53 protein-coding genes and 1 pseudogene (1 of these 54 only partly in view) are annotated in these 55,176 nt (G+C 71.6%); 29 read left to right on the top strand and 25 right to left on the bottom strand.

Going from position 1 to position 55,176, the window contains the following annotated elements; genetic code table 11:
• A protein-coding gene (locus tag ABFX50_RS40095) for a sigma-70 family RNA polymerase sigma factor (RefSeq protein WP_346154143.1) crosses the window boundary here: on the top strand, positions 1-446 show its final stretch. 562 nt of this gene lie to the left of the window's left edge; the window shows 446 of its 1,008 coding nt (coding positions 563-1,008); its start codon lies off the left edge, out of view; it ends in the stop codon at positions 444-446.
• Positions 447-700: 254 nt separating this feature from the next.
• On the opposite strand, the gene lnt is transcribed toward ABFX50_RS40095, so the two are convergent.
• Positions 701-2,224 carry an apolipoprotein N-acyltransferase gene (lnt, locus tag ABFX50_RS40090; protein ID WP_346154142.1) on the bottom strand — a complete coding sequence of 508 codons (1,524 nt, stop codon included), beginning with the start codon at positions 2,222-2,224 and terminating at the stop codon, positions 701-703.
• Positions 2,225-2,343: 119 nt separating this feature from the next.
• Between lnt and ABFX50_RS40085 the strand changes: the two genes are divergently transcribed.
• Together ABFX50_RS40085 and ABFX50_RS40080 are read left to right on the top strand one after the other, a co-directional pair.
• Entirely contained in the window at positions 2,344-2,580 is a 237-nt protein-coding gene (locus ABFX50_RS40085; RefSeq protein WP_346119917.1) for a hypothetical protein, read from the top strand.
• On the top strand, positions 2,577-3,062 hold the full coding sequence (locus tag ABFX50_RS40080) for a Clp protease N-terminal domain-containing protein (RefSeq protein ID WP_346154140.1): 486 nt from the start codon (positions 2,577-2,579) through the stop codon (positions 3,060-3,062). Before ABFX50_RS40085 ends, ABFX50_RS40080 begins: the two co-directional genes overlap by 4 nt.
• A 43-nt stretch (positions 3,063-3,105) precedes the next feature.
• Here ABFX50_RS40080 and ABFX50_RS40075 read toward each other — a convergent pair whose 3' ends face one another.
• Together ABFX50_RS40075 and ABFX50_RS40070 are read right to left on the bottom strand one after the other, a co-directional pair.
• Complete coding sequence (locus ABFX50_RS40075) at positions 3,106-3,393, bottom strand: hypothetical protein (RefSeq protein ID WP_183641985.1); 288 nt, start codon at positions 3,391-3,393, stop codon at positions 3,106-3,108.
• Positions 3,390-4,811 carry an FAD-dependent monooxygenase gene (locus tag ABFX50_RS40070; RefSeq protein WP_346154138.1) on the bottom strand — a complete coding sequence of 474 codons (1,422 nt, stop codon included), beginning with the start codon at positions 4,809-4,811 and terminating at the stop codon, positions 3,390-3,392. Before ABFX50_RS40070 ends, ABFX50_RS40075 begins: the two co-directional genes overlap by 4 nt.
• 51 nt (positions 4,812-4,862) lie before the next feature.
• On the opposite strand from ABFX50_RS40070, the gene ABFX50_RS40065 reads away from it, so the two are divergent.
• The 4 genes from ABFX50_RS40065 to ABFX50_RS40050 all read left to right on the top strand — a co-directional run bounded on the left by ABFX50_RS40065 (position 4,863) and on the right by ABFX50_RS40050 (position 6,230).
• A complete protein-coding gene (locus ABFX50_RS40065; protein WP_183641979.1) occupies positions 4,863-5,066 on the top strand; it encodes a helix-turn-helix domain-containing protein in 204 nt (67 codons plus the stop codon).
• Between the two features lie 6 nt (positions 5,067-5,072).
• Positions 5,073-5,540: a Clp protease N-terminal domain-containing protein gene (locus ABFX50_RS40060; protein ID WP_346154136.1), complete on the top strand. Its 468-nt coding sequence runs from the start codon at positions 5,073-5,075 to the stop codon at positions 5,538-5,540.
• Between the two features lie 75 nt (positions 5,541-5,615).
• A complete protein-coding gene (locus tag ABFX50_RS40055) occupies positions 5,616-6,068 on the top strand; it encodes an Rv1352/Rv1906c domain-containing protein (protein ID WP_346154134.1) in 453 nt (150 codons plus the stop codon).
• Positions 6,069-6,092: 24 nt separating this feature from the next.
• Entirely contained in the window at positions 6,093-6,230 is a 138-nt protein-coding gene (locus ABFX50_RS40050; RefSeq protein ID WP_346154132.1) for a hypothetical protein, read from the top strand.
• Positions 6,231-6,587: 357 nt separating this feature from the next.
• On the opposite strand, the gene ABFX50_RS40045 is transcribed toward ABFX50_RS40050, so the two are convergent.
• Entirely contained in the window at positions 6,588-6,959 is a 372-nt protein-coding gene (locus ABFX50_RS40045; RefSeq protein ID WP_346154130.1) for a hypothetical protein, read from the bottom strand.
• 187 nt (positions 6,960-7,146) lie between these two features.
• Positions 7,147-7,650: a hypothetical protein gene (locus ABFX50_RS40040; RefSeq protein WP_346154128.1), complete on the bottom strand. Its 504-nt coding sequence runs from the start codon at positions 7,648-7,650 to the stop codon at positions 7,147-7,149.
• 157 nt (positions 7,651-7,807) lie between these two features.
• Between ABFX50_RS40040 and ABFX50_RS40035 the strand changes: the two genes are divergently transcribed.
• Complete coding sequence (locus ABFX50_RS40035) at positions 7,808-8,293, top strand: RICIN domain-containing protein (RefSeq protein WP_346154126.1); 486 nt, start codon at positions 7,808-7,810, stop codon at positions 8,291-8,293.
• 354 nt (positions 8,294-8,647) lie between these two features.
• On the opposite strand, the gene ABFX50_RS40030 is transcribed toward ABFX50_RS40035, so the two are convergent.
• Positions 8,648-9,127: a MarR family winged helix-turn-helix transcriptional regulator gene (locus ABFX50_RS40030; RefSeq protein WP_346154124.1), complete on the bottom strand. Its 480-nt coding sequence runs from the start codon at positions 9,125-9,127 to the stop codon at positions 8,648-8,650.
• 57 nt (positions 9,128-9,184) lie between these two features.
• On the opposite strand from ABFX50_RS40030, the gene ABFX50_RS40025 reads away from it, so the two are divergent.
• The gene (locus tag ABFX50_RS40025; RefSeq protein ID WP_346154123.1) at positions 9,185-9,961 is read left to right on the top strand and encodes an alpha/beta fold hydrolase; all 777 of its coding nucleotides are present in this window, start codon (positions 9,185-9,187) and stop codon (positions 9,959-9,961) included.
• Positions 9,962-10,019: 58 nt separating this feature from the next.
• Here ABFX50_RS40025 and ABFX50_RS40020 read toward each other — a convergent pair whose 3' ends face one another.
• Together ABFX50_RS40020 and ABFX50_RS40015 are read right to left on the bottom strand one after the other, a co-directional pair.
• Positions 10,020-10,628 carry a cysteine hydrolase family protein gene (locus ABFX50_RS40020; protein WP_346154121.1) on the bottom strand — a complete coding sequence of 203 codons (609 nt, stop codon included), beginning with the start codon at positions 10,626-10,628 and terminating at the stop codon, positions 10,020-10,022.
• A 69-nt stretch (positions 10,629-10,697) separates the two neighbouring features.
• Positions 10,698-11,681: a GlxA family transcriptional regulator gene (locus ABFX50_RS40015; protein ID WP_346154119.1), complete on the bottom strand. Its 984-nt coding sequence runs from the start codon at positions 11,679-11,681 to the stop codon at positions 10,698-10,700.
• Between the two features lie 323 nt (positions 11,682-12,004).
• On the opposite strand from ABFX50_RS40015, the gene ABFX50_RS40010 reads away from it, so the two are divergent.
• The 4 genes from ABFX50_RS40010 to ABFX50_RS39995 are packed head-to-tail and all read left to right on the top strand — an operon-like array spanning position 12,005 to position 15,058.
• A complete protein-coding gene (locus ABFX50_RS40010) occupies positions 12,005-12,334 on the top strand; it encodes a YciI family protein (protein ID WP_379506797.1) in 330 nt (109 codons plus the stop codon).
• 5 nt (positions 12,335-12,339) lie between these two features.
• On the top strand, positions 12,340-13,596 hold the full coding sequence (locus tag ABFX50_RS40005) for an RNA polymerase sigma factor (protein WP_346154115.1): 1,257 nt from the start codon (positions 12,340-12,342) through the stop codon (positions 13,594-13,596).
• A 26-nt stretch (positions 13,597-13,622) separates the two neighbouring features.
• Positions 13,623-14,264, top strand: a complete 642-nt coding sequence (locus ABFX50_RS40000) for a maleylpyruvate isomerase family mycothiol-dependent enzyme (protein ID WP_346154113.1) — start codon at positions 13,623-13,625, stop codon at positions 14,262-14,264.
• Positions 14,261-15,058, top strand: coding sequence for a class I SAM-dependent methyltransferase (locus ABFX50_RS39995; RefSeq protein WP_346154111.1), 798 nt, complete (start codon positions 14,261-14,263; stop codon positions 15,056-15,058). Before ABFX50_RS40000 ends, ABFX50_RS39995 begins: the two co-directional genes overlap by 4 nt.
• Before the next feature lie 73 nt (positions 15,059-15,131).
• Here ABFX50_RS39995 and ABFX50_RS39990 read toward each other — a convergent pair whose 3' ends face one another.
• The 5 genes from ABFX50_RS39990 to ABFX50_RS39970 all read right to left on the bottom strand — a co-directional run bounded on the left by ABFX50_RS39990 (position 15,132) and on the right by ABFX50_RS39970 (position 19,609).
• Complete coding sequence (locus tag ABFX50_RS39990) at positions 15,132-15,821, bottom strand: nucleoside/nucleotide kinase family protein (protein ID WP_346154109.1); 690 nt, start codon at positions 15,819-15,821, stop codon at positions 15,132-15,134.
• Entirely contained in the window at positions 15,818-16,699 is an 882-nt protein-coding gene (locus tag ABFX50_RS39985) for a sugar phosphate isomerase/epimerase family protein (protein ID WP_346154107.1), read from the bottom strand. The genes ABFX50_RS39990 and ABFX50_RS39985 overlap by 4 nt, the downstream gene beginning before the upstream one ends.
• Positions 16,700-16,734: 35 nt before the next feature.
• Complete coding sequence (locus tag ABFX50_RS39980; RefSeq protein ID WP_346154105.1) at positions 16,735-17,511, bottom strand: ATP-binding cassette domain-containing protein; 777 nt, start codon at positions 17,509-17,511, stop codon at positions 16,735-16,737.
• Complete coding sequence (locus tag ABFX50_RS39975; protein WP_346154104.1) at positions 17,508-18,482, bottom strand: ABC transporter permease; 975 nt, start codon at positions 18,480-18,482, stop codon at positions 17,508-17,510. The genes ABFX50_RS39980 and ABFX50_RS39975 overlap by 4 nt, the downstream gene beginning before the upstream one ends.
• A gap of 62 nt (positions 18,483-18,544) precedes the next feature.
• A complete protein-coding gene (locus ABFX50_RS39970) occupies positions 18,545-19,609 on the bottom strand; it encodes a sugar ABC transporter substrate-binding protein (RefSeq protein ID WP_346154103.1) in 1,065 nt (354 codons plus the stop codon).
• A 299-nt stretch (positions 19,610-19,908) separates the two neighbouring features.
• Between ABFX50_RS39970 and ABFX50_RS39965 the strand changes: the two genes are divergently transcribed.
• Positions 19,909-23,481, top strand: coding sequence for a discoidin domain-containing protein (locus ABFX50_RS39965; RefSeq protein ID WP_346154101.1), 3,573 nt, complete (start codon positions 19,909-19,911; stop codon positions 23,479-23,481).
• A gap of 6 nt (positions 23,482-23,487) precedes the next feature.
• On the opposite strand, the gene ABFX50_RS39960 is transcribed toward ABFX50_RS39965, so the two are convergent.
• The 5 genes and pseudogenes from ABFX50_RS39960 to ABFX50_RS39940 form a co-directional block, all read right to left on the bottom strand.
• Positions 23,488-23,934 (bottom strand): tautomerase family protein, encoded by a 447-nt coding sequence (locus tag ABFX50_RS39960; RefSeq protein WP_346154099.1) that lies wholly within the window; start codon positions 23,932-23,934, stop codon positions 23,488-23,490.
• A 200-nt stretch (positions 23,935-24,134) separates the two neighbouring features.
• Entirely contained in the window at positions 24,135-24,776 is a 642-nt protein-coding gene (locus ABFX50_RS39955; RefSeq protein WP_346154097.1) for a GNAT family N-acetyltransferase, read from the bottom strand.
• A 97-nt stretch (positions 24,777-24,873) separates the two neighbouring features.
• Positions 24,874-25,230, bottom strand: a complete 357-nt coding sequence (locus ABFX50_RS39950; protein WP_346154095.1) for a MerR family transcriptional regulator — start codon at positions 25,228-25,230, stop codon at positions 24,874-24,876.
• A 102-nt stretch (positions 25,231-25,332) separates the two neighbouring features.
• Positions 25,333-26,335 (bottom strand): annotated as a pseudogene (locus ABFX50_RS39945) (winged helix DNA-binding domain-containing protein).
• Between the two features lie 127 nt (positions 26,336-26,462).
• Entirely contained in the window at positions 26,463-27,731 is a 1,269-nt protein-coding gene (locus ABFX50_RS39940; protein WP_346154093.1) for an epoxide hydrolase family protein, read from the bottom strand.
• A gap of 63 nt (positions 27,732-27,794) precedes the next feature.
• On the opposite strand from ABFX50_RS39940, the gene ABFX50_RS39935 reads away from it, so the two are divergent.
• The 9 genes from ABFX50_RS39935 (at position 27,795) to ABFX50_RS39895 (ending at position 39,207) form a co-directional block, all read left to right on the top strand.
• Positions 27,795-28,754, top strand: coding sequence for a helix-turn-helix transcriptional regulator (locus ABFX50_RS39935; RefSeq protein WP_346154091.1), 960 nt, complete (start codon positions 27,795-27,797; stop codon positions 28,752-28,754).
• A 393-nt stretch (positions 28,755-29,147) separates the two neighbouring features.
• Positions 29,148-30,329 (top strand): DUF8094 domain-containing protein, encoded by a 1,182-nt coding sequence (locus tag ABFX50_RS39930; RefSeq protein WP_346154089.1) that lies wholly within the window; start codon positions 29,148-29,150, stop codon positions 30,327-30,329.
• Between the two features lie 24 nt (positions 30,330-30,353).
• Positions 30,354-32,135 carry a hypothetical protein gene (locus tag ABFX50_RS39925; protein ID WP_346154087.1) on the top strand — a complete coding sequence of 594 codons (1,782 nt, stop codon included), beginning with the start codon at positions 30,354-30,356 and terminating at the stop codon, positions 32,133-32,135.
• A gap of 14 nt (positions 32,136-32,149) precedes the next feature.
• A complete protein-coding gene (locus tag ABFX50_RS39920) occupies positions 32,150-33,565 on the top strand; it encodes a hypothetical protein (protein ID WP_346154086.1) in 1,416 nt (471 codons plus the stop codon).
• A 24-nt stretch (positions 33,566-33,589) separates the two neighbouring features.
• Entirely contained in the window at positions 33,590-34,579 is a 990-nt protein-coding gene (locus ABFX50_RS39915; protein ID WP_183641902.1) for a MinD/ParA family ATP-binding protein, read from the top strand.
• 11 nt (positions 34,580-34,590) lie between these two features.
• Entirely contained in the window at positions 34,591-35,286 is a 696-nt protein-coding gene (locus ABFX50_RS39910) for a hypothetical protein (RefSeq protein ID WP_346154083.1), read from the top strand.
• A 20-nt stretch (positions 35,287-35,306) separates the two neighbouring features.
• Positions 35,307-36,773, top strand: coding sequence for a hypothetical protein (locus ABFX50_RS39905; RefSeq protein ID WP_346154081.1), 1,467 nt, complete (start codon positions 35,307-35,309; stop codon positions 36,771-36,773).
• Entirely contained in the window at positions 36,770-37,510 is a 741-nt protein-coding gene (locus ABFX50_RS39900) for a glycoside hydrolase family 16 protein (protein WP_346154080.1), read from the top strand. The genes ABFX50_RS39905 and ABFX50_RS39900 overlap by 4 nt, the downstream gene beginning before the upstream one ends.
• 62 nt (positions 37,511-37,572) lie before the next feature.
• On the top strand, positions 37,573-39,207 hold the full coding sequence (locus ABFX50_RS39895) for a family 20 glycosylhydrolase (RefSeq protein ID WP_346154078.1): 1,635 nt from the start codon (positions 37,573-37,575) through the stop codon (positions 39,205-39,207).
• On the opposite strand, the gene ABFX50_RS39890 is transcribed toward ABFX50_RS39895, so the two are convergent.
• The 4 genes from ABFX50_RS39890 to ABFX50_RS39875 are packed head-to-tail and all read right to left on the bottom strand — an operon-like array spanning position 39,156 to position 44,147.
• Entirely contained in the window at positions 39,156-40,001 is an 846-nt protein-coding gene (locus tag ABFX50_RS39890; RefSeq protein WP_346154076.1) for an ATP-binding cassette domain-containing protein, read from the bottom strand. The genes ABFX50_RS39895 and ABFX50_RS39890 overlap by 52 nt on opposite strands.
• A complete protein-coding gene (locus tag ABFX50_RS39885) occupies positions 39,998-41,680 on the bottom strand; it encodes a dipeptide/oligopeptide/nickel ABC transporter permease/ATP-binding protein (protein WP_346154074.1) in 1,683 nt (560 codons plus the stop codon). The genes ABFX50_RS39890 and ABFX50_RS39885 overlap by 4 nt, the downstream gene beginning before the upstream one ends.
• Positions 41,677-42,618, bottom strand: coding sequence for an ABC transporter permease (locus ABFX50_RS39880; RefSeq protein WP_346119842.1), 942 nt, complete (start codon positions 42,616-42,618; stop codon positions 41,677-41,679). The genes ABFX50_RS39885 and ABFX50_RS39880 overlap by 4 nt, the downstream gene beginning before the upstream one ends.
• 2 nt (positions 42,619-42,620) lie before the next feature.
• A complete protein-coding gene (locus tag ABFX50_RS39875; protein ID WP_346154073.1) occupies positions 42,621-44,147 on the bottom strand; it encodes an ABC transporter substrate-binding protein in 1,527 nt (508 codons plus the stop codon).
• 122 nt (positions 44,148-44,269) lie between these two features.
• On the opposite strand from ABFX50_RS39875, the gene ABFX50_RS39870 reads away from it, so the two are divergent.
• Positions 44,270-44,896, top strand: a complete 627-nt coding sequence (locus ABFX50_RS39870) for a TetR/AcrR family transcriptional regulator (RefSeq protein ID WP_312895291.1) — start codon at positions 44,270-44,272, stop codon at positions 44,894-44,896.
• On the top strand, positions 44,877-47,057 hold the full coding sequence (locus ABFX50_RS39865) for a glycoside hydrolase family 3 C-terminal domain-containing protein (RefSeq protein ID WP_346154071.1): 2,181 nt from the start codon (positions 44,877-44,879) through the stop codon (positions 47,055-47,057). The genes ABFX50_RS39870 and ABFX50_RS39865 overlap by 20 nt, the downstream gene beginning before the upstream one ends.
• Here ABFX50_RS39865 and ABFX50_RS39860 read toward each other — a convergent pair.
• The 3 genes from ABFX50_RS39860 to ABFX50_RS39850 all read right to left on the bottom strand — a co-directional run bounded on the left by ABFX50_RS39860 (position 47,054) and on the right by ABFX50_RS39850 (position 50,526).
• A complete protein-coding gene (locus tag ABFX50_RS39860; RefSeq protein ID WP_346154069.1) occupies positions 47,054-48,220 on the bottom strand; it encodes a glycoside hydrolase family 1 protein in 1,167 nt (388 codons plus the stop codon). The genes ABFX50_RS39865 and ABFX50_RS39860 overlap by 4 nt on opposite strands.
• Positions 48,221-48,301: 81 nt before the next feature.
• Complete coding sequence (locus ABFX50_RS39855) at positions 48,302-49,282, bottom strand: GlxA family transcriptional regulator (protein WP_346154067.1); 981 nt, start codon at positions 49,280-49,282, stop codon at positions 48,302-48,304.
• A 38-nt stretch (positions 49,283-49,320) separates the two neighbouring features.
• Positions 49,321-50,526 (bottom strand): YbfB/YjiJ family MFS transporter, encoded by a 1,206-nt coding sequence (locus ABFX50_RS39850; protein WP_346154065.1) that lies wholly within the window; start codon positions 50,524-50,526, stop codon positions 49,321-49,323.
• Positions 50,527-50,643: 117 nt separating this feature from the next.
• Here ABFX50_RS39850 and ABFX50_RS39845 point away from each other — a divergent pair, with 117 nt between their 5' ends.
• The 4 genes from ABFX50_RS39845 to ABFX50_RS39830 all read left to right on the top strand — a co-directional run bounded on the left by ABFX50_RS39845 (position 50,644) and on the right by ABFX50_RS39830 (position 54,950).
• Entirely contained in the window at positions 50,644-51,336 is a 693-nt protein-coding gene (locus tag ABFX50_RS39845) for a VOC family protein (RefSeq protein ID WP_346154063.1), read from the top strand.
• Between the two features lie 179 nt (positions 51,337-51,515).
• Positions 51,516-53,210 (top strand): serine hydrolase domain-containing protein, encoded by a 1,695-nt coding sequence (locus tag ABFX50_RS39840; RefSeq protein ID WP_346154061.1) that lies wholly within the window; start codon positions 51,516-51,518, stop codon positions 53,208-53,210.
• 10 nt (positions 53,211-53,220) lie between these two features.
• Entirely contained in the window at positions 53,221-53,895 is a 675-nt protein-coding gene (locus ABFX50_RS39835; RefSeq protein ID WP_346154059.1) for a response regulator transcription factor, read from the top strand.
• Positions 53,892-54,950 (top strand): HAMP domain-containing sensor histidine kinase, encoded by a 1,059-nt coding sequence (locus tag ABFX50_RS39830; protein ID WP_346154057.1) that lies wholly within the window; start codon positions 53,892-53,894, stop codon positions 54,948-54,950. The genes ABFX50_RS39835 and ABFX50_RS39830 overlap by 4 nt, the downstream gene beginning before the upstream one ends.
• Positions 54,951-55,176 lie beyond the last annotated feature (226 nt).

Here is a 55,176-nt window from a genome sequence, read left to right as displayed (position 1 = left end):
CGCTCCAGCGCGCCCGGGCTCAGCTCGCCCGGGCGAACCCCGCCGAGGAGGAGATCGTGGAGCCCACCGACCCTCGGCAGCGCGCGCTGGTCGACCAGTACGCCACCGCCTTCGAAGACGCCGACATCGCCGCGCTGATGCGGTTGCTGACCGAGGACGCGATCTTCGAGATGCCGCCGATCCCGACCTGGTTCGCCGGCCGCGAGCACGTCGGACGGTTCCTCGCCACCCGGCTGCGCACCCCCGGCGCCATGCGCATGATCCCCACCTCGGCCAACGGGCAGCCCGCTTTCGGGGTGTACCTACGCCAAGAGGACGGGCGGCACCATGCCCACGCCATCCTGGTGCTCACTCTCACCGCCGCAGGGATCACGCGGATCACCATGTTCCACGACCCCGGCCTGTTCGCCGTGTTCGGCCTGCCGGACCACCCACCAGGCTCCTGACCGACCACACGGTAGAGAGACACCGCAGGAACCCGGGCCGCGGGACCCACCCGCCCGTAGGCGGATGGACCGGCGAGCCGGGCGCTGCGGCGCCGGTCGCGGACTTCGGTCACACGACAAGGAAGGTACACATGGGTACCCGGCAAGCCGCGCTGAGCCAGGGCAGGACGAATCTCGCCCTGGCCACGCTGTTCTTTGGAACGTTCGTGCTGGGCACTGCCGAACTGCTCGTGGCCGAACGCCTGAAGTGACGCCTACCGCCTGGCGCGTCGCCGGTGGATCCGCAGGACGGCCGCCGCGGCCCCGGCGCCGAGCGCGATCCCGCCCGCCAGGGCGGGCACCCAGTCGCCCAGCCGCACGTACGGCGTCTCCTCGGCGGACAGCGGCACGTTCACCACGAACGCGCCACGATAGTCGGGCGGGAACCAGGCCAGCCGCCGGCCGCGCGCGTCGAACGCCGCGGACGTGCCGTCCAGCTCGACCAGCACCGCGGGCCGGCCCGACTCGACCGCCCGCAGCGCCTCGAAACTCGCCTGTTGCGCGTGCGCCCAGCTCCCGTGGAACGTCGTGAGCGAACCCTGGGTGATCGTCACGTCCACGCCCCTGCGGGCCAGGCCGCGCCGCAGGTCGGGAAAGGTCGACTCGTACGAGATCAGCGGCCCCACGCGGCGGCCTGCCACCTCGAACACGGTCAGCCCCGCACCGGTGATCCGGTCCTTCTCCGCCGCCTCGGTATGCCCCGCGATCCACCCGAGCACCGGGCGCAGCGGGATGTACTCGCCGAACGGGGCCAGGCGCTGCTTGACGTAGGTGTCCACGACCCCGTTCGGCGTGTACTGGTAGGCCGACTTGGCAATCCTGCCGGAGGAATCGGCGGCGTCCACGTTCACCAGCAGGTCGGCGCCCACCTCGGCGGCTGCCCTGCGCAGCAGGCGGTCCACGTCAGGACGCCGGGCGGGGTCGAGGCCGACGCTGCTCTGGCCCCAGACCACCACGTCGGGATCACGGCCGGCGAGCTCGCCGGTCAGGCGCAGGTGCGCGGCCACGCGCCGGTCCGGGCCTGGCACCGGGCCAGGCTGCACGCCCGCCACGCGCATGACACCGGTCACGACGGGCTCAGGCCGTACCAGCCCGGAGCACGCGGGCAGCGCCGCCAGCGCCACGGCGGCCCCCCCGCCGGCCAGCCTGGCGCGCGGGCTCGCGCCCCGGAGCATGGCGATCGCGAGCCCGGTGTTGACGGCGACCAGCGTGAAGCTGAGCAGCCACACCCCGCCGAGCGCGGCCAGCCCCAGCACCGGCCGCACCTGCCACTGGCTCGACCCGAGCAGCCCCCACGCCCCGCCGAGGTGCTGCCACGAACGCAGCGCCTCGACGGCCACCCACACCGAGGGCAGCACCAGCAGCGCCACCGCCGCTCTGGCCGGCGTGACGCGCCGCAGCAAGCCGTACGCGACCAGCCCGAACGGCACCCACACCAGCCCGATGACCAGCACCGCCAGCGGCCAGAACACCCCCAGGAACGGCAGCACCCAGTGGTGCAGCGTCCCGAAGAAGCCCGCCGACGCCCACCAGCTCCGCCACCCCGCCTCGCGGAACGTCCCCGCGCCTGCCGCCAGGAGCAGGAACGGCACGAGGCCGAACCACGCCCACCACCAGACGTTCACCGCGGGAAAGGCCAGGGCCAGGCAGGCGCCGGTCAGGGCGGCAAGCAGGCGCGGGCCCCAGCGGCGCGCCACGCCGACGCGCTCGGCCGTGACGGTTACGGACGCGGTCGACACATCGTCCCGCTACCCCACCCGGCGCACGTCACCACGCCTGCCGCCGTGCAGACCAGAGGCCACCCCTTCCAAGCAACCTATGTTGACTAGATCATAACTAGTCAACTAGTGTTGCTTGTATGTCCGCGACTGACATCCCCGCCCCTCAGGACCCCGCCGACGCGCTGGCGGCCGTGGTGGCGCTGCGCCGACTGGCCGACCAACTGGAGGACGCCGCCGTCGAGCAGGCGATGCGCGCGGAGTGGAGCTGGCCGCAGGTCGCCGAGGCGCTCGGCGTGACCCGCCAAGCGGTCCACAGGAAGCACGCCAAGCGGCTCATCGCCGCAGGTGTCAAGCTGAGGAGACGTTCACCATGAACATGTTCGACACCTATCTCCATACGATCATCACGGAGGGGGCGGTCGAGGCGCAGAGGCACGGATCGCCCACGGTCGAGGCGCAGCACCTCCTGCTGGCCGTCGCGGCGCAGGAGGGCACCGCGCCGCAGCGCCTCCTGGCCTCCGCCGGCCTCGACCACCAGGCTGTCCTCGCCGCTCTCGACCGGGAGTTCGACCACAGCCTGAGCGCGGTCGGGGTGTCGCGCGCCTCCTTCGGCCTCTCCCTGTCGAGCACCCCGATCAACCGCCCGCCCACCATGGGCGCGACGGCCAAGCTCGCCCTTGAGCGCGGCTTCGCCGCCGGCCCCCGCAAGAAGGATTTGCGACCGGCGCATGTGCTGCTCGGAATCCTGCAGGCCGAGGTCGGCACGGTGCCGAGGGCCCTGGCCCTGGCCGGCGTCGACCGTACCGACCTGCTGACCCGGGTCCAGAACGCCATCGCCGACGACGGCACCGAGTAAGCCGGCACTCGCCGGCCCTCTGGCCAGGGCATGTGGGCGCCGGTCAGGAACCAGGCTGGAATCGCTTCGCCCTCTCCACGCAGTCCGGGCAGACGGGCAGGTCGCCCGACCGGGCAACGGCCTCCGGCGTGGCCGGACGGAAGGAGCCCAGAGCGGAGAAGCCCGGCGGCAGGCCGGTCGCCGGATCGACCAGGAACGTCACGACCTCCCCCGGATCGAAGCTGAACTCCCGCTTGCACGCGTAACAGCGACCTGTCTCCACAGGCTCCAGCGTACGTTCCAGCCGATCAGCCGTCGCGACGAAGAAGTCGATGCGCGGCCGTCCGCTCACGAAGCGAGCCAGACCTCGGGAAGGTCGCCTGCGCCCGCCCAGGCGATGTAGCCGTCGGGGCGGATCAGCAGCGCGTCGGCGGGCGGGTCGTCCGTGTGGGCGCGGACCACATCGACCCAGCCGGCGCCCTTCAGTCCCCCGCCGCCCAGGTCGAGGAGGACCGGCCTGCCGCCGCGCATCAGCTCGGCCACCCTGGTGGGTCCCGCCGCGGTGGTCAGGGGCAGGTCGGGGGCGAAGCGGCCGACGAGGGCATGGCCGGCTGCTGCGCCGTACCGGATGTCGGAGCCCTGGAGCAGCTGCCCGAGGTGCCGCGCGGGCCCCTCGTAGGCGAACAGCTCGGTGAGCAGCTCGCGCAGCGCGTCACCGTTCTCCCCCGTCAGGCCTTCCAGCGCCGCCTGGGCGCGGGTGTGGGCGAGAGTGTGCGCGCCGGCGAGCCGGCGCTCGGCGTCGTAGGTGTCGAGAAGGTCGTACGGCATGCGCCCGGCGAGCACGGCCGCCAGCTTCCAGCCGAGGTTGGCGGCGTCGGTCAGGCCGACGTTGAGCGCCGAGCCCCCCGCGGGGAACAGGTGCGCGGCGTCCCCTGCCAGGAACACCCTGCCTTCGCGGTAACGGGAGGCGAGACGGGCCTGCGAGACGGTACTCGACAGCCAGACCGGCTCGCCGAGCGGGAGTCCGGAGCCCAGTACGCGGTGCACCGCCGCCTCGAAGTCGGCCAGGGTCACGGGTCCCTCCGGCTCCTGACCGCGTTCGCGCACGCCCACGATGTGCACGCCCGGCTGCAACGAGGTGACCAGCAGGCGCCCTCGCGGGGTGCGGTTCCAGCCCTGCCGCAGGCCCAGGTGCTCGTACTGCTCGAACGGCCCCTTGAGGTCGGGCGTCGTGAAGTGGCCGAGCCGCAGCACCTCGTCGTCGGTGGTGCCGGGAAAGGAGATCCCGGCCTGCTCGCGCACCAGGCTGCGGGCGCCGTCGCAGCCGACCACGTACCTCGCCCGCAGCCGCTCGCCGGACAGGTCGAGCGTGACACCCTCCTCGTCCTGCGACAGGCCCAGCAGTTCGCGTCCCCGCCTGATCTCGGCGCCCAGCTCGACGGCGCGTTCGGCCAGCAGCCGCTCAAGCCGCGGCTGCTGGATCAGCACGACCCGCAGCGGAGGGTCGTCCAGCCCCGCGAAGCTCAACGGCACGGAACCGAAGGGGAACCCCGGCGGGCGACCGGCGAACGAGCTGCCCTCGCTCAACCGCTCCAGCAGCCCGCGGTAGTCCATGAACTGGACGATCTGCCCGCCCAGCCCGTTGGCCTTCGGCAGGTCGCCCTGCTCAGGCCGCTTCTCCAGCACGATCGGGCGCACGCCGGCCAGACCCAGCTCGCACGCCAGCATCAGGCCCACCGGGCCCGCTCCTACGATCACAACCTCGTCCATGCCTGTCAGGCTAGATTGACAGAATTCGCGCTGTCAAGCTAGCCTGACGACGTGGAGCTGGGAGACCTTTCGGAACGCATCAAGTCGAACGACCCCGCGGTAGGCCTTCGGGCGGTGGGCGCCCTGCACCGGCTGGCCGAGCAGGTCGAGGCCGTGTCGGTCGCGCTCGCCAGGGAGCAGGGCTGGACGTGGGAGCAGATCGGCGACGCCCTCGGCATGTCCCGCCAGTCGGTGCACGCCAAGTACGGGAAGTGAGGACGCATGTTCGGCAGTGAGAAGAGCCCGTTCGCGGTGGCGATAAAAGCGGCGATGGACGAGGCAAGGCAGCGCGGTGACCGACGTCTGGGCACCGAGCACCTACTCCTGGGCCTGCTGCGCGACCCGGCAGGGCCCCCGGCGAGGGCGCTCGGCGTGGGCGTGGCGGACGCCCGGGCGGCGCTGGACGCGCTCGACGGCGCGGCGCTGCGGGCGATCGGCATCGACGTCGGGCAGGCGCCGCAGAGCAGGCCGCGCAAGCACCCCCCGGTGCCCGGCACCGCGCTGACGACGAGTGCGAGGGCGGCGATCAACCAGGCCGTCAAGTCCACCAGGAGGCGCGACCGCGACACGGAGGGACCCAGCCAGCTGCTACTGGCCCTGCTCGCGCAGGCCCGCCCCGATCCGGTCGCCGAGCTCATCGACGAACTGGGCGTCGACCGGACGACCGTCCGCACGCGACTGGCCGCCTGACCACGCATGGCCCCCAGGGCAGCAGGTCGCGGGCCTCGCGCAGGAGGCAGGCCTTTCGCATGGCACCCTTGATCCATGACCCCGAGGCCCCGGCCGCCGTTCGGTCCGTCAGCCATCCTGCTGCTCGCCGCGCTGATCGTCACGTTGGGTGTGCTCACCGTCGTCTCTCTCGAGACGGAATCGGTGACGGACGTGAAGGAGCCGATCGCCGCGCCCGCCGACGAGCAGCCCAACCCGCTCAAGACCGTGCCCTGGAGGCAGGGGGTCGATCCCTTGCTGCCGCACACGCTCGTGGTCGGTGTGGACATCGAGCCGGGCACGTACACCTCCCAGGGACGGGCGCCGCGTGGGAACCCCAACCTCGAGTGCACCTGGGCCAGGCTGCGCGGACTGTCGGGCAGGACCGGTGACGTGATCGACTCCGGTAAGTCCTGGGGCTCGGTGACGGTCACCATCCTGGCCACGGACAAGGGCTTCGTGACCGGCGGGTGCGCCGAGTGGGTGGGCCCGGCGGGCTCCCCCGAGTGACGCCTCACCCCACTGCGCGTCGACATGAACAGCATGATCAGACTGGCGACGTTGCGTGCCGAGCGCGAACAGTTGCACTGGCCTGCGGTGGCGGTTCGTCGCGGTGCGTTTCGGGTCGGGGCGGCGCGGAACTGCCTGCTGCTGGAATGTGAGGATCTGTAGACCTGCGGTAGGCCTTGTCGGTCACCTTGCCGGGGTAGGGGCTGGGCATGAGCGCTGAGCCTCCGCCGGAACGGGCCGGCGAGCCTGAGGTACGTCCGGATTCGCGGAGGCGGGGCCGCGAGTGGTGACTCACCGGAGGCATGTACACGCTCGTCAGCGTGGGTGTGGCAGCGGCGCAGTTCTGACGCAGCATAGGAAAAGCGGCGGGTGCGGCTCGTATGTCTTCGAGTCGCCGCGTCGGGGCGAATGTCGCCCGGTTGAACAGCGACCTGATCCGGGCCTCGTATCGTGCGCAACATCAGCCGGCCGGCTGCACCTGCCCTTGCCTCTTCAAGAGCCTGTTCCGCGTTCAGATCCTCAGTGGAGCGAGGGATAGGGGTCCAGGGCTCGGACAGTGATGGCGAGGAGAGGCACGACCAGGGCGAGGAACTGGACCGCGGCCAAGACTCTGAAGCGGCGGCGCCACGCCCACACGGCACTCGCCAGCATGATCACGGCCACGCCCCCGAACGACCAGAAGGTCACCACTGTTCGGAAGTCCATCTCGGCGACCCATTCGGCGGGGGTCGGATCCCCGCCTGCGCACCACACGCTTGCCCCGTCGCACAGCTTGCCCCGCAGGTGCGCGCCCACCACGATCCGGCCTGCCAGCACTATGAGCAGCATGTCGGCGACCAGGACGGCCAGAGGCGGTATCCCCCGCCGGACGAGCCTGATGACGATGTCCACGCCACGAGCGTAGGGACATGCCGCGGCCAAGATCCCGAGGATCACAGAAAAGGCAGCGAACCTCCATCAGATCTCCACAAACGGGCATCACGTCGCAACGTGCACCGTTTCCGACGACTGCAGCGCGCTGCCGCAGGAACCCGACGTGCCGTTCCTCCCACCCGGCGCCTGACCGATCGCCGGGAGCTCAGTGGCCGGCGATCACCGTCTTGAGCGCGACGAGGGCCAGGCCGAGGACGAGGTTGGCGACGCCGGAGACGATGACGACCCGCATGGAGGCGTGGATCCTGACCGCGGCGGTGACGGCCCAGGCCATCTGGCCGGCCACCGCGACACACAACGCCACCCAGGCCGAGACCACGTCGGACATGCCCAGTCCGGAGGCGAAGGCGGCCGCCATGGCCGGCGGGAACGACGCCTGGGCCAGCGGCCATTCGTGCTGGGCGACCGTGCGCACGGTACGCCAGCTCAGGGGTTTGGCGGGATATCCGTGACTCACCACCTGGGCGTAGACGTGGGTGAGCCAGAACACCACCCCCGTGCAGATCAGCAGGACGATGAGCTCCCCGGCCGAGGGCGGTCCGCCCTCCGCGGTGGAGCCGACGACCACGGAGGCCGCCAGCAGCGAGCCGTACACGGCGCCCGCGTACTCCACCCGCTCCGGCGCCGCAGCCATCTCATGCGCGTTCATGACAGCAGTGTCCTTCACGCCCACCCGGTGACTCCGTCAGGCTTGCCGTCAAGCCGAGCGAGAGACCAAACATGCGCCCAACGCCCGGTCCCTAGTGTCCGTGAGGGCTGCCCATCCCGGTTCGGCGGCCACGAGCGAGACCGGAGAAGACATGAGAATGAGACCGACCCTGGGACGCACCGCTCTGGCGATAGCCGCGGCAGCCGCGCTGACAGCAGCGATGGTGACACCATCGCAGGCGGATGCCTCCGCGGCGACCTACTTCACCCTCAAGAACCAGGACTCTGGCCTCTGCCTGGACAGCAACCTCAACGGCTCGGTCTACACCATGCGCTGCAACGGCGGGCACTACCAGCAGTGGCGTTTCGTCGACGGGCAGACCACCAGGCAAAAGCTCTACAAGAATCGTGCGACAGGGCTCTGTCTCATCAACTACATGCAGAATGGCGTCGAGACCGGCACGTGCGACGCCACCTGGTGGAAACAGAACTGGGACAGCTACTCAGACGGCCGAATCGTGTGTGTCACGAGTTCAGGCGTCCACTGGACGCTGTACGACAAGAGAAACAGCACGGGCGTGTTCACGACCAGCGGTTCCGTCACCCCCCTGTCGGCGGCGAAATGGACCCGAAGGAACGTCTGAGTCCCGGCCGGGTACGCCAGGACAGAGGCACGAACGTAACTGCCGGATAGCACCGCCGTCATAGCGGAAGGGCCCGCCGCTGCGGGCAGATCCTGGGGCGCCGAGAAGTGCGTCGCAGCCGTCCGCAGGCGGAGGCGGCCAGCAGCCGCCAGGGCTGCCGAGCGGGCCGACCGCGGTGTCCGCTCAAGGGCAGCGCTCCTGGCGATGGCCGCCGAAGCGGTCTTCTGTCCCAAGCGTTGACAGATGGGACTGACCGCGAGCAGACCGGCGTAGGCCTCCTCGGCGTTCAACAGGGCCTGCCGGGAGGCGCTGGACGGCCGTCACATGGCCGCCACCGGAGTGCGCGGCCTGGTCTCAATCCACGTCGACGTTGTCGAGGAATCGAAGGAGACGTGAGAGCACGCGGATGCAGACGGCGACCTCGGCGTCACTCAGGTCGCCGCCGAGCTGGCCCAGCACCGCGCGCTCGCGATCGATGACGGCGGTGATCGCGGCTCGGCCCTGATCGGTCAACCGGATGAGCGAGGACCTCTTGTGCGCAGGGTTGGGAACGAACTCCACCAGGTGTCGCGCGGCCGCGTCGTTGATCATGCGCTGCACGAACTGGCGGCTCAACGCCTGTGCCCTGCCCATCTGGGGGACGGTCATGGGCCCGTGCTCGCGGAGCATGTTGAGCACGGCCCGCACCCCGACCGACAGTCCCTCGATGGGCGCGTCCTGTTCCACCTTGCGCTGGGCGCGCCGGTACAGCGGCCCCACCAGGTCGAACACCTCGACGAGCCGGTCGGTCAGCTCCTCGGCCTCCGGGCCACGTTCTGTCTCGCTCTCGCTCATTTCACCATGATGACATCTGGGTTGTCATTTCCGGCCTATGATGACACCTTAGTTGTCATGAATGATCTGTTCTGGCTCGACACCGGCACCGGCCGCCCCCTTGTCCTGCTGCACGGCGGCTTCCTCGACCACCACATGTGGGACGACCAGATTCCGCACTTCGCCTCCCGATACCGCGTCATCGCGCCCGACGCCCGCGGCCACGGCCGGTCCGCCAACGCCGCCGAGCCGTACCGGCTCACCGACGACCTCGCCGCGCTGCTGACCCACCTGGACACCGGCCCCGCCGTCCTCGTGGGTGTCTCCATGGGTGCGAGCACCGCGGTCGACACCGCGCTGGAGCACCCGGAACTGGTCAGTGCCGTGGTCGTCACCGGCGCAGGGACCAGCGCGCCGTACTTCACCGACCCCTGGACCAACCAGGTGTGGACCACCTGGCACGCGGCGATGGCCGCCGGCGACCTGGACGCCTCCGTCGAGGCGTTCACCCGCTTCGCCGCGGGCCCACAGCGCACCCTCGACGACCTCGACCCCGCCTTCGTCGAACTCCAGCGCCGGATGGCCAGGGACACCATGTCCAAGCACACCAAGGACGAGCCCAACCTGCTTGTCCCGGTGAGCGACACCTGGGAACGCGTCGCCACGATCGACGTTCCCGTGCTGGCCATCAACGGCGCCATCGACTCGTCCGATCACATCGGCATGGCCGAGCGCCTCACCCGCACCGTCGCCGACGGCCGCGCGGTCTCGATCGACGGGACCGCCCACTACCCCAACATGGAGCGCCCGGACGTCTACAACGAGATCCTCGAAGACTTCCTGCGCACCGTGTGACACCCCCGACAGGTCCTGGATACGCCGCGCCCTCCCCCACGCCCGCCACCAGAGCCTGTCAGACGGGCAGGACGTCGGCGGTGGGCACCACCAGGCCGAACAGGTCACCGATCGTGGTCAGGGCGGCGGCGTGCAGGGTGTCGGCGGACAGCGGCGCGCCGTCGGGGCCGGAGAGCGGGCGGGTGGCGCAGGCGTCGGCGACGACGGTGGGGTGGTAGCCCAGGTTGAACGCTCCCTGTGCGGTGAAGGTGACGCACATGTGCGTCATGAACCCCGCCAGGACCAGGTCGGGTCCGGCGTTGAGGTCCTTCAGGACCTGCTGCAGGTCGGTCTGGTGGAAGGCGTCGGGGAACGTCTTGACCACCACCGGTTCGCCGTCGCGCGGTGCGACCTGCGGGCTGATGGCCCCGATCTCGGCCCGGACGTCGTAGGGGGTGCCGGGACCGCCGTCGTTGACGACGTGGATGACGTGGGCTCCGGCGGCGCGGGCGCGTTCCAGCAGGTGGGATCCGGCCGCGAGGGCCCGCTCGGCGTCGGGCAGGGCCATGACGCCGGTGCGGTAGGTGTTCTGGTAGTCGATCAGGACCAGCGTGGAGTCGGCCAGGCGCGCAGGGCCGGTGGGCAGGCCGACGACCTGGCGGAGGGTGGGCGAGGCGATGGTGCTCATGGCGGGTTTCCTTTCGATCTTTCGGGCATGCTCGCGCCGCCGTCGGGCGGACGGCGAGCGGGTGAAGGGTCAGGCCACCGTGTGGAAACGGCGGCGGTAGGAGCCTGGGCCGGTGCCCAGGCGGCGGCGGAACGCGCGGTGCAGGGTCTCCACCGAGCCGAGTCCGCTGTCGGCCGCCACCTGCGGCAGCGGCAGGTCGGTGCTCTCCAGCAGTCGTCGCGCGATCTCCACGCGGGCGGACTCGATGTAGGCGGCAGGGGTGGTGCCGGTCTGCTGCCGGAACACCCGGGTGAACTGGCGTTGGCTCAGCCCCATCCGAGCCGCCAGCTCAGTGGTGGTGAGCTCCTCGGCGAGATGCTCGGCGATCCACAGGCGCAGGTCGTCGATGTCGCGACGATTCAAGGCGGCATGGGTCAGGGGGACGCTGAACTGGCTCTGTCCGCCCTGGCGTTTGAGGTACATGACCAGTTCGCGGGCCACCGCCAGAGCCGCCTCCTCCCCATGGTCCTCGGCCACCAGCGCCAGCGTCAGGTCCAGGCAGGCGCTGATGCCCGCGCCCGTCCAGACCCTGCCGCTGGACCGCACGAAGATCGGGTCGGGATCGACCGTGACGTTCGGGTGGTCGGCGGCCAGTTGCGCGGCGGTGGACCAGTGCGTGGTGGCGGTCAGGCCGTCCAGCAGTCCTGCCTCGGCGAGGATGTGCGCGCCGACGCACACCGACGCCACGCGGCGCGCGGCGGGAGCGGTCCGCCGCACCCACGCCACCACCTCCGAGTCCGCCAGCGCGCGCGGCCCGTCGGGGGTGACGTCCACGGCGCCGGGGACCAGCAGGGTGTCCACCTGGTCGCCCACCTCGTCGAACCGCACGTCGGGGAGCAGCCGGACCCCGGCGGCCGTGGTGACGGGGCCGCCCTGGGGTCCGGCGAGCCGCACGTCGTACAGGGCGCGGCCACCGATCCGGTTGGCCAGGGCGAACACCTCGGCCGGACCGGTGACGTCGAGCAGGTCGACGTTCGGGAAGAGCGCGATGACGACGCGGTGCGCGGTGGACATGACCCGATTGTCACCGACCCCTCGGGATGACCGCAACGACAGTTATCTGTCACATACGGACATGTTCCCTCGCTACCTGAAACAGGATCTCGCACTTCATCGTGCACTCGTCGGCGGATGACACACCCCCGCCTCGGTCGCACCGTGGCCTGTCGCGCCGCGCCGCATCGCCGGGATCCCCTGACCGCCGGCGTCACAGAAAACTCGTGCTGAGAAAATTCGGGGGCTGTGTCGATGGGGGCGGGTCCCGTTCGTCGTCATTCCGTACGGCGCCTCGCCAGGCGAGGACACGCAGTAGACAAAGGAGCCCTGCCTTGAAGTACATGTTGCTGATCTACAGCGGCGCGACGACCGATCCCGCCTGCGGTGTCGAGGACTGGATGGCCTACGACAAGGCGGTGCGCGAGGCGGGGATCAGGGTCTCGTCGGAGTCGCTGGCGGACCTGACCACCGCCACGACGGTCACGGTCGGCCCGTCGGGAGAGCGGACCGTCACGGACGGGCCGTTCGCCGAGACCCGTGAGGTCCTGGGCGGCTACTACGTCATCGACGTGCCCGACCTCGATGTCGCGCTCGACTGGGCCGCCCGCTGCCCGGGGGCGCGCGACGGCGGGTCGGTCGTGGTGCGGCCGATCGCCGACTTCGGGCTCTGACGGCCATGGACGAGAGGCCTGTCGAGTCGTCGGTGGAGTGGGTGTTCCGTGAGGAGCGCGGCAGGTTGCTGGCCACTCTCGTCCGCCGCTTCGGCGACCTCGACCTGGCCGAGGACGTCACGTCCGAGGCCATCGAGGCGGCGCTGGAGCACTGGCCTGTCGAGGGCGTCCCCGACAGGCCGGGGGCCTGGCTGCTGACGACGGCGCGCCGCAAGGCCGTCGACCGGCTGCGGCGGGACCAGGCCTACGCCGCCAGGCTCGCCGTCCTGCAGGTGGAGGCGGATCGGGCCGCGCCCGCCCCGCCCGCGGACGCCGGAGGCGATCTGCCCGACGAGAGGTTGCAGCTGTTCTTCACCTGCGCCCACCCGGCTCTCGCGGCGGAGGACCGCGGCGCCCTGACTCTGCGCTGCCTGGCCGGGCTGACGACCGCCGAGGTCGCGCGGGCCTTTCTCCTGCCGTCGGCGACGATGGCCCAGCGGATCGTGCGGGCGAAGAAGAAGATCCGCCAGGCCCGCATCCCGTTCCGCGTGCCCGGCTCGGACGAGCTGCCCGAGCGCCTGCCAGGGGTCCTCCAGGTCATCTATTCGATCTTCACCGAGGGCTACGCGGCCAGCTCGGGTGCTCGGCTGCAGCGGCTCGACCTCGCAGAGGAGGCCATCAGGCTGGCCCGGATCCTGCGAAGGCTGCTTCCCTCCGAGCGGGAGGTCGCGGGCCTGCTCGCGCTGATGCTGCTGGTCCATGCCAGGCGCGAGGCCAGGACGGGGCCCGACGGCGAGATCGTGCTGCTCGACGAGCAGGACCGCGACCGCTGGGACCAGTCCATGATCGAGGAGGGCGGCGACCTGGTGCTCGTCGCGCTGACCGGCGGCCCGCCAGGCCCGTACGGCGTGCAAGCCGCGATCGCCGCTCTGCACGACGAGGCCGCGGACGTCGCCTCCACCGACTGGCCGCAGATCGTGGCGCTCTACGACGTGCTTGTCGCTCTCGCGCCCTCCCCCGTCGTCGCGCTGAACAGGGCCGCGGCGCTCGCCATGCGCGACGGCCCCGAGGCCGGCCTGGCGCTGCTCGACGAGCTGGCCGACGAGCCGAGGCTGCGCGGCTACCACCCCTACCCCACGGCAAGGGCTGACCTGCTCCGCAGGCTCGGCCGCTTCCCCGAGGCCGCGGCCGCCTACAGGGAGGCGCTGGAGCTGGCCGGCACCGAACCCGAGCGGGCGCACCTGCGGCGCAGACTGCACGCCGTCGAGACGCCCGGCGCCTGAACCTCATCCGACGAGGAGAATCGAACGTGGACAGAGACAAGATCTTTTCCTGGCTGAAGGCCGAACGGCTCAGCCTCGCCGACTTACTGGACGATCTCGGCGCGCACGAGTGGGAGTCGGACTCCCTGTGTCCCGGCTGGACGGTGCACGACGTGGCCGCTCACCTGACGATGTCCACGCGCTCGACGCTGCTCGGCACGATCGGGGGCGTGATCAGGGCGCGCGGCGACTTCAACACGATGGTGGCCGACCAGGCGAGGGAGCGGGCGGCCAGGTTCACGCCGGCCGAGCTCGTCGCGCAGTTCAGGCAGACGGCGGGCTCACCGCGTCGCGCGCTCGGCGCGGGGCCGATGGACCCGCTCGTCGACGCGCTCGTGCACGGGCAGGACGTGGCGCGGCCGCTCGGGCGCTTGCGCGAGATGCCGGAAGGGCCGGTCATGGCGGCGCTGGCCCACGTCCACGACAGCTCGTTCTACGGCGCCCGCAAGCGCTTCCTCGGCACGAGGCTGGTCGCGACCGACCTGGACTGGTCGGCAGGCGAGGGTCCTGACGAGGTGCGGGGGCCGGCGGGTGACCTGCTCCTCCTGGCGACGGGGCGGGTGAGTGGGCTGGCTGCCCTGTCGGGGTCGGGCGCTCAGCGGATCGCCGCCAGGCTGGGCGGGCGATGAAGGATCATGCCGAACAGTTCGCCCAGGTGGCCAGAGGCTGGGACGAGGCGGCCGAGGGCTACGACGCCTATTTCGTCCCCCGCTTCGCGCCCTGGGTCGAGGCGGCGGTGGAGGCGGTCACGACCTCCGAGCCGCCCGAGGGGCCGGTCCTGGTGCCCTGCTGCGGAACCTTTCCCGAGCTCGACGCGCTGATCGAGCACTTTCCCCTTCGTGAGATCGTCGGGATCGACCTGTCCGAGGGGATGGTGCGCAGGGCGCGTGAGCGGGCCGTCCCGTGGCCGAACGTGAGCGTCGTCGAGGGCGACGCCTCGACGCTCGACCCACGCTGGTCGGGCAGGTGCGGGGCCGTCGTGTCGGTGTTCGGTCTCCAGCAGCTTCCCGAGCCTGAACTCGCCGTCCGGTCATGGGTGACGGCGCTGCGCCCCGCGGGCCGGCTCTCTGTCGTCTTCTGGCCCGATGTCACCGAGCTCGACGGGCCTTTCGCGCTCATGAAGGACGTGCTCGGCCGGCACGTGCCGCCGGGCGACGGCTCGTGGGAGGAGCGGCTCACGGCGGCGCTCACGGCCGCCGGCGCGGCCGTCGAGAGGGACGAGCGGGTGCCGTACCCGATGTCCCACGTGGACGCGCCGACCGTCTTCGACGCCTATGTCCGCTCCGGGCCGCTGCGCGCGCTCGCCACCGCCCGAGGAGAGGTGTTCGTCGACCGGCTGCGCGAGGAGTTCCTGAGCCGCGCCCCCGCCGGTGAGTGGCATCACCGCCCGCACGCCCGCCTGATCGTCGCCCGCCGCCGGTAGCCCCGATCCCGGCCGGCCGTCGGTGCGGGAGCCGTGGCGGACGGCACCCGCGTGCCGGGAGCCGGTTCGGTCGTCAGTCGATCAATGCCCGGTCCCGGTAGCCGATCGAGCGCAGGAGGGTGTCGGGGACGACGAGGTCGGCACGGGCGCGGGTGGTGGCGACGAGGTCGGCGTTGCGCTGGTCGGTGCCCAGCACCCATGCCACGGCTGCGTCATGATCCTTGCCGAACCGTTCATGGCGGGCCACGAGGCGGCGCACGCGCTCGTCCGAGCCGAGATCGCAGTACCAGACCTCGTGCAGCCGGGGCCGCACGCGCGCCCAGTCGCCCTGCTCGAGCAGCAGGTAGTTGCCCTCGGTGACGACCAGCCTGGCCGGCCGCTCGACCGGGATGCTTCCGGCGATCGGCTGTTCCAGATCGCGTTCGAACGCGGGCGCGTAGACCACGTCCTCCTCGTCCTGCCGGAGACGCCCGAGCAGCGCCGCGTAGCCTGCGGCGTCGAAGGTGTCGGGAGCTCCCTTGCGGTCGCGCCGCCCGAGCCTGTCGAGTTCGACGTCCGCCAGGTGGAAGCCGTCCATCGGCACGTACGCCACCCACTCCCCCTGCGGCAGGCCGACCGGCGGCGCGCGCCGCAGCAGCGCGACCAGGTTCTCGGCGAGCGTGGTCTTGCCAGAGCCGGGTTCGCCCGCGATGCCCAGCAGGGCGCGGTGACCGCCACGGACAAGGGAGCGGGCCCGGTTCGCCAGTTCGTCGAGTGTCGTCATCGTGATCGGCTCGTGTGGAGGTGCTCGGTGATGAAGGCGTGGGCGTGACGTGCCAGGTCCTCGCCGTCGGACCACAGGTTGCGCCAGATGGCCAGATCGTTGGACAGACCTCGCATGACGACCGCGGAGGAGAAGGACTCGAAGGTGATGGGCCCGGCATAGCCGATGTCTGCCAGCGCGTGGAAGAAGGAGGTGAAGTCGAGGTGCCCGGAGCCGAGGTACCCGCGATGGTTCTCACCGACGTGAACGTAGCCGAGCCGGTCTCCTACCTCGTGCACGGGCCGTACGAGGTCGTCCTCCTCGATGTTCATGTGGTAGGTGTCGAGGTGGATGAGGACGTTGTCCTCACCGATGTCGTCGGCAAGGACGAGCGCGTCGCGGGCGGTGTTGATGACGTTGGTCTCGTACCGGTTGCAGATCTCCAGGCCGAGCGTCATGACCTTCCGCTGGGCCTCCTGGGCCAGCCCGCGCAGGACCGACACCACGTTACGGCGCCCCGCGGTGGTCAGTGGGTGGTCGTACTTGCCCAGGGCGCTGTAGAGGGCGCCGGTGAAGTGGGTGCCTCCGAGCGCGCCGGTCACGGCGAGAGAGTCGTGCAGCAGCTTCTCGCCGCGCTCCACCACGGACGGGTCGTCGCTGGAGACGTCGGCGTCGAAGGCGAGGCCTCGCGAGCACGCCACCCCGAGGTCGGCCTTGCGCAGGGCGTCGCGCGCGGCGACGACGTCGAGGTTCGCCGAGTCGTGCAGGGAGATCTCCAGCAGGTCGAAGCCGGTGGCCTTGGTCTTCTCGATCGCGTAGGCCAGCGAGGACGGGCTCGTGTCGCCGGCCCACACCAGGGCGTGCACGCCGATCTGGTTGGTCTTGGTGTCAGTGGTCATGAGATGGGTGCTTTCTCGTGGTGCTGGGGTCGTGTTCATTGGCCGGCTGCGCCGGTGACGAGGGCGACGATCTCCTCGCCGGACGTCTCGGCCGTACGGCGCCCGCCGACGCAGCGGCCGGCGCGCATGACCCACACCTGGTCGCTGAGCCGCATGACCTGGACGAAGTTGTGGCTGATGAGCAGGACGGAGTGCCCCTCCTCGCGCATCCTGAAGATGAGTTCCTCGACGCGGGCGGTCTCCTGGACGCCGAGGGCCGCGGTGGGCTCGTCCATGATGACGAGTTTGGAGCTGAAACCCGCGGCGCGGCAGATGGCGACGGCCTGACGCTGGCCGCCGGAGAGCCGCCGGACGCGTGAGCGCACCGCGGGCACGTTGACCGCAAGCGTGGAGACCATCTCCTTCGAGCGGGCCTGCATGGCCCGCCGGTCGAGGAGGGCGACGGGGCCCAGACGGCGGACGATCTCGCGGTTGAGGAAGAGGTTCTGCCACACCGTCAGGTCCTCGACGAGGGCCAGGGTCTGGTGGACGGTCTCGATGCCCGCCTCGCGGGCGTCCTCGGGAGAGTGGAAGTCGATCTCGTCGCCGTCGAAGACGATGCGTCCGCTCTGCGGCCGGTGGATCCCGGAGACGCAGCGCACCAGCGTGGACTTGCCCGCGCCGTTGTCGCCGACGAGGGCGGTGATCTCGCCCCGCCGCAGCGTCAGCGAGACCTCGACGAGGGCCCGGACGTTGCCGAAGGACAGGGAGACGTTCTCACAGCGCAGCAGCGCGCCGTCGGTCGAGGTGCCGGGCTCGGGTCGGGCGGTCATCGCTGGAACCTCGTCAGGAGTGCGGCCAGCACCACGACGATGCCGACGGCCAGGGGTTGGTAGAACTGCGAGACGCCGAGCAGGGTCAGGCCGTTGACCAGCGCCACCAGCAGCATCGCGCCGATGAAGGGGCCGATGATGGTGCCCCGCCCGCCGAAGAGGCTGACGCCACCGAGCACGACCGCGGCCACCGAGTTGAGCAGGAAGGAGGTGTTGGCGGCGGGCTCGGCGGCGCCGATGCGCGCGACCAGGAGGATCGCTCCGAGTCCTGCGAGCGTGCCGCTGATCGTGTAGACGGCGATCTTGATGCGTTCGGTGCTGATCCCCATGGCCGTCGCGGACTCCGGCGCCCCTCCGGTGGCCAGCAGGTGGGTGCCGAACCGGGTGTGGAAGAGCATCACGTGCGCCACCAGCGCGACCACGACCGCGATGACGAACGACCAGCCGAAGATCCCGAGACCGCCTGTCGACAGGCTCAGCAGGACCGGGTCGATGATCGTCACGGGCTTGCCGTCGGCCAGGATGAGCGCGAGTCCTGAGGCAGCCGACAGCGTCCCCAGCGTCACGATGAAGTCGGTGATCTTGCCGCGGGCGATAATCACGCCGTTGGCCACCCCGACCAGGGCCGAGGCGACGATCCCCAGCAGGCACGACAGCGCCAGCCCCCACCCCGCCGCGTAGGCCTGGCCGAAGGCGACCGCGCCCAGCGTCATGGTGGAGGCGATCGACAGGTCGATGCCCGCCGTGGCGATGACGAAGGTCTGTCCCACCGCCAGGATGATCAGGATCGCCGCGGCGACCAGCATCGACGCGATGTTTCCCGCGCTCAGGAACGTCGGGTTCAGCGCCTGGAAGACGATCACGAGCACGACCAGCCCCACGAGGGCGGCCCACTCGGCCCAGAAGCCCAGATCCTTCAGCCGGGCCGACCAGGCTTCTCGATCGCCTGCGGCGAGCGTTGCGTTTGCCATGTCTGTCCCTTGGCCGCGCCGCCCCCGGCCTGCGCCGGTGGATCGCCGCGACGTGGTAGCCGCTACTGGATGAGAGCCTTGAACGGGTCGTCGTAGGCGCCGAACGGCTTGGGCGTGGATGCCAGCGCCTGGTCGGCGTTGTCCTTGGTGATCATCTCGACCGGTGCCTTCACATTGGGCGGGAGCGTCTTGCCTGCCGCGGCGGCCTGGCACGCCTCGACTCCCATGTGACCGATCGCGTACGGGTACTGGGAGACGGTGCCGTCGAGTGTGCCGGCCTTGACCGCTTCCAGCGCGTCCTTGTTGCCGTCGACGCTGATGACCTTCACCTTGCCCGTCTTGCCGCTGTTGGCGATGGCACGTGCCACCCCGAGCCCCATGTCGTCGTTGGCGACGAAGAACCCCACCAGGTTCGGGTTCGCCCGCATGACGTCGGTCGCGGCGGTGAGCGCCATCTGACGCTCCCAGTTGGCCGCGACGGTCTGGACGACCTTGAAATTGGGGCCGATGCCCTGCTGGAATCCCTGCACCCTGGCGCCGCTGGTGACGTCGCCCGCGATGCCGCCGATGACCGCGACCTCGCCGCCCGAGGGCAGCAGTTCGGTCATCCGCCGGCCGGCCATCTTGCCCGCCTCGACATTGTCGGTGCCGATGTAGGTGGCCAGCTTGACGTTGGCGCTCTTGGCCGCGGCCGGGTCGACAGGGCTGTCGATGTTGACGACCGTCTTGTTCAGCATGGAGAGCCTGGCCAGGCCCTGGATCAGGTTGGTACCGGAGATCGGGTTGACCACGTAGCAGGAGAAGTCCTGCCCCGCGAGGCCGTTCAGCTTGTCGGCCTGGCCCGTGGTGTCGGTGATGGAGTTGGCCGCCTGGACCGTGACCGTCACGCCCCCCGCGCGGGCCTGGTCGTCGATGCCCTGCTTCATGGCCTGGAAGAACGGGTTGTCCAGGCCCTTGATCACAGCGGCGATCCTCGGTTGGCCGGCCGGACTGCCGGCCGCGGCCGCCTCGACCCTGGCGCCAGGGCCGGCCGGCTCACCGGAAGCGCATGCTCCCAGCACGAGCGCCTCCAGGGCCACGATCGCGCCCACTGCCGCGGCGCGCCCATTCCTGCTGTTCGCGTGCATCGGATGCCCCTTTCAGCGTCGATGGAATGACCGTAAGGTTCCCTTGTGAAATAACACAACCCATCTTTTGACGTTAAAAATCGAAACTTTCGTGAATTGCGCCCAGTATGTTGCCTGTTTATAGCGGTCCGCCAAACATAAGTGCGGGCGACATCCTTGGGCTGCCCCGCGGCGCACCGCCGGCCTTCGCGGGAGCCGGTTTGGGCCTTGCATCGGCGCCTCAGGATGTCTACCCTCCGCCGTATAGTTAGGAAATTTTCCTAATTAATGAGCGCATCCACCCCCCTGAAGGACTGCCGATGTCGCACCTCCCCCGATGGCTGGCGATTGGGGCCGTCGTCCTGTCCACCGTGGTCGCCCAGCACCCGCCGGCGTCCGCCGCCGCGATCCCCGACCTGAGCAGCGCCAACAGGCGGGCTCCCGTGGCGGGTCTGCCCGACTGGAGCAGGGCGGGCTACCGGGGCGGCGCCGCCCTACCCGGCCCTGCCGACGCGCACCCCGACGCCGCCTGCCACGTCACGTCCGCCGAACTGGCCGGCCAGTACGGCGTGCGCGCCGACGGCGGCGACGCCACCACGGGCCTGCAGGCGGCCATCGACGCGATCAGGACGACCTGCACACCGACCGCCGGCTACACCAGGCTCTCCTCCATCACGCTGCCCGCCGGCCGGATCCTGGTCACCCGGCAACTCGCCCTGGACGCCGACTATCTGGTGCTCAGAGGCGCGGGCATGGGCCAGACCGTCCTCGCCTTCCGTCCCGACGCCAACACCCGCTACGACACCCTGACCGAGGACGGCAGCGACTGGGACGAGGACGGCATGGCCCACGGCGCGGGCAAGGGCGGCTGGACCTGGCCGGGCCGCGGCCTGCTGCGCGTCCAGACCCGCGACGTGCACACCAGGTACGCGAGCGACCACGCCTCCGCCCCCGCCAACCGCAAGGACCTCTTCGAGGGCAGCGTCAACCAGCACTGGGCGGGCGGCGTGCCGCTGCGTGAGTCGTCGGCCGCCGGCAGCACGCTCATCAAGCTCGCCACCAGCGCGGACATGGCGCGCTTCAGGGCCGGCGGCTTCCTCTGGGTCGGCGCGGCCAACAGCGTGAAGTTCTACCAGCAGCAGACGGTCACCGACACCGCGCGCCACACGAACCTGCACATGCGCCAGCAGATCTTCCAGATCGCCTCGGTCGACCCCGCGGGCAGGACTCTCGTCATCGACAAGCCCCTGGAGTACGACCTGCCGGTCAACTCCACCTCGGACGGCTCGGCCGCGATCGGCGGAACGGTCTACCCCAGCAGGGTCACCCCGCTGAAGGTCGTCCAGGGCGTGGGCATCGAGGACCTGACCCTCACCCAGGAGATGACGGGCATGCCCAAGCTCGGCGGCGGTGTCCACGACCTCGACGAGGCCGACGCCGTGCACAACTACGGCAACATGGCGCCCGAGTACGCCCAGCACGGGATCGTGCTGAAGTGGGCGGCCAACGTCTGGATCAGGCGCGTGGGCACGTGGATGACAGGGTCCCACGCGGTCGTGACCGAGAACGCCAAGAACATCCAGGTCCAGGAGTCGCAGTTCAACGGCTCATGGAACAAGGGCAAGGGCGGCAACGGCTACTTCCGCGGCTCGCGCGTCTGGGACTCCCTCTACGCCTACAACACCAGCAGGAACCTGCGCCACTTCACCTTCCAGTGGTCGGCCTCGGGCAACGTGGCGATCGGCAACGACTTCGACTCCGACCTCAACCTGCACGGAGGCTGGGAACGACGCAACCTGTTCGAGAGCAACAGGGTGGCGGTGCCGTACGAGCACGCCTCGAAGAACTGCCAGGCCAACTGCGGCGAGGAGGGCGGCGGCGGGGTAGACGACTCGACCTGGTGGCCGATCTGGTGGGGCGCGGGGCCCAAGGCGGCCAAGTGGTCGGGCTCCAGCGGCCCGCAGAACGTCTTCTACAACAACCAGTTGACCAAGCAGACCACGCAGGGCGGGGCCTACCAGGCTTACTATCCCGACCGGCAGCGGGTCTACCAGTTCGGCAGCTCCGCCGCCGATCCCACGAGATTCCAGCATCTGGCCACCGATGGGAGCACCATCCTCGACTGGGCGGGCGGGGAGACGCTCGACTACACCGGCTCGGGGGTCCACGCCTCGATGACCGACCCGTCGGGCTCGCTCTTCCTCAAGTCCCCCGGCTCGAGCCAGGACGTCACGGCGCCGAGCGCCCCCTCCGGCCTGCGGGCGACCGGCGCCACCGCCACCAGCGTGTCGCTGGCCTGGAACGCCGCCACCGACGACGTCGGCGTGAGCGGCTACGACGTCTACCGCGGCGCCACCCTGGCGGCCACCGTCACCGGCACCGCCCACACCGACACCGGGCTCACCCCCTCGACCGGCTACGCCTACACCGTCAGAGCGCGTGACGCCGCGGGCAACACCTCCCCCGCGAGCACCGCCGTCACCGCCACGACCCAGGCCGGTCCCGGTGGAGAGGAGAGGCTGCTGTCGCGGGGCAGACCCGCCACCTCCTCCTCCGTAGAGGCGGCCGAGTTCGCCGCGGGCAAGGCCGTGGACGGCGACGGCGCCACCCGCTGGGCCAGCGTGGAAGGCCACGACCCTGAGTGGATCACCATCGATCTCGGCTCCACGGCCACGATCACCAGGGTCAGGCTCTCCTGGGAGGCCGCCTACGGCAAGGCCTACAAGATCCAGACCTCCGCCGACGGTTCCACGTGGACCGACGTCCACTCCACCAGCACGGGCGACGGGGCGGTCGACGACCTGGCCGTCACCGGCAGCGGGCGCTACGTCCGGATGTACGGCACGACCCGCGGCACGCCGTACGGCTACTCGCTGTGGGAGTTCGAGATCTACGGCACCACGGACGGCGGCGCGCCCGGCGCCATCGTGGACGTCTCGACCTCCGCAGGGCTGACCGCCGCCCTGGCCGCCGCCCGGCCAGGACAGACCATCAGGCTGGCGGCGGGCGAGTACCGCGGGGCGTTCGTGACCCAGCGCGCGGGCAGCGCCGCCGCCCCCATCACCCTGACAGGCCCGTCGAACGCCGTCCTGGTCAACGACGGCCCCTCAGGCGCCGCGCCCTCCTGCCCCGCCCCTGGAGGCGGATGGGACTCCGGCTACGGCCTGTGGCTGTACGACGCGCCCCACTGGAAGCTGACCGGCTTCACGGTGAAGGACTCCAAGAAGGGAATCGTGCTGGACAACTCCCACCATGTCACGATCGACGGGGTGTACGTGCACCACGTCGAGGACGAGGCCGTGCACTTCAGGAGGTCGTCGGCGGACGGGGTGATCCAGAACTCCCGCATCACGCACACCGGACTGGTCCAGCCCGGCTACGGCGAGGCGGTGTACATCGGCTCGGCCGGCTCCAACTGGGGCTGCCACGGCAACTCGGATGGCGCCGACCGCTCCGACCGCGTCAAGGTGCTGAACAACCAGCTCGGCCCCCAGGTCACCGCCGAGCACGTCGACGTGAAGGAGGGCACCTTCGACGGCGTGATCAGGGGCAACACGTTCAACGGAACCGGACTCAGCGGCCAGAACTCGGCGGACTCCTGGATCGACGCCAAGGGCGTCGGTTACCTGATCGAAGGCAACACCGGGACCTTCACCGCTCCCGGCACCTTGGCCAACGGGTACGAGACGCACAACCCCTCCACCACCCCGGCGTTCCGGAACGGGTGCGGGAACGTCTGGCGGGACAACCGCTCCGACCTCGGCGGCGTCGGCCAGTACGCCATCAAGATCACCTCCACGTCCAAGTGCCCGGGCGTCCTGAACGTCGTCCACGCCTCCAACACCGTCGCCAACGCCACGACGGGGTTGACCAACATCCCGGTCACCCCGTAGGGCCTGTCAGCCCGGGACGGGCGCGCCGATCACGTACTCGATGATGTCGGAGAAGCGGAAGATCTTACCCATGGCGCCCCAGTTGCCATCGGCGATCTCGATCAGGTGCACCCAGGCGACCGGCTTGTCGTGGAGCCGTCCCGGGTCCTCCTCCCCCTCGGAGAGGACCCGGGTGATGCGCTGGATCATGTCGGCTCGCTTGTCGTCGTCGAGCGAGCCGGCAGGGACGCTGACCCTGACGACGTAGCGGGGCTGCTCCTGGCCGGCGATCGGCCGCCCGCCGACGAACCACTCCTGGGGCTCGTTGACCACGAGCCAGGAGATCTCTCGCGCCGCCTCGTTGTCGGGTGCGCCCTCGGCCAGCATCACCTCGGCCACCAGCCGCTCCTTGACCCGCCGACCGCGCTCGCCGTCGAGAGCTCCCTTGGGGGCGAACAGTTCCACGAAAGGCATGTCCCACTCCTCTGTCAGTACAGATTCTGTACTCGACACTAGGCGAGTGAGTTCAGAATCTCAACCCGAGCCCTGCGGAGACAGGGGCCCGCAGGGACGCCGCGACGGATGACAGCGTGGGCCCTTCCCTGGACATCGGCGCAGTCCGGCCCTGGCCAGCCGCACGCGCGCTCAGCAGGCCGATCCGGCAGGTGGGACGGTCAGCGGACGGGCAGAGTCGGATGCGGATCCCATGAAGTGAGGCCGATCATGCCCGCGGTGACGGCCCACCGTTCGTGGTCGCGCCAGCCGCCGTCGATGAACAGCAGTTCGGGCGAGAAGCCCTCCTTGCGGAAGCCGAGGCGCTCGACCAGCTTCAGGGAGGCGTGGTTGCCTGGCTGGATCTGGGCTTCCAACCGGTGCAGCCGCAGCTGCTCGAACGCGTAGTGCAGCACCAGGCGCAGGCCTTCGGACATGTAGCCCCTGCCCGCGGCGGGGGTGAAGGCGGCGTAGCCGAGCGAGGCGCTCTGGAGGCGTCCGCGGATGATGGAGTTGATGTTGACGAGGCCTGCGATGGCTCCGGTGCCGCGCACACAGATCAGCAGGCTCTGGGCGGTCGCGTGGTCGAATCGCCCGAGGTAGCTCTGGAACGCCTCCGGCGTGGCGGGCAGCGACATCCACGGGTGGTGCAGGTCCGCGCTGGCGCGCACCAGCTCCACGAACTCGTCCTGGTCGTGGCGGGTGAGCGGGCGCAGGGCCACGCGGGAGGAGCCTCCTCTGCCGGCCATGAACGCCTCGATCGCCGCCGCCGTCCGCGCGGTCCCTTCGTCACCGTGCCCCTCGATACCGTGCCCCTCGATCATGAGACGGGACGCTATCGCGGCTCGTCGAGGCGAGGAAATCGATCACAGCCCAGCCGCCTCGGCGCCGCCGGGGTGGCGGCGCGGGTGGTCAGGACGCTCAGCGGAGGGCGGCCTCCAGCAGGACGTCCAGCTCCCGCTGGGACGTCTCGAGCCGGCTGATCGTCTCGGTGATGCGGGCGCGCTCCTGCCGCAGGTGGGAGAGCACGGTCGGGCAGGCCCGCGGCACCACCGGCTCGTCCTGGTCGTGGACGCAGTGCAGGAACGTGGCGATGACGGCGGTCGGCAGCCCGGCGGCCAGCAGGGTGCGGATGGCGCGCACCGCGACGACGTCCGACTCGGCGTACTCGCGGTAGCCGTTGGCCAGCCGTACCGGGTGGAGCAGGCCCTGCTCCTCGTAGTAGCGCAGCAGCCGCCGGTTCACCCCGGTCGCCTGCACGAGATCCCCGATGCGCACGTGCCCCTCCTTCACACCGATGTGACACCTTAGCGCGCGCCGGATTCTCATCGCGGTTGCCCGATGACACCGGCCTGCGCGCGGCCTCGGGCGGCTCGCAGGTCACGCGGATCGCAGGAGGTGGATGCGGCGCTCCTCGGCGTCGGGGTGGATGAAGGCGAGCAGGCGGGCCGACTCCGTCTCGATCTCGTCGCGGGCCGCGGGCGGCAGGTGGCGAAGCGGGTGCACCGTCAACGTGGCGACAGCGCCCTTGCGGGACACCGTCCAGGTGGCGGCGACCGTACCGTCGACCAGGACGGTGGCCGCCACGCCCGCGCCCACGCAGACCTGGCGGCGGACCTCGTCGGTCATGACGCGGGTGCGGTCGGCGTAGGCCAGCAGTGGCGCGTCGAACTCCGGGAGGAGCCGCACAGGTGCGGGCAGGTCCTCCTGCGGCGCAGGGGCGTCGAGGAGGTCGAACAGCTCCCTGCCCGACTCGTCGGCGTGGACCCGGAGCTCGGGGCGCAGCTGGTCGAACACCTCGCGCAGGCCGCCGACGCCGGACCAGGCCCGCGCGTCGGACACGGAGGCGGGCCCGAAGGCCGCCAGGTAGCGGCGGACCATCTGGCGCACGTCCTCGGCTGTCGCCTGCGGCCGGATGCCGGTCCAGCCTGCGCAGGCGAAGGGCGTGGCGCCGCGGACGTTCCAGGTGCCGCTGGGAGCCGGGTGCACCAGCGGCCGCAGGTACTGCACGCTCCAGCCGAGAGCGAGAGGGGTCGGCGCCCTGCCGCCCCTCGGCGAGGAGCCTGCCCAGCTCGGGCCTGGTGAGCACCCGCTCGCCCGCGAGCAGCTCCCCCGCCTCCGCCACCAGCGCGTCGAGGTCGATCCCCGTGGTGCGGCGTCCGAAGGCGTTGCGCTGCACCCTGCGCAGCAACGGCGCGAGCACCGGCCGGACGAGGCGGAAGTCGCGCACCGACATCACGTGCTGGGTGGCCCTCATCATCGTCGAGCGCACCAGCGACCGATCCTCGATCGCCACTGTCAGATGCTCGATCGCGAACCCTTCGAGCCTGCTCCACAGCGCGAGGTAGGGCAGGTTGGGGTCCTGGGCGTTCAGCCCGAGCACCCGCTCGACGGCCTCGCTCACGGGCAGGTCCGCGCGGCGCAGCAGCAGCTGCCGTTCCAGCGGCGCGCGGTTGAGCGCCCGCGGGCTCAGCACGGCGGCGCCTGAACGCGGCCCGCGGGCGCCCACCTCAGCCCACCTTCGCGAAGAACTCGCGGACGTCGGCGACCAGCAGGTCCGGCGCCTCCATCGACAGGAAGTGGCCGCCCGTGCCGAGCTCGGTCCAGCGCACGACGTTGTGGTCACGCTCGGCCCAGGGGCGGACGGTCACGTCGTGGGCGGAGACGAGCACCGCGGTGGGCACCGTCCCCCGCTGAGCGGCCGCCCAGTCGCCCGCGCCCTCGCTCCAGGAGCCGTCATCCCCGGAGCCGGCATCCCAGGCGCCGTCAGCACCGGGGCCGCCCCCCGAGGCGGCGTCGTTCCAGCTCGCGCCGTCAGCCGAGGCGCTCCAGGCGTTGGCGGACATCTCCTCGTAGTAGATCTGGGCCGCCGACCCCGCCGTGCCGGTCAGCCAGTACAGCGAGACGTCGGTCAGGATGCGGTCGCGGTCGACGCTGTCCTCGGGCAGCCCCTCCTCGGGATCGGTGAGCTCCTTGAATTTCTCCACGATCCAGGCGAGCTGGCCGACGGGCGAGTCGTGCAGCCCGTAGGTCACCGTCTGGGGCCGCTTGGAGTTGCACTGCAGGTAGCCGTCGTTGAAGTTCTGCATCGACTCCCAGCGCCGCCGCTCGGCCTCGGTGAGAGCGTCCATCTCGCCCTCCGCGCCGACGGGGAAGGTGAGCATGGCGTTGAGGTGGACGCCGACGACGTGATCGGGGTCCTGCCTGCCGATCTCGGGGGCGACCCACGCGCCGGTGTCGTAGCCCTGGACGCCGTAGCGCTCGTATCCCAGCTCCGCCATCAGCCGCACCAGCAGCCCTGCCATCCTGGCCGCGCTCATGCCGGGCCCGGCCAGCGGCGTGGAGAAGCCGAACCCCGGCAGCGAGGGGATCACCAGGTGGAAGGCCGTGGCGGGGTCGCCGCCGTGCGCGCGGGGGTCCGAGAGCGCTCCGATGACGTCGAGGAAGTCCACGACCCCGCCGGGCCAGCCGTGCAGCAGCATCAGCGGCATGGCGTCGGGCTCGGGCGAGCGCACGTGCAGGAAGTGGATGTTCTGCCCGTCGACGGTGGTGAGGTACTGCGGGTGCTCGTTGAGCGCCGCCTCGTGCGCCCGCCAGTCGTAGCCGGTGCGCCAGTACTCGGCGAGCTCCTTCAGGTAGCCCACCGGCACACCCCTGCTCCAGCCGACGCCCGGCAGCTCCTCCGGCCAGCGGGTGTTGGCCAGCCTGGCGCGCAGATCGTCGAGCTGCGCCTGCGGGATGTCCATACGGAAGGGCCTGATGCCCTGCGGGTTCGTCATACCGACGACGCTAGGACCCGCTTAGGAAAGATTCGGTCCTAAGCATCCGGCAGACTGGCGGACATGCTCGAGACCTCCGCACGACTGCTCAGGCTGCTGTCGCTGCTGCAGACCCATCGCGACTGGTCGGGCGGCGAGCTCGCGGAGCGGCTAGGAGTCACCTCACGCACGGTCCGCCGCGACGTGGAGCGGCTGCGCGAGCTCGGCTACCCGGTGCACGCCACCCGGGGGAGCGCCGGCTACCGGCTCGGGGCGGGCGCGGCGCTGCCGCCCCTGCTGCTGGACGACGAAGAGGCCGTCGCCGTGGCGGTCGGCCTGCGCTCGGCGGCGGGCGGCTCGGTGGCCGGGATCGAGGAGACCTCCCTGCGAGCGCTGACCAAGCTCGAGCAGGTGCTGCCCTCGCGGCTGCGGCACCGGGTCAACACGCTGCACACGGCGACCGTCAGGGTCGGCGCCACAGGGCCGGCGGTGAGCCCCGACACACTCATGACGATCGCCGACGCCTGCCGCCGCCACGAAGGACTGCGCTTCGACTACGCCAGCCCTCGCGGCGGCGTCACCACCCGCTCGGTGGAGCCGCACAGCCTCGTCAGCTTCGGCCGGCACTGGTACCTGGTCGCCTGGGACACCGACCGCGACGACTGGCGCACCTTCAGGGTGGACAGGCTGACCCCCCGCACCCCGTACGGCCCGCGGTTCGCGCCGAGGCAGCCGCCCGACGGCGACGTCGCGACCTACCTGTCGCACCAGCTGTCGTCGCGGACGTGGCCGTGCCAGGCGACCGTGACCCTGCACGAGTCCGCCGAGGCGGTCGCCGACAGGATCTGGCCCGGCATGGGCGTGGTCGAGGCGGTCGACGAGCACAACTGCCTGTTCCATGTCGGCGCCGACACCCCTTCCGCGCTGGTGTGGATGATCACCTCGGTGGACGCCGACTTCACCCTCGTCAGCGGGCCGCCCGAGCTCGCCGAGGCTCTTCGCGCCCAGGCCGCGCGGTGCCTGCGTGCCGTGCGGGCGACATAGCGAGCCGACAATGCACCGATAACCCTTTCCACGGCGCGTCGACTTCAGGCGAGGACCGATATGCGCCACTCCCCCTGCCGCCGAGGGGAGGGCTGCCGGCCGGAATTCCGGTCAGCCGTTGTCCGGTCAATCGCACGTCCGAAGCTGGGCCCACCGGGCCCGCAGGCCATAACCCGTAGTCAGGATCCAGTCAAGGCCGCGAATTATACTTTTTCGTACTTCTCTATAGATATTGCGAAATATAGTTCTAATACGATCCGGAAAGTTCGATTACTACATTTATGACCCTTGAAAGGACGTGCAGTAAGTCTAATATCGGGGTTTGTGTCCCATGATCCATCGGACCTGCCCGATAGGCAGGTCTGGCCGCCCGGCCACTCCGATGACACAGCCATGACCGCGCCCACACCCCCGATGGCCAGGCACAGATCGCAGCCTCAGCCGCCGGAGTCCGAGTGGGAGCCCGAGCGGCTGTCGTCCGGCCCGTGGCGGCTGATCATCGGTGCGGGGACCGTATTCGTCGTGCTGGCCGCGGTGGGGATCGGGCTCGGCGCGATTCGATCTTCGAGGGAGCCTTCACCGGGGGTGGCCGTTCCCATGGCCACCGCGTCGGCGGCGGATCCCGATCGAAGATCGGCACGGGCCGGGTCGACCGGTCAGCCGGTCGACCCGGCCACGTCGGCCGCTCCGTCGCGAGGGGACGGGGCGAAGCCGGCGGTCACGGCCGCCGAGGCCAAGCGGGTGCACGACCGCTTCCAGCGCGAGCTGTCGGCGGCCCAGCTCAAGCTGGACCACAAGGCCGTCGACGCGCTCGAACAGGGGCTCGCGCTGGAAATGACCAAGGCGAGCTTCGAGACCGCCAGGCTGCAGAAGAGCGAGGTCCCCGCGGGGATCTGGCCGGGCACCAAGGTGTGGGTGCCGCGCCGTACGGCGGAGGCGGGCGAATGGTTCGTGGCCGCCATGCACGAGCCGGGCGTCGCGCGCGTGACCGACCTGATGGTGAGGACCGGCAAGGGATGGCGGCTCGCGGTCTCGACCGCCGACACCCGCGACCCCGCGCCTGATCTGCCCGCCATCGCCGTCGACCCCGAGGGCTACGCCACGAGCCTGGACGAGTTCACCTCCGGCCTGCGCGGCACGCCCAAACAGATCGCGCTCGCGCACCTGAGGAGCCTGGAACGAGCCACCGAGGACGGGCGGTTCGCCGAAGGGCCGTGGACGTCGACCGCGGTGAAGCTCTGGCAGCGCGAGCGCGCCCAGCTGCGTGAGGCCGGCTGGAAGCTGGAGCTGTCCTACCGGCTGACCGGCCAGGTGAGGGCGCTGAGGACCACCGACGGTGGCGCGCTCGTCTGGTACTCCGCCCGCTCCACCGAGGTGCGCAGGGCCGAGCGTCCCGGCACCACGGTGACGCTGAAGGGCCCGGCCGCCGTCCGCACCGGCAACCGCTCGTTCGCCCGTACGGCGAGCGCCACCTACGGGCGGATGTACCTGGCACACGTCCCGCCGATCGGCTCCGCCGAGCCCATCAGGGTCATGGGCGACTGGACAGACGTACTGGAGAGCCACGGCACCTGACGAACCGAAGACAAGAGGAGCACCATGGCGACATCCCCACGCAGACCTTCCAGGTCAACGGTCGTCACCACAGCACTCACGATCGGCGTGTTCGGCGCCGGGGCGGGGCTGGGCAGCGTACTCCACGACCGCGCCTCCGAGCCCAGGACCGAGGTCCTGCGCCTGGCCGCGGGGACCTACCAGCTGGACGGGCAGTCCGCCGCGTCGGCCTCGGGAGGTCTCACCGCCCGCTCCCTCACCGGCGCGGACGGCGGCAGCACCCTGTCGGGCGGCGCGGCGGGCCCTCCGGTGTGCCTGGCGGCCACGGTCGACTGGCTGGCGGTCCAGGCCACGGGTGAGGCGTGCGCGTCCATCCCCCTGCTGGGCAACGGGACGACGACCTCGCCGCCCCTGCTGAGACCCGGCAACCCCGCGGACCGGTCCACCCCGTCGGAGCGGCCGCAGGAACCGAAGAAGTCGGAGCGGCCCGACCCCGCGCCCAGGAGGAGCGAGGCGCCGCAGCCCACGCGGATGAACGAGCCGCGACAGCCCGCTCCTCGCCCTCCCGCGCAGGACACCCCCGCCTCGACGAGGAGGAGCGAGCCCGACAGGGAGCGCAAGCCCGAGACCGGCAGGGACGACGACACGATCGAGACCGGAACGCCGAAGCTGGCCGACGCTCCCGCCACCTCCTTCCCCAAGGGCACGCTGCGGGCCGTCGAGCCCGTCCCCAGCCGTCCTCCGCTCCAACCGGTGCGCCCCCGTCCCGCCGACGAGAGCCGGTCGGGCCAGAGCGGCCAGGACCGGGCCAGAGCGACGGGGAGCCCGCCCACCGCGAGCTCGCCTGTCCAGCGCCCTCCCAGCCAGAGCCCGCCGCGCCGGCCCAGCCAGAGCCCTCCCGATCAGCCGCGCCAGAATCCTCCGGACCAGCCGCGCAGGAACCCGACGGACCAGCCCCGCCAGAACCCTCCGGACCAGCCGCGTCACAGCCAGCCCGGCCAGAGGCCGACGGTCAGGCCGCCTGACCAGGCCCCCACGGCTCGTCCTCCTGGCGGCACCCCCACCCTCCGGCCCCCCGACGACCGCCAGTGCCTGCTGACGGGGCCCGACGGCAGCGCGCTGCGGCCGGCCGTCCGCGAAGGGATCGCCCCCGGCTGCGAGGACCCCGCGCAGACCGCGCTGCCCACGGCCAGGCCCGCCCCGCCGACCCTGAAGAGCCCCCCGCCCGCCAGGTCGGCGCAGCCCTCGGCGAGGGCCAGCACCAGGGTCAGCGTCAAGCCCAGGGCCACGCCCTCACAGCCGTCCATGCCGACCTCGCTGCGGCCGGCCGCCACCGGCAGGCCCACCCAGCCGCGGGGCACGGCCGCCGCCACCTCGGAGCCGCGCGCTCCCCAAGGCACCACCCTGCGCCCGGCCACCGCCGAGGGCGAGAGCCTGCCGATCTTCCAGGACCCCGAGCTGATGCGGCGCGCCGAAGAGGCGCTCGGCCTCGACGGCACCAGGACCTACACCGACGCCAACGGCGAATGGGACCTCACCATCGCCCCACCGGGCACCCCCGAGTGCCGCGACTACAGCCAGCAGCAGCTCCAGGCGATGGGCGTCTCGGCCGCCTCGCCCGCCAACCTGCCACGCGACTCCTGCATGTGGCCCGCGTTCATCCGGTGGCTGTACGCCGACCCGGCCGACGGCGAGGTGAGCAACTGGACCAAGTTCACCGGTCTGCCCGACCGGAACCTGCAGCTCGTGGTGGTCGATCCCACCAGGGGCAGCGCCCCTTCGACGGAGAGCTCGCCGGGCGTCGTCGAGCCGGACCCGGGGCCATGAGCTCCCTTCACGACATGGGAAGCGCCATCCTCGGACCTGACAGAGCGGCGGCATGGGTGCGCGAGCACGGCGGCCACCTCATGGACTACGCCGTCCACCGGCTGGGCGAGGCCGCCGCGCCCGCCGCGGTCGCCGCCGCGCTCGGCGCGTCGAACTGGCCGGCCGTGCCGGAGAGCGTCTCCGAGCGCGGCCTGCTGATCGCGGCGCTGCGCCGCGTCTGCCTGGCCGATCCCGCCTGCCGCGACGGCTACCACCCGGGGACGGGGGCGGGTCTGCCCGACGCCGAGCTCATGGAGCGGGCGTGGGCGGTGGTCGACCCGCTGGGCGTGGAGGCGCTGCTGCTGCTGTTCCGTCACGAGCTGACCCTGGCCGACCTGTCGTACGCGCTGGGCCTGCCGGAGGCGGAGGCGCACCGGCTGGTCACCAGGACGCAGGACCTCATCGAGACGCTGGTGAGCGGGCTCGACGCGCTCTCGCGCGGCAGGCCCACCTGTGAGGTGCTGCCCCCTCTGGCCGCGGCGGCCTTCCCCGACGGGTCCGCCTCGGCGCGCTCGGATCTGCTCACGCACATGATCGAGTGTTCGGCCTGCAACCGGCCCTTCAACATCCACTACACCGTTCCCCAGATGATCGACCAGGTGCCGGTGGCCCCGCTGAGCCTCGCGCGCAGGGAGCAGGTGCTGAGCCTGCTGCCCTCCGCGCCCGACCCCGCTCCCCCCGTGGTCCCCCGCCAGGCCGCCCCCGCCGACTCGGAGGGACGGCCCGCCGGGCAGGACCTCGACGTGCGGCCCCCCGCCATCCCGACCCCCGGCCAGGACACCCCGCTGTTCAACGCGCTGGCCTCCAGGGTGTGGGCCCGTGAGGTCCTCTCCCCCACCGACCAGGCGACCAGCCCGCCGCCCGGCCGGCCCGCGCGGGAGGAGCCGGCCGAGGCCGTCTCGCCGCCGCCCGAGCCGAGGCCCAGGTCCCGGCTGCCCGAGGCGCTGGCCGCTGCGGGCGCGCGCACCCGCCGTACGGCCGTCAAGGCCGCCATCATGCTCGTCGCCGGTACGGCAGGCATGATCACCGGCCTGCAGGTCCTCGGCCCCTCGCCGGAGTCTCCCCCCGAGACCACGTTCACCCCCTCGGCGGGCGACGACGCCCTCGCGGGCCGGCTGACGCTTCCCCCCTCGATCGCGCTGGACGACTTCGGCAGGGGCACGATCACGCTGAACGTCCCCGGCGAGCCGGTGAGCTGGCGGATCACCGCGCCGGGGCTGACCGTCACCCCGTCCACGGGCACCTCGGGCGACGGCGACCCCGCCGTCATCCGGGTGCGGGCGCTGCGCTTTCGCCACTGGTGCGGAGACCCGTCACCGACGGAGGTCGTGCTGACCGTCCAGGGCCCCTCCGACTCGCTCACCACCCGCATCCGATGGAAGACCTGCTGACCCCTTGCGAAAGGACCCCTTGCCATGACGGAGACCCCTTCCAGGCTGCAGAAGCCGGCGACCTCGCCCGAGCAGTTCGACCAGTCCATCCCGCTCACCGCCGAACGCCTGCTGACCAACAGGCGGCCCGAACCCTCCTCCGGATGGCGGCGCCTGGTCTGGCAGCTGTCGGGCCACAGGTACCTGCCCCCCGAGTCGTCGGCCGAGGTGGAGCGGCGCAAGTTGATCGCCCAGGCGCAGACGCCCGTGGCCAGCGGCCATCACAGGATCGCGGTCATGAGCCTGAAGGGCGGCGTGGGCAAGACCACCACCACGGCGGCGCTCGGCAACACGCTCGCCTCGTTGAGGGGCGACAGGGTCATCGCCATCGACGCCAACCCCGACAGGGGGACGCTGGGCCTGAAGGTCAAGTCCGAGACCGCCGCGACGATCCGCACGCTGCTGGCCGAGGCCGAGCACATCGTCAGGTACGCCGACGCCCGCGCCTTCACCTCCCAGTCGCCCGCGCGGCTGGAGGTGCTCGCCTCCGACACCGACCCCGCCGTGAGCGAGGCGTTCGCCGCCGACGACTACCGCACCGTGGCAGGGCTGATCGAGCGCTACTACTCCATCTGCATCACCGACTGCGGCACCGGGCTGCTGCACGGCGCCATGGGCGCGACGCTGGACATGGCCGACCAGATCGTGCTGGTCAGCCTGGTCGCGGTGGACGGCGCCAACTCGGCGGCCGCCACGCTCGACTGGCTCACCGCGCACGGCCACGCCGACCTGGTGAAGAACGCCATCGTGGTGCTGAACGCCGTCGAGGAGCGCTGCGACGTCGACGTGGACCTGCTGGAGCAGCACTTCAGCGCCAGGTGCAGGACCGTGATCCGCGTGCCGTACGACCCGCATCTGAAGGAGGGCGCGGAGGTGGACCTGCTGCGGCTGCGGCCCACCACCGCGGGCGCGTACCTGCGCCTCGCCGCCGCGGCGGGGCAGGCCTTCAGCCTGCGCTCCGATCGGGGTCACTAGTGTCGCCTGTGATGGAGGACCCGGCCCTGCGCTGGGACCTCGGCCCGGTACGGCGCCGCCACCGCCTGCGCCGCGTGGCGAGCGTGGTGGTCGCGGTGCTCGCGGTCGCCGTCGCCGCCTGGATCCTGCGACCAGGCTCGGACGCAGGCCCCGTCACGCTCGCCCAGCCCGCGGGGCATCACGGCGAGGCCGGCTTCCCCGTCGGCTTCCCGCACACCGAGCTGGGCGCCGCCTCGGCCGCCGCCGCGACCCTGGAGGCCGCGTGGACGCTCGACGACGTCCAGGCGATGGCCGCCGCCGAGCTGTACGCGGCGCCCGAGCAGCGGGCGGCGGCCCGTGAGGGCGCCGTCAGCGCGACCAAGGGCTGGCGGCGCACGCTCGGCCTGCCCGAGGAGGGCTCCCTGCCCGCCGGCGCGGCCATGAGGTCGAGCACGATCGGCATCCGCTGGCAGGAGCGGGCCAAGGACCAGATCCTCGTCTCCGTCCTCGTCCAGGTGTCGGCGACCAAGGGCGACGCGGGCCCGCTGTACTCCAGTCCCTACGCCATGAACCTGCTCATGACCTGGCACCCCACCCTGCGCGGCGGGGACTGGGTCAACACCCCCGACACCAGGCCCGTCGCCGCGCCACCCGCGGCCGCTCCGGGCACCCCCCAGTTCACCGCGGCCGGCTGGCGGCCCATCGCCCACACCGATCCCGCCGAGTGAAGTCCAGGAGACACCACCTCATGACCCCACGCCGTCCCTCCCGGCCCCTCTCCCTCGCCTCGGGCCTGCTGCTGGCATGCGTGTCCGTGGTGGGCGGAGGCGCGCTCGCCCAGCCGTGGATCTCCCATGCCGACGTCGAGCCCTCCTTACCCGAGGGGGGTCCTGTCGCGACACACGAACCCCGCCCCGAACCGGCTCCCGAGCCGCCACAGGATCCGCGGCCCACCGAGGAGCCGACAGCCGAGCCCGCCCCCGAGCCGACGACGGAACCGACGACGGAACCGACGACAGAGCCCACCACGGAACCCACCACGGCTCCGACGGACGAGGACCCCGCGCCGAAAGAGCCCGCGCCCGAGGAGCCCGCGCCCACCACCTCCGCCTCCAGCACCCCCGAGCCCACCGCCTCCCCGAAGAAGAGCCCTTCGCAGCTGCCCGCGAGCAAGAAGCCTCCGGCAAGCGCGAGGCCTGCGCCCAAGCCCGACCCCAAGCCGGTGCCCTCGGAGGAGCCGAAACCCAGCGAGAAGCCGACCGCCTCGCACGCCGCGAAACTGGAGATCCCCAAGCTCAAACCCATCAAGATCGTCATCCCCAAGGGCAGGAGCACGCCCAAGACCAGCCCGACGGCCGGCGCCCCCGCCAAACCCGCCCCCACCGCCAGCGCGGCGCCCAAGAGCACGCCCGCCAGCCCGCCCGCGCCCAGGAGCACCGCTCAGCCGAGCGCCAGGCCGACCGCCGCCGTCAAGCAGCCACCGGCCGTCTCCCAGCCCGCCAAGCCGTCCGCACCCGCCAGGGCTCCCGAACCCGCCAAGGCCTCGACGCCCCCCAGGGCATCGGTTCCCGCCACACCGCCCCCCGCCGCGCCCCCCACGGCGCCCGCCAGGCGGCCCGCCGACGTGCCCACCGAAGCGCCCGCCACTGTGCCTTCCGCCGTGCCTGCCACCGGGCCCACCGCGGCGCCCGCGCCCGCCCAGGCGTCGGTTCCCGCGCGGGAGCCGTCGCTGCCGCCGTCCGCGCCCGTGAACACCGATCCCGGCGTGACCGCGCCCGACAGCGGGCCCGCCCCCGGCTCGGGACAGGGCAAGGACACCTCCGACGCCCGCGTGCTCGCGCTCAACCCGCTCAACGCCCTCGGCACCAGGACCGTCCTGCCGCTGCCCGCGCTCGCCGCGCCCTACGCCCCCTCCACGGGGAACTCCTGCCTCACCATGAACAGCGCCACGTGCTGGGGAACCTCCTCCTCGGTGGCGCAGCCCAGGTGGGCCTTCGTCCCGCCCGCCCCCGCCCAGCCGTTCGCGGCCCCTCCGTCGGCGGCACCCGCCGACACCCCCGCAGCGGCCCCCGCGGCATCCCCCGCCGCCCAGTCGCGGACCGGCACCGGCGCGTCGCAGGCGACCACCCCTGTTCAGGCAGGGCTCATGCCTACGATGTGCTGGGTATTCGGGCCCGCGGCCGGTTGTGCCAGGGCGGAGGAGGGTGCCCCATGATGTCCAGAACGCGTTCGCGCATCGCCGTCGCCGGGCTGGTGGCGGTGCTGTGCTCCAGCACGCCCGGCTTCGTCGGCGTCGCGACGGCCGCGCCGTGCGCGCAACTCGACGACCAGCGAGGGTGGGGCCAGCCCGTGTGGTGCGCGGAGTTCGACGACTTCCTCGATCCGAACGAGTGGGCCGTCTACGACTCGCCAGGCCACGCCGGCAACGGTCGCCGCTCACCGGGCCAGCTCTTCCTCGGCGACGGCGCCCTGTTCCTGTACGGCACCCCCGACGGCACCACCGCCGGCCTGGCCGCCAGGTACACGCAGCAGTACGGGCGGTGGGAGACGCGCATCCGCCTCTATCCGGGCGCGGGCTCCTACCACCCCGTCGCGCTGCTGTGGCCGGCCGGCGGCGGCGGAGGCGTGAAGCCGAACGGCGGCGAGGAGATCGACTTCCTGGAAGTGATCGACGACCCCGAACGGCAGCGGCCGAACTTCTTCATGCACTCGCCGCAGGGCAGGCAGGAGGCGCACGCGAGCCTGGACATGACCACCTGGCACACCTACGCGGTGGAGACCTCTCCCGAGGGCGTGGTCGGCTACATCGACGGCCAGGAGTGGTTCAGGTCCGACATCGCCGTCACGACGCCGATGTCGGCCTGCCTCCAGCTCGACTGGTTCCCTGGCGAGGGCAGCGAGGGCGAGGCGTGGATGGAGGTCGACTGGCTGCGCATCTACGCCCTGACCTGATGCCAAAACTTACCATGTGGTAGGAAATGGGGGTCAGCTCACTTCGTCACGCAGGGAGCGCCATGTCGCCGACCCCTCCGCTCGTCCCCTACCCTCAGCGGATCACCCCCGTAGCGGCCCCTCTCCGGCTGGAGGGCCGGCCGCGCATCGGAGTGTCCTCCGTCGACCTGCTCGAGCTCGGTGAGGTCGTGGCCGGGCTGCTCGCCCTGCTGCACGACGTGAAGCCGACGGTCCAGGTCGCCGACGAGGCCGACCTGCTCCTCGTCCTCGACCACGGGAACAGGGGCTTCGAGGGCCTGGTCATGCCCGGCGGCCTCGACCCGCTGGACCAGGAGGCCGAGACGCGCGAGTGTTACGAGCTGGCGATCGGCGAGAGGTCGGCCACGGTGACTGCCTCCTCGTCCGAGGGGCTGTTCCGCGGCGCGACGACCTTCGCGCAGCTGCTGACCCGACAGGAGCCGGGGCTCGTGGCCCCAGGCGTACGCGTCCTCGACGGGCCCGCCCTGCGCTGGCGCGGGCTGTCCCTGGACGTGGTGCGCAGGTTCTTCCCCGTCGACCAGGTCAAGAAGGTCGTCGACCTGCTGGCGCTGTACAAGTTCAACGTGCTGCACCTGCACCTCACCGACAGCCAGGCCTGGCGGCTGCAGATCTCCGGCAGGCCCGAGCTGACGGACCCGCGCAACTGGCCGGGCGACGAGGGCTCGCGCAACGGCGAAGGCAGGCAGTTCTACACCCACGACGACTTCCGGGAGATCGTCGCCTACGCGGCGGCCCGCTTCGTCACCGTGGTGCCCGAGATCGACATGCCAGGTCACACCCAGGCGGCCGTCCGCGCCTACCCCGAACTGGCGGGCGCCGACGAGCCCGCGCACCCGCTGCTGCGCCACCTCGACCCCAGGGCCGAGGCGACGTACGGCTTCGTGGCGGACGTGCTCGGCGAGGTGGCCGCGCTCACCCCTGGCCCTTTCCTGCACATCGGCGGCGACGAGGCGTTCGGGATGCCGCCGGAGCTGTACGCGCAGTTCGTCGCCAGGTCGCTCGAGCTGGCCAGGGCCACGGGCAAGCGGGTGGTCGCCTGGCAGGAGGCGGCCCGCTCCCTCGCCCTTCAGCCCGAGGACGTGGCGCAGTGCTGGGTCGGCGAAGGCGACGCGTTCGACCCCGAGGCCGCCAGGAAGAGCGCTCCCGCCGAGTACCACCCGCTCATCGACATCGTGGCCGGCTCCTTCGAGCACTCCTCCCGTGACACCCCTCAGGCCGTCGCCGCCGGCGCGTACGTGCTCGCCTCGCCGAGCAGCGTGTTCTACCTCGACCGCCGCTACGCCGAGGAGTCCACGCGAGCCGACCAGAACGAGCGCCGCACCAGGGTGGGCATGGCCTCCTACACGCCACGCACCTGCGAGGAGCTGTTCGGCTGGCGGCCGTCCGAGCTGGCCGAGATCCCCGCCGGGGCGCGGCTGGCGGGGGTGGAGGCGGCGATCTGGTGCGAGAGCGTCACCTCCTTCGACGACCTGGCGTTCCTGCTGCTGCCGAGACTGCCGGGCATCGCGGAGAAGGCGTGGACGCCCCAGGCCACGGAGTGGGCGCACTACCGGGACAGGGTGGGCGCCCACGGTCCGTGGTGGGATCGGCTGGGCTGGGAGGGCTACTACCGCTCGGCGGTCCTGTTCGGCCCGCCGTACTCCAGCTCGAAGGCCTGACGGCGGGCGCGCTGTTCGGCGACGTCGGCCACCGGAGCCGCCAGCAGCAGCCCCCTGGTGTAGGGGTGTCGAGGCTGGCTGGTGACGGTGGCCGCCTGGCCGCTCTCGACGATCTCGCCCCGGTGGATGACGGCGACGCGGTGGCTCACGAAGCGCACCACGGCCAGGTCGTGGGAGATGAACAGGTAGGCGACCCCCGTCTGCTCCTGGATCTCCAGCAGGAGGTCCAGGACGGTCTTCTGGGTGGTGAGGTCGAGCGCCGAGACCGGTTCGTCGCACACGATCAGCTTGGGGTCGATCGCCAGCGCGCGGGCGATCGCCACCCGCTGGCGCTGCCCGCCGGAGAACTCCCTCGGCAGTCGCCGGGCGGCGTCGGCGGGCAGGTGCACCCTGTCGAGCAGCCTGCCGACCCTCAACCGGGCCTCACGGGAGCCGATCCCCTGTCCGAGGAGCGGCTCCGAGAGCGTGTCGCCGATCGTCCTGGACGGGTTCAGCGAGGTGTAGGGGTCCTGGAAGATGACCTGGAGGTCGCGGCCGAGCTCGCGCCTGCGCCTGGCCTTGACCCGGTCGAGGCGCTCGCCGCCGAAGGTGATGGCGCCCGACTGGACGGGCACCAGCCCCAGGATCGCCCTGCCGATGGTGGTCTTGCCCGACCCGGACTCGCCGACCAGTCCGAGGGTCTCGCCGGGAGCGATGTCCAGGCTCACCCCTCGCAGCACCTCGACCCGACGGGCGCCCCACCCCTTCCCGGGAAAGGAGACCCGCAGGTCCTCGACCGTGAGCAGGGCGTTCACTTCGCCTCCAGTGGCAGGACCGCGCTGAGGAGTTCGCGCGTGTAGGGGTCCCTCGGCGTGCTCAGGACCTGCTCGGCCGTGCCGCGCTCGACGATGCGGCCCTCCCGCATCACCGCCACCCTGTCGCACAGGTCGGCGACCACGCCGAGGTTGTGGGTGACCAGCAGGACTCCGAGGTCGTTGTCGCGCTGCAGCCTGCGCAGCAGACCGAGGACCTCCGCCTGGACCCTGACGTCGAGCGCGGTGGTGGGCTCGTCGGCGATGAGGAGCTTCGGGTCGCAGGACATGGCGCCCGCGATGAGGACGCGCTGCGCCATGCCGCCGGAGATCTCGTGCGGGTAGGAGTCGAAGGTCCGCCTGGGGTCGGTGATCTCGACCAGGCGCAGCAGGTCGAGGGCTCGCCTGGTCGCCTCCGCCCTGCGCAGGCCGAGCTTGTAGCGGATGGGCTCGACGAGCTGGCTGCCGATCGTGAAGGCGGGGTCGAGGTTGCTCATCGGTTCCTGCGGAACGTAGGCGACGAGCGTGCCTCTGAGCGCGCGGTGCGCGCGTTCGGGCAGGCCGACGATCTCCTGGCCCTCGATGGTGATGCTGCCGCGGGAGACACGGCCCTTCTCCGGGAGGATGCCGAGGATGGAGAAGGCGGTCTGCGTCTTGCCCGAGCCGGACTCTCCGACCAGGCCGACGATCTCTCCCGCGCGCACGTCGAGGTCGACGCCGCGCACCACCTCGCCGGTCCCCGGATAGGCGACGCCCAGATCGCGCACGGACAGCAGGTGGGCGCGCTCCCCTGCCTGCCCCGCAGCCGGCTTCGACGTCGCGCGGACGTCGGGGACGTGGGGGACGTCGGGGGCGGTGCGTGACGCCGCGGGCGCCGTGCCGCGGTCTTCGAGCACGTCGCGAAGGGCGGCGGCCAGCAGGACCAGCGCGCCGCTGGTCAGGCCGAGCGCGAGACCGGGCCACAGCATCAGCAGCGGGGCGCGCTGGATGTTCTTGAACGCCTCGTTGAGCATGGCGCCCCAGGTCGGGGAGTCGCCGCTGCCGATGCCGAGGAACTCGAGCCCCGCCTGCAGGCTGATGGCGATCCCCGCGACGAGCGCCACCTGGATGATGATCGGGGCCCGCACGACGATGAGGATGTGACGGGAGACGATGCGCGTGTCGCTGAGGCCCGAGACCTTGGCGGCGTCGACGTAGAGCTCTCTTCGCACGTTGGCGACGATGCCGCGCACGAGCCTGAAGAAGCTGGGCGCCACGAGGAAGCCGAGGACGACCATGAGGACCCACACGGTGGAGCCCAGGATGGCGCGCGAGGCCAGCAGCACCACCATCGCGGGCAGCGCCATCACCAGGTTGACGACCCAGCTGGCCGCCGAGTCGAACCAGCCGCCGTAGTATCCCGCGAGCAGGCCGCTCGGCACGCCCAGCACCAGGGCCACGGCGAGGGCGATCACCGCGCCGCCGAGCGTGTTGCGCCCGCCGTACAGGAGTCTGGCCAGGATGTCGCGGCCCGCGGAGTCGTAGCCGAGCGGATGTCCCGCGGCGGGGCCCTCGAAGGCGAGCCGCAGGCTCGACAGGCCGGGCGGCTGCGGGCTGAGGACGGGGGCCAGCAGCACGGCCAGCACCACCGCGGCCAGCAGGAGCGCCGAGATCAGCCCCAGCGGGTGCCTGAGCAGCCTCATGCGATCCTCGCCTTCGGGTTGAGCCAGCCGATCAGGACGTCCACGACGAGGTTGATCAGGATCACGCCGATCACGGTGAACATGACCAGCGCCATGATGATCGGGACGTCGCCCCGGGTGGTGTAGGTGACGGTCATGCTGCCGACGCCGGGCAGCCCGAAGATCTGTTCCACGAGGACGGCGCCGCCGAGCAGCCCGACGAACTGCATGCCGAGCACGGCCAGCGCGGGGGCCGAGGCGTTGCGGACGACGTGGACGAAGACGATCCGCCACGGCGGCAGGCCCCTCGCGCGCAGGGTGCGCACGTAGTCCTGCCGCATGACGTCGATCACCGACCCTCTGACCTGCTGTGCGACCCCAGCGATGGAGCCGATCGACAGCGAGATGACGGGAAGCGTCACGGTGGACAGCCAGCCGGTGAAGGACTGGCTCGGCCCCACGTAGCCGATGGCGGGGAACCAGTTCAGCCGTACGGCGAAGACCAGGACGATGACCAGCGTGACGAGGAAGCCGGGCAGGGCGTAGCCCAGCACGGCGAAGACCTGCACGAACCTGTCGACCGCGCCGCGCCGCACGCCTGCCCACACCCCGAGCAGGAACGACAGCACGGCGGTGACGAGAGTGACTCCGATCATCAGGCTGAGGGTGACGGGCAGCCGGTTGGCGATCGCCCTGAGCACGTTCTCGCTGGTGAACCAGGAGGTGCCGAAGTCGCCTCGCACGGCGGCGCCCAGCCAGTCCAGGTACTGCACCAGGGCGGGGCGGTCCAGGCCGAGCGCCGCGTTCTTGGCGTCGACGAGGTCCTGGGCCGCGCCCTGGCCGAGCAGCTGCCGGCCCACGTCGATGTGCGGGATCGACAGCAGGGTGTAGGAGAGCAGGGAGATCACGAACAGCAGGGCCACCCCCGCCGCGATCCTGCGAAGGATGAAGCTCAGCATGATCAGGCGGCGGGCGCGTAGTTGTAGATGGAGGGCACGGCCATGCCGTCCTGGGGGGTGATGCTCACGCTGCCGTCGGAGACGTGCAGGTAGGTCATCCGGTAGAAGGGCAGGAACCAGCCGTCCTTGACCAAGTGCTCGTTGAGCGCCTGGAGGTCCGCCTTCGCCTCGGCGGCCGGCTTGCTCTGGATCTTGGGCAGCAGGCTCTTCACGGTGGCGTCGGTGTAGCCGAACATGTTGAACGCGCCGGGCAGCACCAGTTCGCCGACGACGACCCAGTCGGTCGAGGCCTGGCCCATGTTCATGACCATGCCGGAAAAGGCGCGGTCCCTGAAGATGCGCTGGACGGCCGAGCCCTGGTCGACGTCGTCCCAGACCAGCTTCACGCCGACGGCGGCGAGGTCGGTCTGCAGCGAGGCGGCCAGCGCCTCGGAGACGATCGCGGGGATGCGCGGCAGCTTGAGGGTGAAGCCGTCGGCGTGGCCGGCCTCCTTGAGCAGTTCGCGCGCCTTGTTCTGGTCGTAGGTGTAGTAGGTGTCGAGTTCGGGCTTGTAGGCGGCGGTGGTGGGCCCGAAGACCTGGCTGGTGACCGTTCCGCGGCCCTGGCGGATCTTGGCCAGCATCGTCTGGCGGTCGATGGCGTGGTTGAGCGCCTGTCGCACGCGGGGGTCGCGCAGCTCTGGGGTGACCGCGCCGGCCCTGTCGAAGAGCAGGATGCCCTGGAAGTCGAAGTCCTGCTTGGTCGTCTTGACGTTCGGGTGGCCCTCGACGCTGATCTGCTGGTCGGCTTCCTGGATGAGGGCGGCGTTGACCTGCCCGGTCTTGACGCCGTTCACGATCGCGGTCTCGTTGTCGAAGTAGCTGATGGCGACCGTGTCATAGGGCAGCTTGCCGCCCCAGTAGCCGGCCGCGCGGTTGAACACCCACTTGGTCCCGATGACGGTCTGGCTCGGGTCCAGCTCGTAGGGTCCTGTGCCGTTGGGCTTGGTCTTCAGCGCCTCGCCCTTGGTGAAGTCCGCGGGGTTGGCCATCAGGCCCGCCGCGTCGCTCAGGTAGTAGAGCATCGCGGAGTTGGGCTGGGAGAGCCGAAGAGTCACGTGCGTGTCGTCGACCACCTCGATGGCCTTGACGTCGTTGAGCGTCTTGGCCTGGGCGCCGCCGCCCTTGCGGAAGCGCTCCATGTTCGCCTTCACGGCCTGCGCGTTGAAGGGGGTGCCGTCGTCGAACTTGACGTCGGAGCGCAGGGTGAGGGCGAGTTGGGTCTGGTCGTCGCTGTACTTCCACTCCGAGGCGAGCATCGGGCTGTAGCGCCCGTCGGGCTCGCGCTTCACGAGGGTGTCGTAGACGGCCTGGAAGAACGGCATGGCGCTGCCGTTGGCGTCGTTGGGGTCGAGGCTCTGCGGCAGGGTCATCGTCGCGATGGTCAGGGTCCTCGAACCCTCGCCCGGCGCCTGGCCGTCGGCGCCCGAGCAGCCCGCGAGCACGGTGGCCGCGGTAAGGAGGGCGATTAGCGCGGGGGATCTGTTCATGACGCTCACTCCGTCTCGGATTTTCGGCGAGCATACATGCAAAACTAACCACGTGGTAGATTTAGTGTGAGCCGCGCTAGTCTCGCCCTCATCAGGCATTCGGATCGCAGAAAGGCTGGTCGGTGAACGCACCGATTCCCCGTCAAGGGACCAAGGGCGAGCGCACCCGCTCACGCATCCTCGACTCAGCCATGGAGCTGTTCTCGCGCTCGGGCTTCTACGCCGTCTCCCTGCGCGACATCGCCGCGCACGCGGGCATGACCCATGCGGGGCTGCTCCACCACTTCCCCGGCAAGGACGACCTTCTCATCCAGGTGCTCGCCCGCCGCGAGCAGGTCGCCGCGGAGCAGGCGCTGTCGTCGGACTCCGACCTCGCGCCCGAGGAGCTCCTCTCCCGCCACCTCGACCAGATCACCCTGAACATGGGGACACCAGGTCTGGTCGGGCTGTTCGTGAAGGTCTCGGGCGAGGCGAGCGACCCCGCCCATCCCGCGCACGACTACTTCGTCCAGCGTTACCGGCGCCTGCGCAAACGGACGGCATGGCTGATGTCCGTCCTGTTCGACCGCGCCACGCCGCCGATCAAGCACGACCCCGACGCCGTCGCCCAGCAGCTCCTCGCCCTGGTGGACGGCCTGCAGACCCAGTGGCTGCTGGATCCGGAGCAGGTCGACATGCGGGCCTCCGTCGTCGCCTTTCTCACCCAGCTCGGATTGGAATTGGAACCGGATGACCGACCTCACCCTTGAGGAGAAGGCCTCGCTCACCTCTGGGAGCGACACCTGGCACACCACGCCCATCGGCGAGGCGGTGCCCGCCCTCACCCTGTCCGACGGACCGCACGGGCTGCGCCGCCAGGCCGAGCGGGGCGACGCCCTCGGGCTCGGCGACAGCGTGCCCGCCACCTGTTTCCCTCCTGCCGTCGCGCTCGGCTCCTCGTGGGACGCCCACCTCGCCCACCGGGTGGGCGCGGCGCTGGCCCGCGAGGCGTGCGCGCTCGGGGTGGACGTCGTGCTCGGTCCCGGCGTGAACATCAAGCGCTCGCCGCTGTGCGGACGCAACTTCGAGTACTTCTCCGAGGACCCCCACCTCACCGGCGTGATGGGCGCGGCCGTCGTCACCGGCATCCAGAGCCTGGGCGTCGGGGCGTGCGTCAAGCACTTCGCGGTCAACAACCAGGAGACCGACCGCATGCGCGTCAGCGCGGACGTCGACGAGCAGAGCCTGCGGGAGATCTACCTGCCCGCCTTCGAGCGGATCGTGCGCGAGGCCAAGCCGTACACGGTGATGTGCTCCTACAACCGCATCAACGGGGTGCATGCGAGCCAGAACCGGTGGCTGCTGACCGAGGTGCTGCGCGAGGAGTGGGGCTTCGACGGGCTGGTGATGTCGGACTGGGGCGCGGTCAACGACCGCGTCGCGGCGCTCGAGGCGGGCCTGGACCTGGAGATGCCTCCGACGGGGACCGACGAGGAGATCGTCGAGGCGGTGCGCTCGGGCCGCCTGCCCGAGGCGGTGCTCGACCTGGCCGCGGGCCGCCTGCTCGAGCTCGTACGGCGGGTCGAGGGCAGAGCCTCGTTCGAAGGGTGGGACCTCGACGCCCACCACGAGCTCGCCCGCGAAGCGGCTCGGGCCTCGGCCGTCCTGCTGAAGAACGACGGCGACGTGCTGCCCCTGCGGCAGGGTCAGCGGGTCGCCGTCGTGGGAGAGCTCGCCCGCACCCCCCGCTACCAGGGCGGCGGCAGCTCCCACGTGTTGCCCACGCGGCTGGACAACGCGTGGGAGGCGCTGGGACGGCCGGCCTTCGCCGCGGGGTACCGGCTGGACGGGCAGCCCGACGCCGGCCTCTCGCGCGAGGCGGTGGCCGCCGCGTCCGAGGCCGACGTGACGCTGGTCTTCCTCGGCCTGCCCGAGGCCGCCGAGTCGGAGGGCTTCGACCGCACCACCATCGAGCTGCCCACCGTCCAGGTCGCTCTCCTGCGCGAGGTGGCCGAGGTCTGCCCGAAGATCGTGGTCGTGCTGGCCAACGGCGGCGTCGTGTCGGTGGCCGAGTGGCAGGAGCACGCCTCGGCGATCCTGGAGGGCTGGCTGCTCGGCCAGGCGGGCGGCTCGGCCCTCGCCGACCTGCTGACGGGGGCGCACAGCCCGTCGGGGCGTCTCACCGAGACGATCCCCAACCGCCTCGCCGACGTCCCCTCGCACCTGCACTTCCCCGGCGGCGACGGGCACGTCCGTTACGGCGAGGGCCGCTACGTCGGCTACCGGCACTACGACACGCTGGACGCCGACGTCGCCTACCCCTTCGGCCACGGGCTGACCTACTCGCGTTTCGCCTACTCCGACCTCGACGCCCGGGAGACGGGCAGCGACGAGTGGAGCGTCGAGGTCACCGTCACCAACGCGGGCGAGCGCTTCGCGCACGAGGTCGTCCAGCTCTACGTGGCCTTCGACGAGGAGCGCCCCTCGCGCCCGCGCCACGAGCTGCGCGGCTTCGCCAAGGTGGGGCTCGAGCCTGGAGACAGCGAGCGGGTCAGCTTCGCCCTCACCGGCAGGGACATCGCCCAGTGGTCGGTCAGCCGCAAGGGATGGCGGATCGACGCGGGCGCCTTCACGGTGGAGGTCGGCGCCTCCTCCCGCGACATCCGCCTGCGCGCCGAGCTGACCAGCAGGGGCGACGGCTACGCGGCCCCGCTGGACCGCATGTCGACGCTGGACGAATGGCTGGCCCACCCCGAGGGCAGCCGGGCGCTGAAGCAGCTGCTCCAGGGCGCGCCCGGCCTCGACCGCACCGATCCCGCCCTGCTCAGGCTGGCGATGGGCATCCCGCTGGCCAAGTTCGCCACCTTCGGGATCGGTCTCACCTCCGAGGTGGTGGACGGGCTCGTCGCCGCCGTCCGCGGGGACGGTTAGTCCAGCCGTCCCGAGCGGGCGATCTCGCCCAGCCAGCGCGCGCTCGGCTTGAGCGTGCGCTGGAAGGTCTCCCTGTCCACCGACACCAGCCCGAAGGTGGGCTCGTAGGAGCCCCACTCGTAGTTGTCCAGCAGCGACCAGTGCAGGTAGCCGCGCACGTCGGCGCCCTCGGCCATCGCCTCGTGCAGCCCGGCCAGGGCGCCGCGGGTGTACTCGACGCGTTCGGCGTCGCGCGCCGTGGCGATGCCGTTCTCCGTAACGAGGATCGGCACGCCTGGCAGTCTGGCCGCGGTGTAGCGCACGGCGTCGCCCAGCGCCGCGGGGTGGAACTCCCAGCCCGTGAGCGTACGGCGGGCCTCGTCCGGCACGGGCAGCGCGCCGTCCTTGCCGATGATGACCCTGGTGTAGGCCTGCACGCCGACGAAGTCGTCGTCCTTGGCGACCTCCAGGAACTGGTCCTCGCGAGGCCGGGCCCACGCGTCGCGTTCGGCGACGGCTCCCTCGGCCGCCTGGAAGTTCTGGCTGGCGATCGTCCAGCCCGACCTCAGTCCCGCGAGCTCCTCGCGGGCGGCCAGGTGGGCGGCGGCCAGAGCGTCGGCCGTCGGCTGGTCGGGTGGCGGCATGGCGCCGGCGACGCCCTCGGTGCGCTCCTTGTCCCTCATCAGGTTCGCCATCATCGCCAGCAGGTTCGGCTCGTTGATGGTGCACACCCACTCGACGCCGCCGAGGATCGGCAGCACCGCGCGCACGTAGCGGCGGAAGCGTCCGACCGCCTCGCCCGACAGCCAGCCGCCGCCCTGCTGGAACCACAGCGGGCTGGTGAAATGGTGCAGCGTCACCACCGGAGTGAGGCCGCGCTCCAGGCAGCCCTCGATCACCCGGCGGTAGTGCGCCAGCGCCGCGTTCGAGAAACGCCCCTCCGCCGGCTCGATCCGCGCCCACTCGAGGCTGAACCTGTAGGAGTTGAGGCCCAGCTCCCGCACGATGTCGAGGTCCTCGGGCCAGCGGTGGTAGCTGTCGCAGGCGTCCCCGCTGCGGTCGGCGAAGAACGTGCCGGGACGGTTCTCCAGGGCCCACAGGTCGCTGGCGACGTTGTTGCCCTCGGTCTGGTGAGCGCTTCCCGCCGCCCCCCACAGGAACCCCTTCGGGAATGAGCGTTCCATCCCGCCTGCCCTTCTGTCTCACAGTATGACGCGCAAAATCTACCACGTGGTTAGTTTTGTGAGATCGTCTGTCGAGGGGGGTCAGGACGGGCAGCCGTCGCCTGTGCTCCTGAACCGGGCGCGGTAGGCCGCGGGGGTCACACCGAGCGCGCGCGCGAAGGCTCTGCGCATCGTCTCGGGTGAGCCGAACCCCGACCTGCGGGCGACCACGTCGAGCGGCTGGTCACCCGTCTCCAGCAGGTTCTTCGCCCGCTCCACGCGCGCCCTCTCGACGTAGCGCGCGGGCGTGGTGCCGAGCTCCTTGCCGAACAGCCTCGTCAGCTGGCGGACGCTCATCCCCGCCCTGCCCGCCATCGCCTCCAGGCCGTGGTCGGCCGAGGGGTCGAGCACGACGGCGTCGAGCGCTGCCCTCAGCGGCTCGCACCGCGGAGCGGGCGCGTTCAACCTGACGCTGAACTGCGACTGGCCGCCTGGGCGCTGCATGAAGACGACCAGATGCTTGGCGACGGTCCTGGCCAGGTCGCTGCCGTGGTCGGCCTCGACCAGGCCGAGCGCCAGGTCGATGCCCGAGCTGATGCCCGCGGAGGTGACCACCTTGCCGTCCCTGACGAAGATGGCGTCGCCGTCCACGCTGATCGTCGGGTAGTCGCGGGCCAGGCGTTCGGCCAGATCCCAGTGGGTGGCGGCCCTGTGCCCGTCGAGCAGCCCCGCGGCCGCCAGGACGAAGGCCCCCGCGCACACCGAGGCCACCTGCTCCGCCTCGCCCGACAGCCGTCTCACCTGGTCGAGAAGGAACAGGTCGGCGGCCGCCGAGCCCACGTCAGGGCTGCCAGGCACGAGCAGCACGTGGACGCAGCCGTGGACGTCCTCCATGGCGACGTCGGCGCCGATCCTGACGCCGCCGCTCGTCACGATGTCACGGCCGCCCGGCGAGGCGACGAGCGGCCGGTAGCCCGCGCCGTGCTCGTTCGCCACGGTGAACACCTCGAGCGGGCCGGTCACGTCGAGCAGGCGGACGCCGTCGTACACGATGACGACCACGGTGCGACCTGCCCGCTCCATGGTGGGATTCATACCCCGCTCGCCCCCGGTCGCCGCGATCAGGAGGCGGGGTGCTCGCGCTGCAGGAGCGCGGCGAGCGCGGCCAGGGCGAGCAGCCCGGCCGACAGCCACAGGCCGCGGGCGATACCGCCTTCGCCGTCCGACATCAGGCCCGACAGCAGCGGGCCGACGGCCTGCCCGACGGAGAAGGCGACGGTCAGCAGGGCGATGCCCGCCGTCCAGACGGCATGAGGCAGCATGCGCCGCGCGATGACGGTCGCGGCCGTGGGGCCCGCCATGAAGCCCGCGCCGAAGACGACGGCGGACAGGAGCGCGGCGCCCGGGCCTGGCGGCATGAGCAGGACGGGAAGGACGCCCAGGAAGACCAGCACGGCGACGAGGGCGGGCGCCAGCCCTGCGCGCAGGAACCCGCACAGACGGCCCCACACGGTCAGCGTCGCGACCACCGACGAGAGGCCGAGGACGACGAAGAAGAGCGCGGTCGTCGACGCGCCGAGCCCCTGCGACCTCAGCAGCGCGACCACGAAGGTCATGTAGCTGACGTAGCCCGCGCCGAACAGGACGTACCAGACGAACGTCGGCCCGAGGCGGCGCAGCTGCGCGGCAGGCAGCGTGCTCGCGTGGGCGCCGCTCGCCTCGGGCACCGCCCTGGCGCCGAGCCAGGCGGGGACGAGCGCGATCACGGCCAGCACGCCCATGAGCAGCCAGCCCATCCGCCAGCCCGCCTCGCCCAAGGACAGCGCGGCGGGAACGACCAGGCCCGAGATGACCACGCCGATGCCCACGCCCGCCATGTAGACGGCGACGAGCGACGCCGAACGGCGCTGCGGAGCGCCGACGGCGATGCGCGAGACCAGCGCCGAGCCCACCACGAAGGCGACCGCGGTGCTGAACCCTCCGGCGAACCGCAGGGCGAGCAGGACCGTCAGGTCCGCCGTCGCCGCGGTGGCGAGCAGCGCGACAGCGCTGATCGCGAGGCTCCACAGGAAGGCGGACCTGCCTCCGCTCCTCCTGGCCCAGAAGGCGGCGCTCGCGGCGCCCAGGATGTATCCGAGGGCGTTGGCGGTGTTCATGCCGCCTGCCTGGGCGTAGCTCCAGTGCAGCTCCCTGTGCATGGGCGGCAGCAGCAACGCGTAGGCGAAGCGGGTGAATCCGAGTGCCACGACAGGTCCCGCTGCCAGGCCGAGCGCGACCAGCGCCTGCCCGGCCCTGCTCGTCCGCCCTTCGGCGGAGATCGCGGTCATGGTCTCTCCTTTCGTCGGATGTCACCTCTCATCAAGTCGGAGACCGCTCCCTGCCATGGCCGTGGTTCTGGACGTGCGTCCCTCGGATCCGGCCATGGCTTCTGCGATCATGTCGGGGTGAACCAGAAGAGATTGAGCCGCAAGGAGATCTCCGACGCCGTCGACGGCCTGGGGTGGCGCTTCGTCCTCGGGGTCGTCCGCACCTCTGTGCCCGTCACCTCGCTCGCGCAGGCGGCCGAGGTCGCCGCGCGCGCGGTGGCCGCGGCCGGCGAAGAGGGCGAGGCGAGCCTCTGGCTGGACGTCCGGAAGGACCAGGTGATCCTCACCCTGCAGTCGCTCGCCACCGGCTGGGTGAGCGCGCTCGAGCTCGAGCTCGCCCACAGCGTCACCGCGGCCGTGAGCGAACTCGGGCTGCGCACGGACCCCGGGACCGGCGGCCAGGGGCCTCGGTCGGTCCAGATGGTCGAGATCGCTATCGACGCGCTCGACATCGCCGCGATCCGTCCGTTCTGGAAGGCGGTGATGGGATACGGCGACGAGGCGGAGGCGCACGGCCCAGAGGATCCGCTCGTCGACCCCGCCGCTCAGGGGCCGGCGATCTGGTTCCAGCAGATGGACGAGGCGCGGCCGCAGCGCAACCGGATCCATTTCGACGTCTCCGTCCCGCACGACGAGGCCGCCCGGCGCATCGGGGCCGCGCTGGCCGCCGGCGGGGTGCTGCTGTCCGACACCGCGGCGCCTGCCTTCTGGGTGCTGGCGGACGTGGAGGGCAACGAGGTGTGCGTGACGACCTGGCAGGGCAGGGACTGAGCCGTCCTGCCGCGCCACCGGCGACGACTCCCCTGCCCGCGCCGACGCCCCGTGGGCGAACATCCGGCAGCACACGGGCGGGCCCCTCCCGCTGATCACAAAGGCGGTCATCATCCCGCGTTCGATGACGGCCTCGTCGTTCACATCAGGTTTGCAGGGGCCCGCCTAGGTTCGCCCCCATGCAAAGGTCCTTTCTGGCAATCGCCGCCGCGACGGTGGTGACCGTCCTGGCCGCGTGCACCGCCGATCAGGGCGTCCCTCGGCGTGGACCGGCCGCCGCCGCGGCCGAACGGTGCGAGCCCGGGCTCGACAAGGCGTTCGGCGCCTGGGCCGAGGCGGGGTTCAGCGGATCCATCGCGATCTCGAAGGCCGGCAGGTTCGAGTGCCTGGCCGCCTACGGGTCGGCGGACGACGCCGCGGGCAGGGCGAACACCCCCGAGACAGTCTTCAGCATCGGCTCGATCACCAAGGCGTTCACGGCCGCGGCCGTCCTCCGCCTCCTCGACGAGGGGAAGCTGTCGCTGGACGACCGGGCGGGGAAGGTCCTGCCCGAGCTGGACGGTCCCGTCGCCAAGGCCACGATCAGGCAGTTGCTGCTGCACACCAGCGGCCTCAACGGCTCGCACGGCAGGGACTACGAGCCGCTCGACAGGGACTCTGCCGTGGCTGCGATCGGCAGGCTGACGCTCGCCTTCGCACCGGGCTCCGGATACGTCTACTCCAACGCCGGATACACCCTGCTCGCGCTCATCGTCGAGAAGGCGTCGGGCACGAGCTACAGGAAGTACGTGGCCGAGAACCTGCTGCGGCTGCCGGGCCGTCGCGTCGCGGGAGGGTTCTGGAGCGGCGAGCCCGCCGCGCGGGGGCCCCGCGCCGTCGGCTATCACGATGACGGGCGAACGGGCGAACGCGGCGACTTCCGTGGACCGTACTGGGGGATGGAGGGCAACGGTGGCCTCGCCATGACCACCGCGGACCTGGCGTCCTGGGCGCACGCGCTGTTCACCGGGGGGCTGGTCTCGCGCAGGGCGGCCGAGCTCATCGCCGGCCCTGGCCACGACCTGGGCGGCGGCCGCGCCGAGACGCCGGGGTGGGTCGCCTTCGACAGCTCCGTGTACGGCGAGCCGTTCCTCAGCACCGCGGGAGGCGGCGGCGAGGTGGGGCACAACGCTGTGGTCGTGTGGGTTCCTGGACAGCGGCGGGTGATCGCCGTCGCGTCCAACAAGGCGCGGGTGAGCGCCGAGGAGTTGCTGCAGGCGGTGGGCCCCGCGCTGCTCGCTGGTCGCCCCGTGCCCGTACCCGACGCTCCCGCCGGCGCCGGCGACGGTGATCTCGCCTCCGCCACCGGGTCGTACGAGCTGGAGACAGGAGGCTCGTACCAGGTGAGCGCGAAGGAGGGCGAGCTGACAATCACCGCCAGGGGCGCCGACGCCGTGACGGCGCTGTTCCCTCCGCGCGGCGAGGTCGATCTCCGCGAGCACGAACGGCGCGTCCTCGCCCTGCTGGACGGCCGGACGCAGGAGGGCCGCGAGGAACGCGCGAACCTCCAGAAGGCCTTCGGCGCGTTCACCGGTGTCGCGCTCGCGGGCAGCGTGGTCGACGATGGCGAGGTGCGCACCTACGTCACCATCAGCACGGAGAGACGGCCCGTCACCGCCTGGTACGCCGTCAACGAGCATGGCGGCATCCATGCCGCCGAGCTGCGGCCCGAGCCGCCGCGGCTGACGCTCGTGCCCGACGGGGGCGGCCGATATCGTCCCGACGACCCGGCGGGCACCGGCCCGGAGGTGTCGGTCGCCTTCCGCGACCGGCGCATGAGCATCACCCGCTCGGGCAGGCACGGCGGGACCTCCGTCGCCCGTGCGACCGGCTGACCGGCCGCTCATGCGCATCCTGCTCATCGAGGACGACCCCGACCTGGCCGAGGTCGTCGCCCTCGGCCTGCGCAACGAGTCGTACGCGGTCGATCTCGCCACGACGTACGCCGAGGCCGAGGAGTCCCTCCTGTCCACCGTCTACGACGTGGCGTGCTTCGACCTCGGGCTGCCCGACGGCGAAGGGCTCGACCTGCTGCGCAGGCTGACGCGCGACCCCGAGCTGCGCAGGCCCAGGCGCACGATCGTGCTCACCGCCCGCGACGCCGTCGCCGACCGGGTGGCCGGGCTCGACGCGGGCGCCGACGACTACCTCGTCAAGCCGTTCCACTTCGCCGAGCTCGTGGCCAGGGTGCGGGCGCTGAGCCGTCGAGACGACGCCCGGGGAACGACGCTCAGTGTGGGCGAGCTGACGCTCGACCTCGCCACGCACACGGCCTGGCGCTCCGGCGCCGAACTCGATCTCACCCCGCGGGAGTTCTCGCTGCTGCGCTACTTCATGCACCACCCGGGCGAGGTGCTGTCGGCCGAGGACCTGCTGGAGCACGTATGGGACTCCCACGCCAACCCCTTCACCGCCTCGGTGCGGGTGATCCTCAGCCGGCTGCGCAGGAAGCTGGGCGAGCCCGCGCTGATCGTCACGATCACCGGGGCCGGCTACCGGCTCAGGGCGGAGCCGTCGTGACCCGTCCCTGGCGGTCGCTGCGGGCCGGGCTCGCCGTCCTCGGCTTCCTCGCGATCTACCTTCCCGCTCTCCTGTTGTTCGGCGTGGTGCTCGTGACCGACACCGAGACGACCTTCCAGACGATCGACGGCGTCGAGAGCGTCAGGAGCGTGTCCGCGCACCGGTCCGCCTGGCCCACCTGGACCATTGTGGCCCTGGCCCCCGCGGCCGCCGCCGTGGCCTGGTGGTGGGCGGGCAGGGCCGTACGACCCCTTGACAGGGTGCGGGCGGTCGCCGAGGACATCGGCGCCACGGACCTGGGCCGGCGCATCGCGCTCGACGGAGGGCCCGCGGAGGTGGTGGCTCTGGCGGCCAGCTTCGACGCCATGCTCGACCGGCTGGAGCAGGCCGCCGCGACGCAACGACGGCTGATCGAGGAGACCAGCCACGAGCTGCGGATGCCGCTGGCGGTGCTGATGACCAACGCCGAGGTGCTGCTCGCCCACCCCTCCCCCACCCTCGAGGTCTACCGCGGGGGGCTGCTGCGCTCGCAGGCCGCGGCCGCCAGGCTCCAGACGACGATCGACGAGCTGCTGGCCGAGGCTCGTGGCCGGGCCCGCGCCATCGACCGCAGGCCGTCCGACCTGGTGGCGGTCGTGGGCGGCGTCGTCGACCACGCCGCGCCACTGGCGGCGGGGAAGGAGATCGCGCTGTCCGTCAGCGGGCCCGCGGTCGCCGAGTGCTCCATCGACGAGCCCACCGTGAGTCGCGCCCTCTCCAACCTCATTGACAACGCCGTGAGATACGCCCCGCCAGGCACGGCCGTGGAGATCGCGATCGAAGCCGCCGACGCCGAGGTCGCCGTGACCGTGACCGACCACGGCGCGGGCATCGCCGCCGAGGAGCGGGAGCGGATCTTCCAGCGGTTCTGGCGCGGTAGGCGCGACGTCCCTGGCACCGGTCTCGGGCTGCCGATCGCGAGGCAGATCGCCCTGGCCCACGGCGGCGACCTCGTCGTCACCTCCCCTGGCCCCTCGGGCGACGGCTGCGCCTTCCGCCTCACCCTGCGCCGCTGAGCGGTCCGGCCTTCACCCCTTCGGCTGGGAGCCGTGGTAGCAGGTCCCGCCGGGGGCCCGGGTCACCAGCTGCCCCGCCGCTCGAACGGCCCACGAGCGGCCCACGAGCGGCCCGGGCCACGGCCCCGTCGTCAGCGGGGAGTGGTCGCCGTCGGGGTGAAGGGCGCGCCGTGGCCGGGGACGATGACGTCGGCGACGGCCAGCACGCGCTCCCTGCTGGCCCGCA

This window comes from Nonomuraea recticatena, assembly GCF_039533245.1.
GTDB lineage: Bacteria > Actinomycetota > Actinomycetes > Streptosporangiales > Streptosporangiaceae > Nonomuraea > Nonomuraea roseola.
The sequence above is the reverse complement of the archived record's forward strand: the minus strand, read 5'-3'. Positions and strand labels throughout refer to the sequence as shown.

What these genes read in the sequence shown, in the direction of transcription:
- ABFX50_RS40085 (WP_346119917.1), top strand. Translation starts at nt 2,344, where the DNA reads ATGTCCGCGACTGACATCCCCGCCCCTCAGGACCCCGCCGACGCGCTG.
- ABFX50_RS40080 (WP_346154140.1), top strand. Translation starts at nt 2,577, where the DNA reads ATGAACATGTTCGACACCTATCTCCATACGATCATCACGGAGGGGGCG.
- ABFX50_RS40070 (WP_346154138.1), bottom strand. Translation starts at nt 4,811, where the DNA reads ATGGACGAGGTTGTGATCGTAGGAGCGGGCCCGGTGGGCCTGATGCTG.
- ABFX50_RS40060 (WP_346154136.1), top strand. Translation starts at nt 5,073, where the DNA reads ATGTTCGGCAGTGAGAAGAGCCCGTTCGCGGTGGCGATAAAAGCGGCG.
- ABFX50_RS40055 (WP_346154134.1), top strand. Translation starts at nt 5,616, where the DNA reads ATGACCCCGAGGCCCCGGCCGCCGTTCGGTCCGTCAGCCATCCTGCTG.
- ABFX50_RS40050 (WP_346154132.1), top strand. Translation starts at nt 6,093, where the DNA reads ATGAACAGCATGATCAGACTGGCGACGTTGCGTGCCGAGCGCGAACAG.
- ABFX50_RS40040 (WP_346154128.1), bottom strand. Translation starts at nt 7,650, where the DNA reads ATGAACGCGCATGAGATGGCTGCGGCGCCGGAGCGGGTGGAGTACGCG.
- ABFX50_RS40035 (WP_346154126.1), top strand. Translation starts at nt 7,808, where the DNA reads ATGAGACCGACCCTGGGACGCACCGCTCTGGCGATAGCCGCGGCAGCC.
- ABFX50_RS40030 (WP_346154124.1), bottom strand. Translation starts at nt 9,127, where the DNA reads ATGAGCGAGAGCGAGACAGAACGTGGCCCGGAGGCCGAGGAGCTGACC.
- ABFX50_RS40025 (WP_346154123.1), top strand. Translation starts at nt 9,185, where the DNA reads ATGAATGATCTGTTCTGGCTCGACACCGGCACCGGCCGCCCCCTTGTC.
- ABFX50_RS40020 (WP_346154121.1), bottom strand. Translation starts at nt 10,628, where the DNA reads ATGAGCACCATCGCCTCGCCCACCCTCCGCCAGGTCGTCGGCCTGCCC.
- ABFX50_RS40015 (WP_346154119.1), bottom strand. Translation starts at nt 11,681, where the DNA reads ATGTCCACCGCGCACCGCGTCGTCATCGCGCTCTTCCCGAACGTCGAC.
- ABFX50_RS40010 (WP_379506797.1), top strand. Translation starts at nt 12,005, where the DNA reads ATGTTGCTGATCTACAGCGGCGCGACGACCGATCCCGCCTGCGGTGTC.
- ABFX50_RS40005 (WP_346154115.1), top strand. Translation starts at nt 12,340, where the DNA reads ATGGACGAGAGGCCTGTCGAGTCGTCGGTGGAGTGGGTGTTCCGTGAG.
- ABFX50_RS39995 (WP_346154111.1), top strand. Translation starts at nt 14,261, where the DNA reads ATGAAGGATCATGCCGAACAGTTCGCCCAGGTGGCCAGAGGCTGGGAC.
- ABFX50_RS39990 (WP_346154109.1), bottom strand. Translation starts at nt 15,821, where the DNA reads ATGACGACACTCGACGAACTGGCGAACCGGGCCCGCTCCCTTGTCCGT.
- ABFX50_RS39985 (WP_346154107.1), bottom strand. Translation starts at nt 16,699, where the DNA reads ATGACCACTGACACCAAGACCAACCAGATCGGCGTGCACGCCCTGGTG.
- ABFX50_RS39980 (WP_346154105.1), bottom strand. Translation starts at nt 17,511, where the DNA reads ATGACCGCCCGACCCGAGCCCGGCACCTCGACCGACGGCGCGCTGCTG.
- ABFX50_RS39975 (WP_346154104.1), bottom strand. Translation starts at nt 18,482, where the DNA reads ATGGCAAACGCAACGCTCGCCGCAGGCGATCGAGAAGCCTGGTCGGCC.
- ABFX50_RS39970 (WP_346154103.1), bottom strand. Translation starts at nt 19,609, where the DNA reads ATGCACGCGAACAGCAGGAATGGGCGCGCCGCGGCAGTGGGCGCGATC.
- ABFX50_RS39965 (WP_346154101.1), top strand. Translation starts at nt 19,909, where the DNA reads ATGTCGCACCTCCCCCGATGGCTGGCGATTGGGGCCGTCGTCCTGTCC.
- ABFX50_RS39960 (WP_346154099.1), bottom strand. Translation starts at nt 23,934, where the DNA reads ATGCCTTTCGTGGAACTGTTCGCCCCCAAGGGAGCTCTCGACGGCGAG.
- ABFX50_RS39955 (WP_346154097.1), bottom strand. Translation starts at nt 24,776, where the DNA reads ATGATCGAGGGGCACGGTATCGAGGGGCACGGTGACGAAGGGACCGCG.
- ABFX50_RS39940 (WP_346154093.1), bottom strand. Translation starts at nt 27,731, where the DNA reads ATGACGAACCCGCAGGGCATCAGGCCCTTCCGTATGGACATCCCGCAG.
- ABFX50_RS39935 (WP_346154091.1), top strand. Translation starts at nt 27,795, where the DNA reads ATGCTCGAGACCTCCGCACGACTGCTCAGGCTGCTGTCGCTGCTGCAG.
- ABFX50_RS39930 (WP_346154089.1), top strand. Translation starts at nt 29,148, where the DNA reads ATGACCGCGCCCACACCCCCGATGGCCAGGCACAGATCGCAGCCTCAG.
- ABFX50_RS39925 (WP_346154087.1), top strand. Translation starts at nt 30,354, where the DNA reads ATGGCGACATCCCCACGCAGACCTTCCAGGTCAACGGTCGTCACCACA.
- ABFX50_RS39920 (WP_346154086.1), top strand. Translation starts at nt 32,150, where the DNA reads ATGGGAAGCGCCATCCTCGGACCTGACAGAGCGGCGGCATGGGTGCGC.
- ABFX50_RS39915 (WP_183641902.1), top strand. Translation starts at nt 33,590, where the DNA reads ATGACGGAGACCCCTTCCAGGCTGCAGAAGCCGGCGACCTCGCCCGAG.
- ABFX50_RS39910 (WP_346154083.1), top strand. Translation starts at nt 34,591, where the DNA reads ATGGAGGACCCGGCCCTGCGCTGGGACCTCGGCCCGGTACGGCGCCGC.
- ABFX50_RS39905 (WP_346154081.1), top strand. Translation starts at nt 35,307, where the DNA reads ATGACCCCACGCCGTCCCTCCCGGCCCCTCTCCCTCGCCTCGGGCCTG.
- ABFX50_RS39900 (WP_346154080.1), top strand. Translation starts at nt 36,770, where the DNA reads ATGATGTCCAGAACGCGTTCGCGCATCGCCGTCGCCGGGCTGGTGGCG.
- ABFX50_RS39895 (WP_346154078.1), top strand. Translation starts at nt 37,573, where the DNA reads ATGTCGCCGACCCCTCCGCTCGTCCCCTACCCTCAGCGGATCACCCCC.
- ABFX50_RS39885 (WP_346154074.1), bottom strand. Translation starts at nt 41,680, where the DNA reads ATGAGGCTGCTCAGGCACCCGCTGGGGCTGATCTCGGCGCTCCTGCTG.
- ABFX50_RS39880 (WP_346119842.1), bottom strand. Translation starts at nt 42,618, where the DNA reads ATGCTGAGCTTCATCCTTCGCAGGATCGCGGCGGGGGTGGCCCTGCTG.
- ABFX50_RS39875 (WP_346154073.1), bottom strand. Translation starts at nt 44,147, where the DNA reads ATGAACAGATCCCCCGCGCTAATCGCCCTCCTTACCGCGGCCACCGTG.
- ABFX50_RS39865 (WP_346154071.1), top strand. Translation starts at nt 44,877, where the DNA reads ATGACCGACCTCACCCTTGAGGAGAAGGCCTCGCTCACCTCTGGGAGC.
- ABFX50_RS39860 (WP_346154069.1), bottom strand. Translation starts at nt 48,220, where the DNA reads ATGGAACGCTCATTCCCGAAGGGGTTCCTGTGGGGGGCGGCGGGAAGC.
- ABFX50_RS39855 (WP_346154067.1), bottom strand. Translation starts at nt 49,282, where the DNA reads ATGGAGCGGGCAGGTCGCACCGTGGTCGTCATCGTGTACGACGGCGTC.
- ABFX50_RS39850 (WP_346154065.1), bottom strand. Translation starts at nt 50,526, where the DNA reads ATGACCGCGATCTCCGCCGAAGGGCGGACGAGCAGGGCCGGGCAGGCG.
- ABFX50_RS39840 (WP_346154061.1), top strand. Translation starts at nt 51,516, where the DNA reads ATGCAAAGGTCCTTTCTGGCAATCGCCGCCGCGACGGTGGTGACCGTC.
- ABFX50_RS39835 (WP_346154059.1), top strand. Translation starts at nt 53,221, where the DNA reads ATGCGCATCCTGCTCATCGAGGACGACCCCGACCTGGCCGAGGTCGTC.